General features: G+C 33.8%; 36 protein-coding genes, 1 pseudogene and 1 riboswitch. Of the genes and pseudogenes, 24 read left to right on the top strand and 13 right to left on the bottom strand.

Annotated features, from left to right (window positions below; translation table 11 throughout):
- From MN581_RS09540 to deoD, 12 genes are all read left to right on the top strand, one after another.
- Positions 1 to 1,230: LPXTG cell wall anchor domain-containing protein (locus MN581_RS09540; protein WP_241699672.1), on the top strand; the 1,230-nt coding region annotated here is incomplete at its 5' end.
- A 27-nt stretch (positions 1,231 to 1,257) separates the two neighbouring features.
- Positions 1,258 to 1,626: a hypothetical protein gene (locus tag MN581_RS09535; RefSeq protein WP_241699671.1), complete on the top strand. Its 369-nt coding sequence runs from the start codon at positions 1,258 to 1,260 to the stop codon at positions 1,624 to 1,626.
- Between the two features lie 125 nt (positions 1,627 to 1,751).
- Complete coding sequence (locus MN581_RS09530; RefSeq protein WP_241699670.1) at positions 1,752 to 2,753, top strand: LacI family DNA-binding transcriptional regulator; 1,002 nt, start codon at positions 1,752 to 1,754, stop codon at positions 2,751 to 2,753.
- A 120-nt stretch (positions 2,754 to 2,873) separates the two neighbouring features.
- Positions 2,874 to 4,175, top strand: a complete 1,302-nt coding sequence (locus MN581_RS09525) for a pyrimidine-nucleoside phosphorylase (RefSeq protein WP_117973795.1) — start codon at positions 2,874 to 2,876, stop codon at positions 4,173 to 4,175.
- Between the two features lie 353 nt (positions 4,176 to 4,528).
- Positions 4,529 to 4,924, top strand: coding sequence for a cytidine deaminase (locus MN581_RS09520; protein ID WP_117973797.1), 396 nt, complete (start codon positions 4,529 to 4,531; stop codon positions 4,922 to 4,924).
- Between the two features lie 37 nt (positions 4,925 to 4,961).
- Positions 4,962 to 6,071: a BMP family protein gene (locus MN581_RS09515; protein WP_117973800.1), complete on the top strand. Its 1,110-nt coding sequence runs from the start codon at positions 4,962 to 4,964 to the stop codon at positions 6,069 to 6,071.
- Between the two features lie 172 nt (positions 6,072 to 6,243).
- Complete coding sequence (locus tag MN581_RS09510) at positions 6,244 to 7,809, top strand: ABC transporter ATP-binding protein (protein ID WP_117973801.1); 1,566 nt, start codon at positions 6,244 to 6,246, stop codon at positions 7,807 to 7,809.
- Positions 7,802 to 8,905, top strand: a complete 1,104-nt coding sequence (locus MN581_RS09505) for an ABC transporter permease (protein ID WP_241699669.1) — start codon at positions 7,802 to 7,804, stop codon at positions 8,903 to 8,905. Before MN581_RS09510 ends, MN581_RS09505 begins: the two co-directional genes overlap by 8 nt.
- Positions 8,905 to 9,867: an ABC transporter permease gene (locus MN581_RS09500; protein ID WP_233519207.1), complete on the top strand. Its 963-nt coding sequence runs from the start codon at positions 8,905 to 8,907 to the stop codon at positions 9,865 to 9,867. The genes MN581_RS09505 and MN581_RS09500 overlap by 1 nt, the downstream gene beginning before the upstream one ends.
- Before the next feature lie 78 nt (positions 9,868 to 9,945).
- Positions 9,946 to 11,115 (top strand): phosphopentomutase, encoded by a 1,170-nt coding sequence (gene deoB / locus MN581_RS09495; RefSeq protein WP_241699668.1) that lies wholly within the window; start codon positions 9,946 to 9,948, stop codon positions 11,113 to 11,115.
- A 13-nt stretch (positions 11,116 to 11,128) separates the two neighbouring features.
- On the top strand, positions 11,129 to 11,944 hold the full coding sequence (locus MN581_RS09490) for a purine-nucleoside phosphorylase (protein WP_241699667.1): 816 nt from the start codon (positions 11,129 to 11,131) through the stop codon (positions 11,942 to 11,944).
- An 18-nt stretch (positions 11,945 to 11,962) separates the two neighbouring features.
- On the top strand, positions 11,963 to 12,673 hold the full coding sequence (deoD, locus tag MN581_RS09485; protein ID WP_241699666.1) for a purine-nucleoside phosphorylase: 711 nt from the start codon (positions 11,963 to 11,965) through the stop codon (positions 12,671 to 12,673).
- Positions 12,674 to 12,711: 38 nt separating this feature from the next.
- Here deoD and MN581_RS09480 read toward each other — a convergent pair whose 3' ends face one another.
- Entirely contained in the window at positions 12,712 to 13,473 is a 762-nt protein-coding gene (locus MN581_RS09480) for a hypothetical protein (protein WP_117973809.1), read from the bottom strand.
- A 112-nt stretch (positions 13,474 to 13,585) separates the two neighbouring features.
- A riboswitch (SMK box riboswitch) is annotated at positions 13,586 to 13,668 on the top strand.
- On the opposite strand from MN581_RS09480, the gene metK reads away from it, so the two are divergent.
- Both metK and MN581_RS09470 read left to right on the top strand, forming a co-directional pair.
- The gene (gene metK / locus MN581_RS09475) at positions 13,666 to 14,853 is read left to right on the top strand and encodes a methionine adenosyltransferase (protein WP_117973811.1); all 1,188 of its coding nucleotides are present in this window, start codon (positions 13,666 to 13,668) and stop codon (positions 14,851 to 14,853) included. (Overlaps the previous riboswitch by 3 nt.)
- A gap of 68 nt (positions 14,854 to 14,921) precedes the next feature.
- On the top strand, positions 14,922 to 16,409 hold the full coding sequence (locus MN581_RS09470) for an MDR family MFS transporter (protein WP_241699665.1): 1,488 nt from the start codon (positions 14,922 to 14,924) through the stop codon (positions 16,407 to 16,409).
- Between the two features lie 16 nt (positions 16,410 to 16,425).
- Here MN581_RS09470 and MN581_RS09465 read toward each other — a convergent pair whose 3' ends face one another.
- Entirely contained in the window at positions 16,426 to 16,695 is a 270-nt protein-coding gene (locus MN581_RS09465) for a hypothetical protein (protein WP_241699664.1), read from the bottom strand.
- Between the two features lie 375 nt (positions 16,696 to 17,070).
- Between MN581_RS09465 and MN581_RS09460 the strand changes: the two genes are divergently transcribed.
- The 3 genes from MN581_RS09460 (at position 17,071) to MN581_RS09450 (ending at position 19,615) form a co-directional block, all read left to right on the top strand.
- Positions 17,071 to 17,343: a hypothetical protein gene (locus MN581_RS09460; protein ID WP_117973817.1), complete on the top strand. Its 273-nt coding sequence runs from the start codon at positions 17,071 to 17,073 to the stop codon at positions 17,341 to 17,343.
- Between the two features lie 180 nt (positions 17,344 to 17,523).
- Positions 17,524 to 18,579, top strand: coding sequence for an AEC family transporter (locus tag MN581_RS09455; protein WP_117973819.1), 1,056 nt, complete (start codon positions 17,524 to 17,526; stop codon positions 18,577 to 18,579).
- Positions 18,580 to 18,613: 34 nt separating this feature from the next.
- Positions 18,614 to 19,615: a 2-hydroxyacid dehydrogenase gene (locus MN581_RS09450; protein WP_117973821.1), complete on the top strand. Its 1,002-nt coding sequence runs from the start codon at positions 18,614 to 18,616 to the stop codon at positions 19,613 to 19,615.
- A gap of 37 nt (positions 19,616 to 19,652) precedes the next feature.
- On the opposite strand, the gene MN581_RS09445 is transcribed toward MN581_RS09450, so the two are convergent.
- From MN581_RS09445 to MN581_RS09415, 7 genes are all read right to left on the bottom strand, one after another.
- Positions 19,653 to 20,339 (bottom strand): response regulator, encoded by a 687-nt coding sequence (locus MN581_RS09445; RefSeq protein ID WP_117973823.1) that lies wholly within the window; start codon positions 20,337 to 20,339, stop codon positions 19,653 to 19,655.
- Positions 20,340 to 20,349: 10 nt separating this feature from the next.
- Entirely contained in the window at positions 20,350 to 21,966 is a 1,617-nt protein-coding gene (locus MN581_RS09440; RefSeq protein WP_158559460.1) for a sensor histidine kinase, read from the bottom strand.
- Between the two features lie 97 nt (positions 21,967 to 22,063).
- Complete coding sequence (locus MN581_RS09435; RefSeq protein ID WP_117973827.1) at positions 22,064 to 22,630, bottom strand: class I SAM-dependent methyltransferase; 567 nt, start codon at positions 22,628 to 22,630, stop codon at positions 22,064 to 22,066.
- On the bottom strand, positions 22,623 to 23,591 hold the full coding sequence (locus tag MN581_RS09430; RefSeq protein ID WP_117973829.1) for a TIGR01212 family radical SAM protein: 969 nt from the start codon (positions 23,589 to 23,591) through the stop codon (positions 22,623 to 22,625). The genes MN581_RS09435 and MN581_RS09430 overlap by 8 nt, the downstream gene beginning before the upstream one ends.
- Positions 23,588 to 24,244, bottom strand: a complete 657-nt coding sequence (locus MN581_RS09425) for a phosphatase PAP2 family protein (RefSeq protein WP_117973831.1) — start codon at positions 24,242 to 24,244, stop codon at positions 23,588 to 23,590. Before MN581_RS09425 ends, MN581_RS09430 begins: the two co-directional genes overlap by 4 nt.
- A 69-nt stretch (positions 24,245 to 24,313) precedes the next feature.
- Positions 24,314 to 25,369, bottom strand: coding sequence for a DUF4097 family beta strand repeat-containing protein (locus MN581_RS09420; protein ID WP_158559461.1), 1,056 nt, complete (start codon positions 25,367 to 25,369; stop codon positions 24,314 to 24,316).
- Positions 25,366 to 25,992, bottom strand: coding sequence for a DUF1700 domain-containing protein (locus tag MN581_RS09415; protein WP_117973835.1), 627 nt, complete (start codon positions 25,990 to 25,992; stop codon positions 25,366 to 25,368). The genes MN581_RS09420 and MN581_RS09415 overlap by 4 nt, the downstream gene beginning before the upstream one ends.
- Positions 25,993 to 26,312: 320 nt before the next feature.
- Here MN581_RS09415 and MN581_RS09410 point away from each other — a divergent pair, with 320 nt between their 5' ends.
- The 5 genes from MN581_RS09410 (at position 26,313) to pepV (ending at position 35,808) form a co-directional block, all read left to right on the top strand.
- Positions 26,313 to 29,078, top strand: coding sequence for a LysM peptidoglycan-binding domain-containing protein (locus MN581_RS09410; RefSeq protein ID WP_241699663.1), 2,766 nt, complete (start codon positions 26,313 to 26,315; stop codon positions 29,076 to 29,078).
- A gap of 303 nt (positions 29,079 to 29,381) precedes the next feature.
- Entirely contained in the window at positions 29,382 to 31,796 is a 2,415-nt protein-coding gene (leuS, locus tag MN581_RS09405; protein ID WP_117973839.1) for a leucine--tRNA ligase, read from the top strand.
- 96 nt (positions 31,797 to 31,892) lie between these two features.
- Positions 31,893 to 33,539 (top strand): polysaccharide biosynthesis protein, encoded by a 1,647-nt coding sequence (locus MN581_RS09400; protein ID WP_241699662.1) that lies wholly within the window; start codon positions 31,893 to 31,895, stop codon positions 33,537 to 33,539.
- 52 nt (positions 33,540 to 33,591) lie between these two features.
- Positions 33,592 to 34,314 carry a pseudouridine synthase gene (locus tag MN581_RS09395; protein WP_117973842.1) on the top strand — a complete coding sequence of 241 codons (723 nt, stop codon included), beginning with the start codon at positions 33,592 to 33,594 and terminating at the stop codon, positions 34,312 to 34,314.
- 87 nt (positions 34,315 to 34,401) lie between these two features.
- Entirely contained in the window at positions 34,402 to 35,808 is a 1,407-nt protein-coding gene (gene pepV, locus MN581_RS09390) for a dipeptidase PepV (protein ID WP_241699661.1), read from the top strand.
- A 303-nt stretch (positions 35,809 to 36,111) separates the two neighbouring features.
- Here pepV and MN581_RS09385 read toward each other — a convergent pair whose 3' ends face one another.
- The 3 genes from MN581_RS09385 to MN581_RS09375 form a co-directional block, all read right to left on the bottom strand.
- Positions 36,112 to 38,451: an ABC transporter ATP-binding protein/permease gene (locus MN581_RS09385; protein ID WP_241699660.1), complete on the bottom strand. Its 2,340-nt coding sequence runs from the start codon at positions 38,449 to 38,451 to the stop codon at positions 36,112 to 36,114.
- A 472-nt stretch (positions 38,452 to 38,923) separates the two neighbouring features.
- Positions 38,924 to 39,403: an RpiB/LacA/LacB family sugar-phosphate isomerase gene (locus MN581_RS09380; protein WP_241699659.1), complete on the bottom strand. Its 480-nt coding sequence runs from the start codon at positions 39,401 to 39,403 to the stop codon at positions 38,924 to 38,926.
- A 168-nt stretch (positions 39,404 to 39,571) separates the two neighbouring features.
- Positions 39,572 to 39,781, bottom strand: a complete 210-nt coding sequence (locus tag MN581_RS09375) for a CsbD family protein (protein WP_241699658.1) — start codon at positions 39,779 to 39,781, stop codon at positions 39,572 to 39,574.
- A 219-nt stretch (positions 39,782 to 40,000) separates the two neighbouring features.
- Between MN581_RS09375 and MN581_RS09370 the strand changes: the two genes are divergently transcribed.
- Together MN581_RS09370 and MN581_RS09365 are read left to right on the top strand one after the other, a co-directional pair.
- Positions 40,001 to 40,228, top strand: a complete 228-nt coding sequence (locus tag MN581_RS09370; RefSeq protein ID WP_117973850.1) for a hypothetical protein — start codon at positions 40,001 to 40,003, stop codon at positions 40,226 to 40,228.
- 387 nt (positions 40,229 to 40,615) lie between these two features.
- On the top strand, positions 40,616 to 41,002 hold the full coding sequence (locus tag MN581_RS09365) for an HsmA family protein (protein ID WP_241699657.1): 387 nt from the start codon (positions 40,616 to 40,618) through the stop codon (positions 41,000 to 41,002).
- 162 nt (positions 41,003 to 41,164) lie between these two features.
- Here MN581_RS09365 and MN581_RS09360 read toward each other — a convergent pair.
- Positions 41,165 to 42,027 (bottom strand): annotated as a pseudogene (locus tag MN581_RS09360) (hypothetical protein); the annotation flags it as partial.

Below are 42,027 nucleotides of genomic sequence, written 5' to 3'. Positions count from 1 at the left end.
TGGAATACTGAATCTGCTAAGGAAGGAAAAGCTTCTGAAGCTGCAGGACAAGATGCATGGGAACAAGCAGCTAAAGAAGATGCAGCTAAAAAAGATTGGAATACTGAATCTGCTAAGGAAGGAAAAGTTTCTGAAGCTGCAGGACAAGATGCATGGGAACAAGCAGCTAAAGAAGATGCAGCTAAAAAAGATTGGAATACTGAATCTGCTAAGGAAGGAAAAGCTTCTGAAGCTGCAGGACAAGATGCATGGGAACAAGTAGCTAAAGAAGATGCAGCTAAAAAAGATTGGAATACTGAATCTGCTAAAGCAGGAAAAGCTGAAGAAGATGCGCATGGAGATGCATGGGAAGAAATGGCTAATTTAGAAAATGCCAAAAACCAAGCATTTAAAGAATTACAAGATAAAGTTAATAATGGTGAAATTGATTATCTAGACGGTTTAGGGTTAACTGATAAAATTACTGGTGCTAAAACGATTAAGGCATTACAAGATCTAGGGTTTTTAGCAGAAAAAAATAATGATAAACCAGTAAGTGAAGATTGGGATACACCAACAGCAGAAGAAGGAAAATCTGCAGAAGACGCACACAAAGATGCATGGGAAGAAGCAACAAAACCATCAACACCAAGTGAAGATTGGAATACACCAACAGCAGAAGAAGGAAAATCTGCAGAAGACGCACACAAAGATGCATGGGAAGAAGCAACAAAACCATCAACACCAAGTGAAGATTGGAATACACCAACAGCAGAAGAAGGAAAATCTGCAGAAGACGCACACAAAGATGCATGGGAAGAAGCAACAAAACCATCAACACCAAGTGAAGATTGGAATACACCAACAGCAGAAGAAGGAAAAACTACAGAAGATGCACACAAAGATGCATGGGAAAATGAAGCTAATGATGCATTAAAAGACTCTTCTAAAAAAGATGACGAAGTAAAAGATTCTTCTAAAAAAGATGACGAAGTAAAAGATTCTTCTAAAAAAGATGACGAAGTAAAAGATTCTTCTAAAAAAGATGACGGAGTAAAAGACTCTTCTAAAAAAGATGGCGAAGTAAAAGACTCTTCTAAAAAAGTGGCAACAAAAACAATAGAAAAAAATGAGGTGAAGAATAATGAAAAAACTTTACCACAAACAAATGAAAAAATGAATATGGGATTAGTGATTGGCGGAATTTCATCAGCTTTAGCATCAGCTTTCATGTTCTTTAGAAGAAAATAATTTAATAAGGTTGTTAATTGCATGGGGATGAGAAGAGAAAGACGGTTACAAGAAACTACTTCTAAAAAAAAGAAAATTATAAAAATTATTATTATTCTCTTATTCATAGTATTTAGTGTATTTTATGCTAAATCAAAGATAAGTAAAACTATAACAAAAGAACCGTCAACTTCATATAATGTTAATAGTTCTGACATTGTTGAAGGTAAAAAAGTCCGAGACGCAATGAGTGCAATGAGAGATTTATATGAAGAGGGGTCCCCAAAAAAGTTAAAAGATAATTTGGATATGGAAACCTTAAAAAAAGTAAAAAAAAGTGTCGATAAATTAGACAATGGCAAATTAAAAGATCAATTGATGAATCAATTGAACCAAATAAGGGAACAAATTAATTGATTGAATTTACTTTTAAAGGAATAGTATACTGACTATTCCTTTTTTTATATATTTTTATTATTTTCACTATTTATTTATGATTTACTTTGATATGATAAAAGTGTCGATAAATTGAGGTGAAATACATGAAAATAACCATTAAAGAAATTGCTGCTATCACTGGTGTTTCTACTACGACTGTTTCTCAAATATTAAATAACAAAGGACAGCGATTTAGTGAGGAAACGCGTCTAAGAGTTTTGAAAGCGGTTGATGAATACGATTACATACCGGATTATTTTGCTAAAAATATGATTCATAGAGAATCGAAAACAGTTGGGATGATTGTTCCAGATGTGACAGATTTATTTTTCTCAAAGGTGATTGAAGGTGTTGAAGCATATTTTAATAAAAAAGATTATATGATTTTATTATGTAATTCAAGACATTCAGCAAGGAAAGAAAAAGATTATATAAAACAGTTACAAAATAGATCTGTTGCTGGTATCTTATTAGCAAGTCCAAATTCGTTAAAGTTAGAGAGTGATTTAAAAGGAAGTCCATATATTTTAATTGATAGGGGGCTTAATACGAGAACAGAGGGAAATCTGTTAGTAAAAGAATATAGTGGTGTTTATCAAGCTATTCAACATTTGATTGATAATGGACATAATAGAATTGGTATGTTGACAAATGAATCTGGTTATTATGAAATGACAGAGCGATTTGATGCGTATTATCAATGTCTAAAAGATAATAACATTGAATATAATCCTGACTTTATTGCAGACGGTCCTGTAACGATAGAGGGTGGATACTTTGCAGCTAAAGCATTACTTGAAAAACAATTTATCACGGCATTATGTTGTGGAAATGATCAAATGGCAGTGGGAGCTTACAGAGCAGCCTATGAATTAGGTATATCTATTCCAAAAGATTTATCGGTGGTAGGATTTGATGACTTAGAACTCTCAGCTTTTTTAAATCCACCATTAACGACAGTAAAACAACCGGCTTTTGATATTGGTTATACAGCCGCCCAATATTTATTGCAAGAAATTGAGCACCCTAATGAAAGTATTCCTAACAAAACGTTCGAAACCACGTTTGTTGAACGAGGTAGCACAACATCTATTGACAAAACATGAAAACGTGTTAAAATTTAATTGTAAGCGCTATTAGTTTAATATTACAATGAGTAAACCGATTTACTCAAGTAAGTTAGTTATAGTAAATCGGTTTACTTAATGGGAATTGAGGAACACATAATGAGAATGGTAGATTTAATAAAGAAGAAACGAGACGGTTTAGCTTTATCAAAAGATGAGATTGAATTTATTATTAATACCTATACTACAGGTGATGTAACGGATTATCAAATGAGTGCTCTTTTAATGGCAATATATTTTAATGATATGACAGATGAGGAAATTACATGGATGACTACAGCAATGAGTAAGTCAGGAGATATGATTGATTTATCAGCAATTCATGGTATAAAAGTAGACAAACATTCAACTGGTGGAGTAGGAGACACAACAACATTAGTATTAGCTCCTTTGGTGGCATCGGTTGGAGCAAAAGTAGCTAAAATGAGTGGTCGAGGATTAGGTCACACAGGTGGTACAATTGATAAATTAGAAGCGATACCAGGATTTAAAGTTGAACTAGAAAATGATGAATTTATAAAATTTGTAAATGAAAGTAATGTAGCAGTCACTGGTCAATCAGGTGATTTAGCCCCAGCAGATAAAAAGATTTATGCATTACGAGATGTGACAGCAACGGTGGACTCTATTCCACTAATTGCTAGTTCTATCATGAGTAAAAAGATTGCTTCTGGAGCGGATGCAATCGTTTTAGATGTGACCACTGGTGATGGTGCATTCATGAAGAGTTTAGAAGATGCGGAAAGACTTGCCCATACAATGGTAAGAATTGGTCATTTAGCTAATCGACAAACAATGGCAATTATTTCTGATATGTCACAACCTTTGGGAAATGCGATTGGGAATGCTAATGAGATAAAAGAAGCAATTGATGCATTAAAAGGTGAGGGACCAGAAGATTTAATGGAAATGGTCTATACACTTGGAAGTCAAATGGTTGTTCTAGCAGAAAAAGCGTCTACTTTAGAAGAAGCACGACAATTATTAGAAAACAGCATAACAAGTGGCGCGGCTGCGGATAAATTTAAAGAAATGATCCGTAATCAAGGTGGAGATGATTCTGTTGTTGATTTTCCTGAAAAATTACCACGAGCAAACTATATTATAGAAGTTCCAGCTAAAAAAACGGGTGTTGTTTCTAAAATAGTTGCAGACAAAATTGGTGTTGCAGCGATGCTTTTAGGAGCCGGTAGAAGAACAAAAGAAGAAAGCATAGACTATGCAGTTGGGTTGATTTTAAATAGAAAAGTAGGCGAAACAGTTTTTGAAGGAGAATCTTTAGTAACTATTCAATCAAATCGAGAAAATGTAGAAGATGTCTTAAAAGTTATTTATGACAGTATTGAGATTGGAGAGGTAGGAGAAGAACCTATCTTAATTCATAAAATTATAACCGAATAATAAAAAATATTGATAAAAAAATGTTCATATTATTCTAATGAATATTGATAAATTCTCTTAAAAATAGTATCTTTAATTTTAGAAGTAATATAAATGATTAAAGTCTTTTTTACCTAATTTATTATAAAATAACAGTGATTTATAACTTTACTCGTCTATTAAGTAATGTTAACAAAGTAAGAGTTTTCAAATGAGAAGTCAGATTAAGTAATTAAATATAACAGAATTGGTATAGTTATGATAGGTTGGTAAAAGAGATGTTTCTTATCAAAAAGAGGGGGCGGGCGATATCAAAATAAGCTGATAAAGTCTTTGGGTTGATGTTCGTAGGTAATAAAGATAGGAGATATATTATGACAGTAAACAAAAATTGGATTGACCATGCAACACATGCGTATCATCAAGCATATGTTCCTTATTCTGAATTTCCTGTAGGCGCTGCTCTTGTGACTAAGTCAGGAAAAGTGTATGAAGGATGCAATATTGAAAATGCATCATTTGGGTTAACAAACTGTGCAGAAAGAACAGCCATTTTTAAAGCTATCTCAGAAGGTGAAAAAGAATTTGAGCATTTAGTGGTTATTGGTAATACGAAAGAACCAATTTCTCCTTGTGGGGCATGTAGACAAGTTTTAGTCGAATTTTGTAAGCCAGATATGCCAATTACATTATGTAATTTAAATGGTGATACAAAAGAAACAACAATGCAAGAGCTACTTCCTTATTCATTTGTCGAAGTAGAAAAATAACTATCAACTAAAAATTATAAGCGGAGGTTTTTCAAAAATGAAAAAATCAACAAAAATTGGTGCAGGACTATTAGTTATGGGATTAGCAGTGACGTTAACAGCTTGTGGGGGAAATAAAGCAGGTGGTAACGTTGGTGGAAAAACAACTTCAGGTGAAAAACCAGATCAAACAGTTCATACAGCAGCAATCGTGACTGACGTTGGTGGTGTGGATGATAAATCGTTTAACCAAGGTGCTTGGGAAGGTTTGAAAGAGTGGGGAGAAGCTAACAAACTTGAAAAAGGTGCTAATGGTTATGATTACTTCCAATCAACAGATGCCTCTCAATATACAACAAATATTGATCAAGCTGTCGCAAGTAAATTTGAAACTATTTTTGGGATTGGGTACTTATTAACAGATGCTATTTCAGCAGCAGCAGATCAAAATAAAGACACACAATTTGGTATCGTAGACTCAGTTATTGAGGGAAAAGATAATGTAGTATCTTTAACATTTAAGGATAATGAAGCAGCTTACTTGGCAGGGATTGCAGCAGCGTATTCTACTAAAACAGATAAAGTTGGATTTGTTGGAGGAGAAGAAGGGGCAGTTATTGACCGTTTTGAAGCAGGATTTGTTAAAGGTGTTGAAGATGGAGCAAAAGAATTAGATAAAAAAATTAAAGTAGACGTTCAATATGCAGCATCATTTGGTGACCCTGCTAAAGGTAAAGCTTTAGCTGCCAATATGTACCAAAACGGTGTGGATATTATTTACCATGCTTCAGGTGGTACTGGTGCAGGAGTCTTCCAAGAAGCTAAAGACTTAAATGAAAAACAATCAGCAGACAAACGTGTTTGGGTGATTGGTGTAGATAGAGATCAAGAAGAAGATGGTAACTACAAAGACAAAGATGGTAAAGAAGAAAACTTCACCTTAACATCAAGTATTAAAGGTGTGGGAACTGCTGTTAAAGACGTAACTGAAAAAGCTCAAAAAGGTGAATTCCCTGGTGGAGACGTATTAGTTTATGGTCTTAAAGAAGGCGGAGTTGATTTATCTAAAGGGCATTTAGATCAAAAAGCAATTGATGCAGTAGAAAAAGCTCGTAAAGAAGTTATTGATGGAAAAGTAGAAGTTCCAGAAAAACCAGCTAAAAAATAAAAATTGTTGAAAAGTTGTTGATAGAAAACTTTATGGGAAACGTTCAAAATAAACTGAATAACTTTTCCATAAAGTTTTTCTTTTAGGCTTTAAAGGAATGGGAAAAGTAAGTTTTCTCTTTCCTTCAAAGTCTAAACTTTGAAGTGTGATAATGATAAAGAGGTGTGAAGTCATGAATGAGGAAAACTATGTCATAGAAATGCGGAATATCACAAAACAATTTGGTGATTTCAAAGCAAATGACAACATCAATCTCCAAATTAGAAAAGGCGAAATTCATGCGTTATTGGGTGAAAATGGTGCAGGAAAATCAACCTTGATGAATGTATTATCAGGATTACTACAGCCGACTAGTGGACAAATCTATATGGATGGTCAACCAGTAACGATTGCTAATCCAACTGATGCCAAACGTTTAGGAATCGGGATGGTCCATCAGCATTTTATGTTGGTAGATGCTTTTACGGTAACTGAAAATATTATTTTAGGTGATGAACCAACAAAATCTGGTGTGCTGGATAAGAAAAAATCAGTGGAAGATTTAAAACGAATCTCAGAACAATACGGTATGGAAGTTAATCCAGATGCCTTAATCAGTGATATTTCAGTTGGAATGCAACAACGTGTTGAGATTTTAAAAACATTGTATCGTGGCGCGAATATTTTAATTTTTGATGAGCCGACAGCGGTATTAACACCTCAAGAAATTGATGAGTTGATTATGACCATGAAGGAATTAGTAAAAGAAGGTAAATCAATCATTATTATTACGCACAAGTTAGATGAAATTAAAAAAGTGGCGGATAGATGTACGGTAATTCGTCGTGGTAAGAGTATTGAAACAGTGAACGTAAAGGATGTTAGTTCACAACAATTAGCTGATTTAATGGTCGGTCGTTCGGTATCATTTAAGACAGAAAAAGAACCATCAAATCCTAAAGAAGTCATTTTATCGGTTAAAGATTTACATGTAAAAGATAATCGTGGACTTGAAGCAATTAAAGGATTAGATTTAGATGTTCGAGCTGGAGAAGTTGTTGGGATTGCTGGTATTGATGGGAATGGTCAAACAGAATTAATCCAAGCTATTACAGGTCTTAAGAAAATTGAATCTGGTAAAGTGATGTTACGTGATAAGGACATAACGAATTTAAAACCTCGTCAAATCACTGAATCAAGTGTAGGACATGTTCCTGAAGACAGACATAAATATGGTCTTGTTCTAGACATGACATTATCTGAAAATATTGCCTTACAAACTTATTATCACGAACCGTTTAGTAAGAATGGTGTACTGAATTATAACTACATGGATTCTTATGCGAGAAAATTAATCGAAGAGTATGATGTTCGTACAACAAGTGAACATGCACAAGCTAAGTCACTTTCAGGTGGTAATCAACAAAAAGCGATTATCGCTCGTGAAATGGATAGAGATCCTGAGTTACTAATTGTTTCTCAGCCAACTCGTGGGTTAGACGTTGGAGCGATTGAGTACATTCATAAACGTTTGATTAATCACCGTGATAAAGGCAATGCTGTTTTAGTAGTCAGTTTTGAATTAGAAGAAATATTAAATGTGTCGGACCGAATTGCTGTTATCCATGCAGGCCAAATCGTCGGGATTGTTGATCCAAAAGAAACAACAGAAAACGAGTTAGGATTATTAATGGCTGGATACACATTGGAAGAAGCACGACGAGAATTAGGGACAGAGGTAGGTGTAACTAATGAGTAATTTTAAATTTAGTAAGATGAATGGAATCTTGGTTCCTATTTTATCGGTTATTATGGGATTTGTATTAGGTGCTATTATTATGTTGCTATTTGGTTATAACCCAGTTCAAGGGTATCAAGCCATGTTGACAACAGCATTCCAATCACCAAAAAGTATTGGAGAAATTTTTGTAACAGCTGGGCCTTTAATTTTTACGGCTTTAGGATTTTCTGTGGCAAGTGCTGCTGGATTCTTTAATATCGGGCTTTCAGGTCAGGCGTTGGCTGGTTGGGTAGCAAGTATCTGGGTTGGACTTTCAATGGGAGACTCGCCAAGATTAGTTGCCTTAACTGCAGCTATTTTAGCAGGGGTGATTGCTGGAGCTTTAACAGCGGCGATACCTGGTTTATTAAGAGCTTATTTTGGAACAAGTGAAGTCATTGTTACAATCATGATGAACTACATTTTGCTTTATACAAGTACACATATCGTTAATAATGTTATTCCAGAGAAATTTATTTCAACTAAAGGAACTACTAAATTGATTGGGGAAAATGTGTCTCTTAGAACAGAGTTTTTAACCTCAATTAGTAATGGCTCTCGTTTGAATTTAGGTATTATCTTTGCTTTTATTTTCTTAATCTTGATTTGGTTTTTAATGAAGAAAACCACATTAGGTTATGAAATTACAGCTGTTGGTTTAAACCCATTTGCATCAGAATATGCAGGGATGAGTAGTAAACGTATTATTGTGTTATCAATGGTCATATCAGGAGCATTAGCTGGTATGGGTGGCGTTGTGTATGGATTAGGAACATTTGGTAACTTCTTTGTTCAAGGTAACTCATTAAGTATTGGATTTGATGGTATGGCAGTCTCATTACTTGGTGGAGGATCATCCATCGGTATTTTACTATCCTCTTTATTGTTTAGTATCCTAAAATTAGGTGGACAAGGTATGCCAATATTGGCTGGTGTACCAACTGAATTGGTTGATGTTGTTATTGCTTCTATCATCTTCTTTGTTGGTATTAGCTACTTAATCAAATTGATTTTAACAAAACTTGAAACAAAAAAAGAACCAAAAGCTAGCAAAGTTGAAGGAGGTAAAGCGTGATGGCAGCAGATACTATGTCAACAGTTGCGTCTATTATTACGCAAACACTTGTTTATTCAACACCTCTTGTTTTTACAGCATTAGGCGGAACATTTTCAGAACGTGGAGGGATTGTTAACGTTGGGTTAGAAGGTATCATGGTGATGGGTGCATTCAGCTCAGTTGTGTTTAACATTACGTATGCCGGAGTTTTTGGCGTTTGGACACCATGGATTGCTTTATTAGTTGGTGGAATTGTCGGAATGATTTTCTCATTACTTCATGCTGTAGCAACAATTAACTTGCGTGCCGATCATATTATTAGTGGTACTGTTATCAACTTGATGGCACCAGCTTTAAGTATTTTCTTAGTTAAAGTGTTATATGGTAAAGGTCAAACAGACCAAGTGCCACAAACATTTGGTTATTGGGAAGTTCCTGGGTTAAGTAAGATTCCAGTGATTGGGCCATTATTATTTGAAAAAACATCAGCACCAGCTTTCTTAGCTATTTTAGTGTCAGTCCTTGCGTGGTTTGTCATTTATAAAACACGCTTTGGCTTGAGATTACGCTCAGTAGGTGAAAACCCTCAAGCAGCTGATACTTTAGGGATTAATGTTTATGGTATGAAATATTCAGGTGTATTAATTTCTGGCTTTTTAGGTGGTATTGGTGGAGCAGTATTTGCTCAAACCATTGCTGGACGTTTTGCTGTAACAACTATATCAGGTCAAGGATTCATTTCAATGGCTGCAATGATCTTTGGTAAATGGAACCCACTTGGTGCAATGGGAGCAGCTCTATTCTTTGGATTTGCTCAAAACTTGAGTATTGTAGGAGATAGTATTCCACTTATTTCAAGTATTCCAAAAGTATACCTACAAAGTGCCCCATACGCGTTAACGATTATTGTGTTAGTATTGTTCTTAGGTAAAGCAACAGGACCTAAAGCAGGCGGTAAAACATATATTAAATCTAAATAGTAATTAACTCCTTCCTCTAGCTCCTCTAAACAGAGGAAGGTTTTAAAATATAAAAATGACTTGGAAGAAGGAATGGTAATGTTTAAAAGAATTCATTTAGTAGTACTAGATTCTGTTGGAATTGGTGAAGCTTCTGACGCTGAAAAATTTGGCGATGTTGGAAGTCACACACTAGGTCATATAGCTGAGCATGGATTACATGTTCCTAATATGGAAGAATTAGGTCTTGGAACAATTGAATCTTTAAAAGGTGTCAAAGCGATTGAAGATCATAAAGGCTATGCGACTAAACTAGAAGAAGTATCTGTTGGTAAAGACACAATGACTGGTCATTGGGAAATTGCTGGATTAAACATTCAAACACCTTTTAGAGTATTCCCTGAAGGTTTCCCTCAAGATTTATTAGACAAAATCACTGAATTTTCTGGTCGTGGCATTATTATGGGTGCTAATAAACCATATAGTGGGACACAAGTTATTGAAGATTTTGGCGAAGAACAGATGAAAACAGGGGACTTAATTATCTACACATCAGCTGACCCTGTGTTACAAATTGCGGCTCATGAAGATGTGATTCCATTAGAGGAATTATACAAAATTTGTGAGTACACTCGTGAAATCACGAAAGATGATCCTTACATGATTGGTCGTATTATCGCGAGACCTTACTTAGGTGAACCTGGTAACTTTAAACGTACAGCTAACCGTCATGACTATGCCCTTGATCCATTTGGTCGCACGGTTTTAAATGAATTAAAAGATGCTGGAAAAGATGTTATCGCAGTTGGTAAAATCAACGATATCTTTAACGGTCAAGGAATAACAGAAGCAATCCGTACGGCTTCAAATATGGATGGCGTGGATAAATTATTAGACGTAATGAAACAAGATTTTGAAGGAGTAAGTTTTACTAACTTGGTTGACTTTGATGCGTTATTTGGACACAGAAGAGATACACCAGGTTATGCTAAAGCATTAGAAGACTTTGATGCCCGTTTACCAGAGATTTATGCTAATATGCAAGAAGATGATTTATTATTAATTACAGCAGACCATGGAAATGATCCAACATTCCCAGGAACAGATCATACTCGTGAGTATGTACCATTACTTGCTTACAGCAAAAAAATGAAAGGTCATGGTCAATTGCCACAAGGATACTATGCAGATATCTCTGCGACAATTGCAGATAACTTTGATGTTAAACCAACTGAAAACGGAAAAAGCTTTTTAGAATTATTGAAATAAGGGAGACTATAACATGTCATTAAGCGAAAAATTAGCAGCAACATCACAATATATTAAAGAAAAAGGGGTAGGAGCCGTTGATTTTGGTCTTATCCTAGGATCAGGATTAGGAGAACTTGCTGACGAGATTACCGATCGCGTAGTTATTCCTTATGAAGACATTCCGCATTTTCCTGTATCAACAGTGGTAGGTCATGCAGGACAACTTGTTTACGGAACATTATCTGGTAAAAAAGTTTTAGCAATGCAAGGACGCTTCCATTATTATGAAGGTCATTCAATGCAGACTGTCACATTCCCAGTGAGAGTGATGAAAGCTTTAGGAGCAGATTCATTAATCGTAACAAATGCAGCTGGTGGCGTAAATACAAGTTTTTCACCGGGTGATTTGATGTTAATTACTGATCAAATTAACTTTACCGGTGACAATCCTTTAATGGGGTTAAACGAAGAAGATTTAGGTCCACGTTTCCCTGATATGTCAGAAGCTTATAACAAAACATATGGTGAAGTAACGAAAAAAGTAGCACAAGAACTATCTATTCACTTACAAAAAGGTGTTTATATGGGATTCTCTGGTCCAACTTATGAAACACCAGCAGAAGTACGTATGGCACGTGTGATGGGTGCGGATGCTGTTGGTATGTCAACTGTCCCTGAAGTGATTGTAGCTAACCACATGTCAATGAAAGTATTAGGTATTACATGTGTGACAAACTTGGCTGCTGGTATGCAAGCTAACTTAAATCATGAAGAAGTAGTTGAAACAACAGAACGAGTGAAAGCTGATTTTAAAGAACTAGTGAAACGTACACTAGAAAAACTTTAATTTAAAGGAGACTGAAGAATGAGCGTACATATTGAAGCAAAACAGGGAGAAATTGCAGATAAAATATTACTTCCAGGAGATCCATTAAGAGCGAAATATATCGCCGAAACATTTTTAGAAGATCCTAAGTGTTACAATGAAGTTCGTGGGATGTTAGGATATACTGGAACGTATAAAGGCCATAAAGTATCCGTTCAAGGAACTGGTATGGGAATGCCTTCAGCAGCTATCTATGCGAATGAATTAATTCGCGAGTATGATGTGAAAAAATTATTGCGTGTAGGAACATGTGGTGCGATTCGTAAAGATGTACATGTGAGAGATTTAGTGTTAGCTCAAGCGGCAGCAACCAATTCTGCGATTATTCGTAAAGATTTTCCGACTTTTGATTTCCCGCAAATTGCTGATTTTGATTTATTAACGACAGCGTATGATATTGCTAAAGAAAAAGGATTTAATATTCATGTTGGAAATGTATTATCAAATGATACGTTTTACTCAGATGATAATTCAGACGTCTTTAAATTAGGTGAATATGGTGTGTTAGGTGTTGAGATGGAAGCAGCAGTACTTTACTATTTAGCAGCTAAATACAACGTCCAAGCTCTTGCTTTGATGACAGTGAGTGATCACATGATTACTGGTGAAGAAACCACATCAGAAGAACGTCAAACGACATTTAATGACATGATGATTGTTGGTCTAGAAACATTAATTAAAGAAAATTAAATGAAAAAACGAGTAAGAGGTAGTGTCTTACTCGTTTTTTATTGGATATAGTAAATAATTAAACTAGCTAAAGCAAAAAGATTGAGGATAAACTCTTTCTTTTTAGCTTTTTTTGTTTTCATAAAAAGAAAGAATGAAATTATTGTGGCAACAATAAAAGATATTAATTTCCACGTATCAAGTTGTTGAGACATATAATGTTGCACTACTAAATAATAAGTTCCTATTAGAGACAGTAAACCAAGGAGAAGAAATATAGGCTGTCTTGATAGATATGAATACATTCCTTGAGTAAAAATCGTTAAAAATAACACAATAAAAAATGAAAAGACAAATGGTTTTATTAATTCAAAATCATAATCAAAAGGGTAGCTAATGGTCAGCAGTTGATTAAATACAATTCCTTTAAAGAAAGCATTGGTAAACGAATAAAAAAGTGAGTCAACATAGTAAAACTGTTTTGAAAAAATCATTATTTGAAAGAGTTCATAGGCTAATAAAATTATTCCAAATTGAATCGCTGTTTGTTGAATAATCAAGTAAATCAATACAGCACTGATGATAAGTTTTAATCCATAGATGGCAATAGGCATGGAACGTCCTTTTTTATAAGTATTTTTCCCAATGAGTTGAAAAAAATCACTCAGTAATAAATAAAGAATCATATAGTTTAAAATTAAGGCACCATGGCTACTATTTTTCAAAAATAAAATGCCAGGTATAAGGGAAATAGTTGTTTGTAAAATGGCAATAAGAAAGGTTAGTGGAATATTTTTCCACAAAGTAGGTTTTGGTTGCAAAATATATCTCCTTGTATGTTATTGATAATAACACTTTATGGCAATAATATAAAAAGGTCAAGATTATCGGTTAAATTATGTAGGTAAAAAGTGAAAAATCTGATATACTGACTTATGTTGCAAGATTCCCGATAGGATTTACATCTCGTGTAAAGATGCCTTGTAACCGACTATATTTAGGGGGAATGAATGATGAAAGAAAGAAAATTATTCACGTCAGAGTCTGTATCGGAAGGACATCCTGACAAAGTAGCAGACCAAATAAGTGATGCGATATTAGATGCGATACTAGAAAAGGACCCAATGGCTCGAGTAGCTTGCGAAACAAGTGTTACAACAGGATTGGTCTTAGTATTTGGAGAAATTACCACAAGTGCTTATGTTGATATTCAAAAAGTAGTGAGGGATACAATAAAAAGCATTGGGTATACACGTGCAAAATATGGTTTTGACGGAGATACATGTGCCGTCATGGTTGCCATTGATGAGCAATCACCAGATATTGCACAAGGAGTTGATGCGTCACTTGAAACACGTGAAACCTCAACTAGTGAAGAAGATTTAGGTGCCGGAGACCAAGGATTAATGTTTGGATTTGCTATTGATGAAACACCAGAATTAATGCCTTTACCAATTGCTCTAAGTCATAGAATCACACAAAAATTATCAGAATTAAGAAAAAATGATACACTATCTTATTTACGTCCAGATGCTAAATCTCAGGTGACGGTTGAATATGATGAAGAAGGCAATCCATTACGTGTTGATGCGATTGTTGTGAGTACACAACATGATGAAGACACAACATTGGAACAAATTCAAAAAGATGTTACCGAGTTAGTCATAAAAGAAGTGATTCCAAGTGAATTACTTGATGATAAAACAAAATACTATATTAATCCAACTGGTCGCTTTGTTATAGGTGGACCTCAGGGAGATTCTGGTTTAACAGGTCGAAAAATTATTGTTGATACCTATGGAGGATACGCTCGCCACGGTGGTGGAGCATTTTCTGGAAAAGATGCGACAAAAGTTGACCGTTCAGCAAGTTATGCTGCCAGATATATTGCAAAAAATATCGTCGCAGCAGGTTTAGCGACAAAATGTGAAGTTCAACTTGCTTATGCCATTGGGGTAGCTCAACCTGTTTCGATTTCGATTGAAACATTTGGAACAAGCGATTACAAAGAATCAGAACTGATTGCTGCTGTGAGATCCTTGTTTAATCTATCACCAACTGGTATTATAAACATGTTGGACTTAAGACGTCCCATCTACCAAAAAACAGCTGCATACGGTCATTTTGGACGTGATGATGAAGACTTTACCTGGGAAAAAACAGATAAAGTGGATGAATTAAAACAATTTTTAGCAAAATAAAAAATAACAATAATCCTTATTTGGCAAGTACTTTGGCTGATAAGGATTATTATTTTGAGGAGGAAACCATGCAACAAAAAAGAGAAACAAATGTTAAAATTATCACTGCTTGCGTATTTATCGCTACTTTTATGACAGCAGTGGAAGGGACCATTGTATCAACCGCTATGCCAACGATTGTTGGGTCATTAAAAGGCATTAGTATTATGAATTGGGTTTTTTCCATTTATCTATTAACCAATGCTATGATGACACCGATTTATGGTAAATTAGCAGATAAAATTGGGAGAAAACCGATTTATTTGATTGGAGTCTTTATTTTTATTATTGGTTCTGCTTTATCAGGAATGAGTCAAAATATGATGCAATTAATTATTTTTCGAGCGATTCAAGGAATTGGGGCAGGTTCTATTGTTCCAGTATCTTTAACCATTATTGCGGATATTTATCCAGTTGATAAACGAGCCGGTGTTTTAGGATTAAATAGTGCGGCTTGGGGGATAGCTAGTATTGTGGGGCCACTTGCGGGAGGATTTATAGTGGATGCTCTGAGTTGGCATTGGATTTTCTTAATCAATGTACCAATCGGTATTATGTTAATGATATTAGTATGGATTTACTTGATTGAAGAAAAACGTGAAGTTGAGAAAAGTCCAATTGACTACATGGGAAGTTTCTATATGATAACTATGTTACTGTCATTATTGTATGGTGTTCAAAAAATTAATGATGGCTTTAACTTAATTACCGTTATTGCTTTTGCAATTTTTATTCTAAGTTTAGTATTGTTTGTCAGAACAGAAAAAAAAGCACAAGATCCAGTTATTTCTCTTGACCTTTTCAAAAATCGCACCTTTGTGTTGGTTAATTTGATTGCGGCATTAATTAGTGGATTCTTAATGGGTGTTGAAGTGTACATTCCGATGTGGATGCAAGGAGTTGTTGGGAAATCTGCTGCACTAGGAGGAATTGTGTTAGCTCCTATGTCAGTTATCTGGATGTTCGGCTCATTTGCTGGGGGACGAGCGATGAAAAAATGGCATCATCGTTTAGCCATTATCATTAGTATGTTGCCAATATTAATTGGTTCTGTTTTCTTAACATTAGTTGATAAAGGAACACCGTATGGACTCTTCTTGGTTTTCTCTGGAATTATGGGGATAGGATTTGGGATGACGATGACCTTATTAACTGTTTTAGCTCAAACCTCTGTTTCTAAGCAATTTACAGGTGTTGCCACATCATTTTTTACGTTATCTCGAACAATTGGACAAACCATTATGATTTCAATTTTTGGTTTAGCACTAAATAAGACGATGGATACACAGCTAGAAAGTAGTATGGTTCCAGGAGCAACAAAAGATATGATGAATGAGCTAATCAATCCACATACTGCATCAGAATTACCAACAGAGTTGATTGGTGGTTTACGTGATATTTTATATAATAGTATCCATACTGTTTTTTTTATTGGCTTACTTTTGGTGATTGCATCATATGTTTTAAATTATTTTCAAGAAAAAGAGTCAGTTAAAAATACCCACATCGTTAATTAAACGATGTGGGTATTTTTTACATTAATTCCACAGTTTCTAGAGCTTTTGTAACATTAAGATAGGCATCTTCGGTTAATTTTTTTCGCTTATCATAAGAAATATTGGTATTAATGTCATGTAAATGATGACCAATATTTACGATATTACGTTCAATCGTTTCAGCAAAGTTTAGTTCTTTACTAGAAAATTGTTCAGAATGTTTTTTGAAATCTTCTTTTAGCTGTTTGACTAAAGATTGGGCATCTTGGTAAATTCCAGCATACTGATCAGATTCTAGTGACTCCATAATGGTGTTATCTTTTTCAAGAATGACTAGTAAATCTTCTTTTAGTTTTTTAAATGGATAGTGATATCTTTAAATGTTTCGGCTTTTGATATGGTCATGTTAATCACTCCTATAATTTTTTTCAAAACGATTTGTTTATAGAATTCATTTTCGTAGTTAAATAAAATTTTTTTGTAAACAAAATACGAATAAATTCAAAATAATTAAAAAATAAATGGTTTTTTGTACACATAAACACCATTATTTTGTAATAAATTAAACACTAACTTGAGAAAAGTGGAAAATATATTCCGAGACATAATATTGGTGTAGCTTACTTAATTGAGCAATTAGATAATGATATAAAAAAATTTTTATAGTTGAACCATTGATTGGTTGTATATCCCAAAAGATGTCAAAAAATTAAGTCATTTAAACAGAGCTACAGAAATTGGTGATGTAGTTGAAGCAAGAGATGGTCATACTTACTTATTAATTGAAGCTATTCATCGAGAAGATAGTGAGGAAGCCCAAGATGTGTTACTGTATATCATAATTATTGTTCATACAAAAGAACAAGTGAATGATTATACAGTTGAAATTATTGGAGACAATGACTCAACTTTTGATCGTTTAGTAGATGAGTATATGGAGAATAGTGTGAAATAAGCTATTTTAAGAACCTAACATATTCTATGTTAGGTTCTGTTTACTTACATAAGTTACAAAAGTATCATTAATTACAAATTGTTAACTTTTTCACAAATAGCCGTTAAGATATGTATGTAAAGCAAAGGAGCATGCAACCTTTTGTGATATAACACACAATGATTAATGGAGGATTTATATATGAACATAGGAGAAGTCATAAAAACTACCATGACTGATATGAATATTATCAGTGCGATAACATCAACAGTATTTATTATTTTATTAGGATTCTTTTGTCGCAAGAAAGGTATTTTCTCGTCAGAAGTAGGAAAAATTTTATCAAAAGTTGTTTTAAGTGTAGCTCTACCAGCCTTGGCATTTAACGCATTTATGCAAGATATTAAAAGTGAAACACTAAAACAAGGAATGAACGTGTTAATTTGGGGTATTGTCATTTATATTATTTTAATTTTCGTTTCTAAGCCATTATTTATGAAATATAAAGGCGACAAACAAGATACTCTACGCGTATTAACTATTTTTGGATCAACTACATTTTTTGGTACACCAATCGTTAGTGCTATTTACGGACCAATTGGTGTGATGTTTTCTTCAATCTTTAATATAGGTTACCGAATTTTCTTATACTCATATGGCTACATTAAAATGAGTGGATTAAAAATGGAGCTTAAAAATATAAAAACAATGTTTTTAAATCCAATTGTTATTGCAACGTTTGCTGGTTTATTCATTTGGATTTTCCAAGGATACTTACCACAAGTTAGTGTGACCAATGCAGAAGGTGTTGTGAATCAAGTGGCATTCTTACGTATTGATCAAACAGCAGTTTGGTTATTTAAACCAATGACTTATTTAGCTGGATTAGCTTCACCACTTGCTTGGTTATCAATCGGGGCTACTTTAGGTGAAGTAAGCTTTAAAGATGCAGCTTCAGATAAAACATCTTGGTACTACAGTGCAATGAAGGTAATTGTTGTACCAGTTATAAACATTGTATTATTAGCGATTTTAACTATGACTCACATTTTACCAGTAAGTTACGAAGCATTAGCAACTATCGTCATCATGATGGCTGCACCAACAGCGACAGTAGCGGCTGCTTATGCGATTAGTTTTGATAAGAAACCACTTCTAGCTTCAAATGCTTCTCTTATTTCAACAGTATTAGCTGTTGTCATGACGCCAATATGGATTGTAGTGCTAGAAATGATTAGTAAAATGGGTATTTTTTAACATAAAACATGATTAAGAAAGAAGAGAGATAGAGATGACATTCAAAATAGCTTGTTACGGTGTACGACCAAATGAGGTAGCGTACTTTAATGATTTAAACAAATATAACTATGACTTAACATTGATTGAAGAATTATTAACACATGATAATATTGAAACAGCTTATAATCATGATGCAGTCTTATTACGAGGAAATTGTGTGGCTGATAGAGAAAACATTGAGAAAATGTCAGAACATGGTGTGAAATATGTCTTTACACGTACAGTTGGTTTTAATCATATTGACTTAGATGCAGCAAGAGATTATCACATGGAAGTGGCAAGAGTACCATCATACTCTCCTAATGCTATTGCTGAATTGTCATTGACTTTAGCTATGATGTTGTTAAGACATACTTCTTATATGACCATGAGAACAAGCCATAAAAACTTTATTGTTGATAATACCATGTTCAGTAAAGAAATTAGAAATTGTAAAGTGGGAATTATTGGGACTGGAAAAATTGGTTTGACAGAAGCGAAGTTATTTGCCGGATTAGGTGCGACAGTATTAGGATATGATATTTATGAAAATGATGCAGCAAAAGAGATTTTAACCTATACAGATTTAAACGATTTATTAGCACAATCTGATATTGTTAGCATTCATGTACCATATATTCCTGGTGAAAACGATCAAATGATTAATGCCGAATTTATTAGTAAAATGAAAAAAGGAGCTATCCTAATTAATACAGCTCGTGGAGAATTACAAGATAACCAAGCCATTTTAGAAGCGTTAAAGACAAATCATTTAGAAGGATTTGGAACAGATGTATTTGCTAATGAGAAAGATTTATTCTTTAAACAATTTGGTGAGGATCAACCTTTACCTGATCCAACAGTTGAAGAGTTAATTTCTCTCTACCCTAGAGTATTGGTTACTCCTCATGTAGGGTCAAATACAGATGAGGCTTTAACAAACATGATTGAAACAAGCTTTGAGAACTTCCATTCAGTATTAGAATCTGGAAAAACAGCTAATAGTGTTTTATAAAAAATACCCCCTCCAATAACGATTGGAGGGGGTTAACTTATGTTCTTTTATAACGTATAATGGGTCGCCCAACTTCTTGGTACACAATATCCTCTGTTAAGTAATTTGATTCAACTAAAAAGGTTAAATATTTTTTAGTCGAAATACGAGATATTCCAATTTTTTTTGCTAGTTCTTCAGTTGAAAAAGAAGTAGTTTCTTCATTGATTTTTTCTAATACTTTTTCCATTGTTAGTTTTGCTAGGCCTTTAGGTAAATCATTACTTAAAGAAAAATTAGCAGATGTGCTATTAGTCGAGTGCTCGTTGAATAGGACATCAATATTTTGTTGATTAGCGTATTTAAGTTGACTGAATAATTTTTTTTGGTTCATAACTTTTTGTATGGATGATAAAAAGCGTTCTGCGGTAAAAGGTTTGACTAAGTAGTCTATTACCCCAAGTGCTAGAGCTTGTTGAATGGTTTCAATATCATTGGCTGCGGTAATAAGAATAACTGGAACTTGATTATTTTCTTTGCGTAATTCAGCTAAAAATTCAATCCCTGTTTCATTGGGTAGGTAATTATCTAATAAAATAACCTCTACTCTTTTTTCTTGTAAGAGTTTCTTAGCATCTTGTGTTGTTCGATAATTCCCTACAATGTTTATAGTTGGGATAGTTTTTAAAAAGTCTTCATTTAATTTTGCTACCATTGGATCATCTTCAATAATTAGAACGTTCATGGGTTCCTCCTTATTCTATTAATGGTAATTCTATGTAGACCGTCGCACCAATATCATCATTATTAGTGATATCAATTAAACCACCATGTTCATTGACGATGCGATAAATGGCATGGAGACCATATCCTCTTCCTATCCCTTTAGTAGAGAATCCTTTTTGAAAGAGTTTTTCAACATCAGTATGTTGAATACCACAACCACTATCTATCACTTCAATAATTAGGATACTTCCTTCCATTTCATAGGTTATTAGGAGATTAACGTTTTTAATTATTTCTTCTTTAGTCGCATCAATGGCGTTATCCAATAAATTACCTAATATTTGAATAGTATGGTGTACAGTATCATCGATGGTTAAGTCAGGTAAAAAAGATGAAGGGTCTAATGTTAAATTAACGTTTTGTTCTTTTGCTTCATTGATTTTTCCAAGAATAAAACCAGCAATAGCAGGAGATTTAATGATATCAGTAACATGGCCAACTTCCTTTTGGTAGTCATGACTAATTTGTTGAATGTAATCTTGGACTAAATCATATTTTTTCTGTTCAATGAGTCCCATGATAACATGAGTCTTATTCATAAACTCGTGTGTTTGTGCTCTTAGAGCATCAATATATTGTTGGCTTCCACTTAGTGTGTGGATCAGTTGACTCATCTCTGATTGATCTCTAAAAGTGATTACTGATCCATTAAAAGTATCATGAACCATAATAGGCGAAATGGTTGCAATAAGAGTTGTGGTGTTTAGTAGTAATTCTTGATCAGTTTGTTTGTGTTGCAGAGTGAAGCATTCTTTAAAAAAGATAGTATATAATCGCGGATCAATCACCTCATTTTCAATCAGTCTAAATGATGGATCAATAGAAGTTAATAGATTAAAAGCAGCTTGGTTTATAAGAGTAATTTCTTGATCTTTATTAATGGCAATGATACCTTCATTGATTTCATCATTAATCCATTGTTTTTCTTGAACCAATTTAGAAATATCTTGTGGTTCTAATCCAAGCAGAATACGTTTTATGGCAGTACTACTGATGATAGCACCTATTATTCCGACAAATAACCCAATCAATAAAATAAGGGTTATTTTAGCTTGTAAGTTATTAATCTCACCTTGTAACGTATTAAGTGTAATCCCAGCACAGATAACACCTATAATGTGATTATTATCATCTTTAACTGGAACAAAAAAACGAATTCCATCTCCTAGTACTCCTTTTTTTTGAGAAAAATGAGATTCTCCGTTAAGTGTTTTTCTAGCATCATCCAAGTCAGAAAAGGGTTGTCCAATAACGTCAGGGTTTGGATGAGATAATCGAATGAGTTCTTTGTCTAATACAACAATAAAATCCATATTACTGATAGCCGCAACTTCTAATGAAAGAGTTTGGATGTCTTTGGATGTTTTATCTTGAATTAAAGCATCTTTTACTTGTTCATCTGTAGCAAATACCTTGGCAATGGTCGACATTTTATCCTTGGCATGTTTGTATTCATTTTTAACAACATAGTGTTCAATATATAAAGAAGACAGTACTAGCGAAATAAGTGTTGTTAGAAGTACGATAAATATAATAATGGCTCTTAATGAAAACCGACTCATAAATTGACTAATTTTTTGTTGCATGGTTATAGGATACTCCTTCATAAATCGTATTATTCATTATAACTTACAATAGACTGTTTGTGATGATATTCGTAAAAAAAAAAAAGAGCCTTAATTGTTAGGCTCTCTTTTTTTCGATACATAGTACAGAAGGGGGATTATTTTGTTGATTGATAAATTGATAGGTTAAAACAGAGTACATATCCTGTGGGAGTGTTTGAGCAAAGGTTAAAACGTCTGATTTTTCAGCCATTCCTTCTTCGTGACCAGAATAGAGGACAAGAATTAGTCGACCACCTTCTTCTAAAATTGATAGTAACTGATTAATCGCAGTTATTGTTGTATCACTGGTTGTTGTAATGTGTTTATCTCCACGAGGTAGGTAACCTAGGTTAAAGATAGCAGCTTTAATGTTAGTATTTTTTGGTAAGTGATTGACTGCATACTCGTGGCCATCTTTAATTAACGTTGTATTTTGAATAGATTGTGCTGTTATCTTTTTTTGAGTACTTTCTATTGCTTTGTCTTGAATATCAAAGGCATAAACATGTCCAGTATAGCCAACTAATTTGCTTAAAAATAGAGTATCATGTCCATTTCCCATTGTCGCATCAATTACTGTATCACCTAGGATAATACATTCAGTTAAAAGCTGGTGACTAAAATGAAGTGCTGTTTTAAGCATTTTTTTTTCCTCCATGTCTAACATTATAGATTCCTTGATAGGTTTGTCTTTTTTCCAATTCTTTATCAATCCCATTTAAGACTTCCCATTTTTTAAGACTCCACATTGGTCCAATAATCGCTTCTCTTGGAGCGTCTCCGGTTAAACGATGAATAATAATTTCAGGTGGGATGATTTCTAGTTGGTCACAGGTTAATGTGGTGTATTCTTCTTGTGTTAATAGTTTCAGGCGCCCTGAAAGATAATCTTTCTCCATCTTTGTATTTGACATCAAATGAAGAAGATGTAGCTTAATTCCTTGAATATCTGAATCTAAAACAGTTCGCTTGACGTTTTCCATCATCATGTCATATGTTTCACCTGGTAACCCATTGATTAGATGAGTGCAGACATTAATACCATGTTTACGAAGTTTTTCAACACCATCTAAGTAGGTTTTGTAATCATGTGCTCGGTTGATACATTGACTTGTTTCTTCAAAGGTTGTCTGTAAACCAAGTTCTACCCATAAATATAATCGTTTATTTAATTCGGCTAAATAGTCTACTACATCATCAGGTAAACAATCAGGACGAGTCCCAATAGATAAACCAACGACCCCATCTTCATTGATCACTTGTTCAAAGCGATGTTTTAAGATATCAAGAGAAGCATGAGTATTGGTAAAGTTTTGAAAATACACGATATATTGTGTAGTATTAGGCCATTTATGATGCATTTGGTCGACTTCTTTACGAAATTGTACAGGTAAAGGATCACTTGGTGCGATAATCATATCACCAGAACCTGATACACTACAAAAGGTACAGCCGCCTCGAGCGACTGTACCATCTCTGTTTGGGCAATCAAAGCCACCATCAATTGGAACTTTAAAGACTTTTTCATTAAATACTTCTCTAAGAGCAGTATTCCAAGTGTAATAACGTTTTGAGTCTCCTTTTTTATATGTAAACACGTTTATCGTTTCCCTTCAAATCGTTGGATAAAATCATATTTTTTAAAGTATGGGTAACTAAAGGTTAACCAACAGCCACCTAATAAGAATCCACCTAAAATATCAGTTGGGTAATGAACACCTAAGTAAACTCGACTTATTCCAATGAGTAAAATAACAACTCCTAGTGTCATTTGAATCAATAGCCTCATCGCTTTATTATTGATGTATTTATAGGCTAAAAAGATAAGTGTTCCGTAAAATAGCATGCTTCCCATAGCATGTCCACTTGGAAAACTGGAGTGCTTTGCAGCTACTAAATGCTCGACAGCTGGACGTGGGCGATTGAATAGATATTTTAAACTAATATTTCCAATACCTGAAATAAGAACAGTATTTACGGCTAACCAGTAACTAGCAATTTTATCTTTTACTTTAAAATATAAGATTGAAAAGCTAATAATAAATAACAAAGCAATCGTTACGGTGTTACCAAATTTGGTAAAATATTTAAAGACAATCGTTTTCTCAGGTGTAATGGAGCCGCGAATTAATTGTTGGACAGGGTGGTCAATCCCATATAAGACGGATTCATTTGATACGACAAAATAAGCAAGAACAGCAAAGAGTAGTAAGCAAATACTTGCCGCGTAGGACCAATATAATTTCGATGTTTTCATAAAATACCTCCTAAAATAAAAAACAGACTTTATTAATGAAATAACAAAGCCTGTTAATTATACCATGGTTTAGTCGTAACCATAATGTGTATCTTCACTATCTAGCTCATCTACGTCAATTTCTCCATTTTTAGTAGAGGCTTGAAGACTTATTTTTCCTTTATTTGTTTTATATTTTCTATCAGAAGATAAATTTTTATTAAAAATTGAAATATCTCCCAGAGTGGCTTCGAATTCTATCCGATTGTTTTGAATGGAAGATTTATCTGTTTCAATTTTAATATCTCCATTGCTAGAAGTGAGCGTTGTATCAAAATCAATGGCATTATCGTGAAATAGAATATCACCATGGTTTGTTGTGATGTTAGTTTTACCAGTTGTATGGTTGATTGATACATCACCATCTTTAGATGAGATGTCCATGTCTCCTTTTGTATTTCCTGTGAAGATATCCCCCATTTCAGTTGATAGTACCATATGTTTTGCCGTTGTATTAATCACGTTAATATCATATTGTTTAGATGTAGCTGTTAGTGTATCTAAGATTTTAGAGTCTTGGATTGTAAAATCAACGTCATTTTTTATTTGTGAGATGTCATTTGAGCGAATATTTTGTACAAAGATACTTCCATTTGAAATATCAAAATTTATTTTATCTACAGAGAGATCAGACATAGACACATTTATATTTTTTCCATTTATATTGATAGATTCATAATGTTGTGGAATTCGTAAGTAGACGGTATCATCTGTATAATTATTAAAATTAATAATTGAAAATGGATAACGTTTTTCACTACTTACTGTTGGATTATTAATGGTTAAAGCGGAGAGGTCTTTTTCTTCGGTAAACGTGCAATCAACTTGTTTTTTTTTGTCTAATTTAAAATCAACTCCTTGTTTATTCATGTAGATGTTATTATCATCTGATTTTGTGATAGTGACGAATGTAGGTGAGTTGAAATTAATATTTAGCGTTTTATTCTCCTTCGTTGGAATTTTTTTATTAATAGCATTCTGGTCGCGTTCGTTGATAAGTTGTCTTTGTGTAAAAGCTGTTCCTGCACCTCCTATGATAATAAAGAGGATGGCAATAATGATGGCGAAAAAAGTTCGCTTTTTCATGAGTATGTTCCTCCTTTTAAGATAGACCAACACCATTTATGGTAAATCAAGAATAGCTTAACAGCCCCTTTAGTAATTGGTTTCATAATAATAAAGCCTAGGAGTCCAATTCCAAATAAAATCAATGTAATGAAAAATTGGAGCCAAGCATAGGTAGTCACCGCAGTTCCTAATAAGAATAGACTAGCAAGAGGACTACCTATAAAACTAACAATTACAATCCATCCGCTGACTAACAATATAGTAATTAATAAGATAATCCAAAACATAAAAAATAAATTTAATATACCTAAACCAAGTAATTGAAAAAGGCGTGTAGCTTTAGAATCAGATTGGGTATATTGATTAGATGTGTGAAACGGATAAGGTATATCGTGTGTGATTTCGACCCAATCATCATTATAAGTTGGCTGATTATTAAAGGATAAACCTAACTCTTCTAGAACTGACTGAGCAATATGTTTTGGTGATGGAAGTATTTGTGTGATTTCATATTCGGATAACCCTTGAGCAGTTTTTGCATCAAATATGCGTTCATAAGTATTAATAATGGTTTGTTGTTCTTCTTTAGATAATTGATTTAAATAGAGCTTTAACTCTATAAAAAAATGCTCTTTATTCATACGTATCTCCTTCTTTAATTATAACTAAATTCAATATACCGTCAAACCCTATCTATAACAAGATGGAGAGATAAAAATCGGCCTAAAGTATGAGTGTCTGTTATAAGGCTTTATAAAAACACGCTAAGTTATATTAAAAATATTACGTTAAAAAAATTAGTGACTTTTCTTGCTAATAATTTTTTTTGATGATTTAATAGTAGTGATAGATAAATTGTATTAACAAATAATTAATACACGTTTAATGTGCTTTTCCTGTATAAAATAATAAATTAGTGTTTTTAGAACAATTAAATAAAAAATAGGAGAAAAAATCTAGAATGAAAAAAAATAAATTACTTGTAAACCAGCCAATGATTCGTCACGCATCGCTATTTGGAACAGTCTTGTTAACCTCTACAACCATTTTGCCAGGTATCACGGCTCTTGCTTCAGAAAATGTAAATCATGATACATCCACCACGCAAGATGAGTTGTCTAGTAAGAATGAACTAGATGAGGCATCGTCATGGACAGTATCATCTCTAAATGGAAACAATGAGTGGACAGAAAATGCCTCGCCACTTGATTTAACACTCACTTTAGAATCTCATCAGCCAGAACAACTGGACACTTTTGTTCAAGTGTCAGCTAATACTATTATAAATATGACGAATGCTGATGTAGCTATTAAAGATGAAACCGGAAGAATTATTGGTCATTATGAAGTAAATCATGATATGAATCAATTACATTTAATTTTTACAGAAAAACAGTTTACTAAGGCCATCATCTCTATCTCTGTAGATTTTAAAAAAGCTGATTTATCAGATCAGACAGTGGCCATGTCTATTGGGAAAAGCGTAATGACAAAGTCTATTAAAGTCATCGCTAATTCCAAAAAAGAGGAAGTACCAGTCGAAAGTGTGACTGATGTAAGTGATAATTTATCAGATAAATTGGAAGATAGCTCTTTAAGCAAAGACTCACAAAATCAGCTTGAGACTAATCAGTCAATTGAACATGCACAGGGTACTGATTCTGCTCAAACAGATTCGTCCGATACAAAAGAATCAACTCAAGTCATAAAAAAAGGCGAAGTAAAAGAGGAAGCAAAAGATGAAGCAAAAGATGAAGCAAAAGATGAAGCAAAAGATGAAGCAAAAGATGAAGCAAAAGATGAAGTAGAAGATGAAGCAAAAGATGAAGCAAAAGATGAAGCAAAAGATGAAGTAGAAGATGAAGCAAAAGATGAAGTAAAAGATGAAGTAAAAGATGAAGTAAAATACGAAGCAAAAGACGAGCCAAAAGAAGTAGTGAAAGCCGCAAACTTTGTTATGCCAACTCCAAAAGTGGCGACTTTAAGGGCAGCAACACCGCAAGCAGCCTTTATTGATAGTATCGCATCTCACGCTCAAAGCGTCGCAGCCGCAAACGATTTATATGCCTCTGTAATGATTGCTCAGGCTATTTTAGAAAGTGGTTATGGATCAAGTACACTATCATTGCCACCAAATCATAACTTATTTGGAATTAAAGGCACTTACAATGGTCAATCTGTTACAATGGCAACTCAAGAATTTTATGGTGGACAGTATGTCACTATTAATGATGCGTTTAGAAAATATCCCTCTTATCGCGAATCTCTAGAAGATAATGCAAGAGTATTAAAAACAACATCGTTCTCTCCAGGAGTATATTTTTACGCTGGAGCTTGGAAATCGAATACGCGTTCTTATGTAGATGCGACGAAATGGTTAACCGGTAAATATGCAACTGATCCTATGTATAATACTAAATTAAATAATTTAATTGTGACATATAATTTAACGCAGTATGATGACGCAAATTATAGTGGTCCTGTGACAACGCCAACTGTGACAGCACCTGGTTCTTCACCTGGAAATAATGGATCAGGTTCTTCAACGGGTAATTCAGGAACCTATACGGTCAAAAGTGGGGATACACTTTATAGAATCGCGTTAAATCATGGTATGACAGTTCAAGAGCTTAAAAGATTAAATGGGTTAACAAGTGATATGATTCGTGTTGGCCAACAATTGACAGTTAGTGGAAGTCAATCAAATACATCAAGTAATTCTAATAAACCAAGTACGGGTTCTAATAATCAATCTAAACCAAATACTTCTAATAGTGGTAGTAGTAATTCGTCATCTAAGTATACGGTTAAGAGCGGGGATACACTTTATAGAATCGCGCTAAATCATGGTATGACAGTTCAAGAGCTTAAAAGATTAAATGGGTTAACAAGTGATATGATTCATATTGGGCAACAATTGACAGTTAGTGGAAGTCAATCAAACATCTCAAATAGTTCCAATAAACCAAGTACGGGTTCTAATAACCAGTCTAAACCAAATACTTCTAACGGTGGTAGTGGCAATTCGTCATCTAAGTATACGGTTAAGAGTGGGGATACATTGTATGGTCTTGGATTAAAATATGGGCTAAGTGTACAAGAAATTAAATCACTAAATAATTTAACGAGTGATACAATTTATGTTGGTCAATCTTTAAAAATAACGAAACAGACTCAGACTGTGACGTCATCAAATTCGTCAACAAATACGACACAGCAATCTGTTACTCAAGCAACCCACACAGTTAAAAGTGGAGATACATTGTATGGGATTGGTTTGAGATACAATGTATCAATCAATGATATTAAAAAATGGAATAATTTGACGAGTGATTTAATCTACATTGGTCAAACTCTAAAAATTGGTCAAGGAACTAAAAAAAATGCATCAACATCTATAACAACATCAACAAATAATAATGTATCAAATTATCAAGTCAAAAGTGGCGACACACTTTACCGAATAGCTTTAAACAATAAAACAACTGTTCAAGCGTTGAAGCAGGCAAATAATTTAACGAGTGATTTCATTTATGTTGGTCAAGTTTTAACGTTACCAAGAATGACAAGTGTTGTAACATCAAAAAACATACGACATACTGTGATGCCAGGTGAATCACTATGGCTGTTATCACAAAAATATAATGTGAGCGTGTCTCAAATTAAAGATTGGAATAACTTATCAACGAACATTATTTACGCAAATCAAATCTTACGAGTAAGCTAGTTGTCAAAGTAACATTCATTTGATATGATTAACGTAATAATATAAAAACAAGTAGGTAAGAAGTAGTAAAATAGAAAGTTTTTAAGAGAGTATGTGGTTGGTGGAAACATGCAAATGGACTATTTGAACTTGTCTTAAGAAAGAGTTACTTGTCGGAAAATCTATTTTCGTTAACATGGATTAGAGGTGTTCTAGTATAGCTAGGCACAAATTTAGGTGGTACCACGTCAGTCAACGTCCTATAAAAACACGAGAGTGTTTTTATAGGACGTTTTTTTACATAAAATTTTAGGAGGAAAATTCATGGCATATAATCATCTACAAATCGAAGAGAAATGGCGTAACTATTGGAAAAAAAATCAGATATTTAAAACAGGTGAAGAAACAGATAAACCAAATTTTTATGCACTAGATATGTTTCCTTACCCTTCAGGACAGGGGTTACATGTAGGGCATCCAAAAGGGTATACCTCAACAGATGTATTATCTCGCATGAAACGAGCGCAAGGATTTAACGTGCTACATCCAATGGGGTGGGATGCGTTTGGGTTACCTGCTGAACAATATGCTTTGGACACAGGAAATGACCCAGCTGAATTTACTGAAAAAAATATTCAAACCTTTAAACGTCAATTTGATGCATTAGGCTTTAGTTTTGATTGGAATCGTGAAATTAATACCACAGACCCTTCATACTACAAATGGACGCAATGGATTTTTACTAAAATGTTTGAAAAAGGGCTAGCCTATGAAGCGGAAGTACCGGTTAACTGGTGTCCAGCTTTAGGAACCGTATTGGCTAATGAAGAAGTCATTGATGGAAAATCAGAGCGTGGCGATCATCCTGTATATCGTGTTCCAATGAAACAATGGATGTTACGTATTACGGCTTATGCGGATCGTTTAATTGATGATTTAGAGTTGATTGATTGGCCAGAGAGTATTAAAGAGATGCAACGTCATTGGATTGGTCGTTCTGAAGGAGCGAATGTTAATTTTGACATTAAAGGAACAGACAAACAATTCACAGTATTTACAACGCGTCCTGATACATTATTTGGTGCAACTTATGCTGTTATGGCACCTGAGCTTCCACTGGTTCAAGAAATTGTGACACCAGAACAAAAAGATGCAGTGGATGCTTATATCAAAGAAACTGAAAAGAAAACAGATTTAGATCGTACTGAGTTATCAAAAGAAAAAACAGGTGTCTTTACTGGGGCTTATGCAGTAAACCCAGTGAATGGTAAAGAAATCCCTATTTGGATTGCAGATTATGTGCTATCAACTTATGGAACAGGGGCGATCATGGCCGTTCCAGCTCATGACGAACGTGATTATGAATTTGCGAAAACATTTGATTTAGACATTGTTCCTGTTGTAGCTGGTGGAGATGTGTCAAGTGAAGCCTACACAGGAGATGGCGACCATATTAATTCAGACTTCTTAGATGGTATGAATAAAGAAGATGGTATTGAAACAATGATTAAGTGGTTGGAAAAAGAAGGCATCGGTGAACAAAAAACAAGTTATCGTTTGCGTGACTGGTTATTCTCTCGCCAACGTTATTGGGGTGAACCTATTCCAATTATTCATTGGGAAGATGGTACGATGACAGCTGTTCCTGAAGAGGAGTTGCCATTAGTATTGCCGAAATCAAATGATATTAAACCTAGTGGAACAGGTGAATCGCCATTAGCTAATATGACGGAGTGGATTAATGTTGTAGATGAAAAAACTGGCATGAAAGGTCGCCGTGAAACGAATACTATGCCACAATGGGCAGGTAGCTCATGGTACTACTTGCGTTTTATTGACCCACATAATGACGAACAACTAGCAGATCCAGAAAAACTAAAAGAATGGATGCCTGTTGACGTTTATTTAGGTGGAGCAGAACATGCAGTACTTCATTTACTATATGCTCGTTTCTGGCATAAATTCTTATATGATATTGGAGTAGTGGAAACAAAAGAACCATTCCAAACATTATATAATCAAGGCATGATTTTAGGTGAAAACAATGAAAAAATGTCGAAATCAAAAGGAAATGTGGTTAACCCTGATGATATCGTAGAGCAATATGGTGCAGATACCTTGCGTTTATACGAAATGTTTATGGGACCACTTGATGGCTCAATTGCATGGAGCGAAAAAGGGTTAGAAGGAAGCCGTAAATTCTTAGACCGTGTATGGCGTTTGTTTATCGACGAAAACTTTGTCTTACGCGATCGTATCACGAAACATAATGACGAAGCATTGACAAAAGTGTATCATCAAACAGTGAAAAAAGTGACAGAAGATTATACGAACCTACATTTTAATACAGCGATTTCTCAATTAATGACATTTGTAAATGAAGCTTATAAAGCAGAAGCACTACCTGTTGAGTATATGAATGGTTTCTTACAATTATTAGCGCCTGTTGCCCCATTCCTCTCAGAAGAATTATGGGAAAGAATGGGAAATGAAGGATCTATCAGTTATGTCGCTTGGCCAACTTATGATGAATCAGCCTTAGTTGAAGACACAATTGAAGTAATTTTCCAAGTGAATGGAAAAGTTCGTGGGAAAGAAGTAGTTGCTCGTGATCTATCCAAAGAGGAGTTAGAAACGATCGCTATGGAAAATAATGCGGTGAAAGGTCAACTTGATGGAAAAACGATTCGTAAAGTGATTGTTGTACCAAATAAATTAGTTAATATTGTGGCTAATTAAAGTTAAGAATACGTTTAAATCCATTAAAAGTGTTTGCATAAACGTACAATTGTCGATACAATTAGAGCAGTATAATGAAGAAAGTTGGTTAGAATCATGCCAAATCAAAACACTTCTTTTGAGGAGACTGAAAAAGAGTTGAATGCAAAGGAAAAAATGGTTCGTGGCTCTTTATGGATGACAATAGGAAATGTTTTTTCTAGATTACTAGGTGCAGCGTATGTCATCCCATGGTATGCATGGATGGGCACGGATGCTAATATAGCAAACGCCTTATTTAATAAAGGGTATAACATTTACGCCTTGTTTTTAATGATCGCAACAGCTGGTATTCCAGGTGCGATTGCAAAACAAATTTCACACTATAATTCGTTAAATGAGTATGGTATTAGCCGACGGTTATTTAGACGGACGATGGTAATAATGGGTGTGTTTGGCGTTGCCTGTTCGGGAGTTATGTATTTGTTTGCACCAATTTTGGCGGATGGAAACGCTGATTTAATTCCAGTGATGCGAGCTTTAAGTTCAGCTATCTTGATTTTTCCAATGATGAGTGTCATTCGTGGGTATTTTCAAGGGAATCAAAATATGATGCCTTCTGCGGTATCACAAATTATTGAACAGATTGCCCGAGTATTTTATATGCTTCTGATGACGTTTATTATTATGAAAGTGACGACAGGTGATTATGTTGATGCTGTTATCCAATCAACCTTTGCTGCGTTTATTGGAATGCTTGGTGCATTTGCTGCATTAATTTGGTTTTATAGTAAACAAAAATCACGTATGAATTACTTGGTTGACAATAGTAATAATGAGGTAGAAATATCTGAAAATCTTTTGATTAAAGAGATGATTAAACAAGCAATTCCGTTTATTATCGTGGGTTCTGCCATTACCTTGTTTAAGTTGGTTGACCAATACACATTTGAAAGAATGATGGCAAGTTTTACAAATTATTCACCGAAACAATTGCAAGCTTTGTTTAGTATTTTTAGTGCAAACCCTGATAAATTGGTTATGATTACGGTGTCTTTGGCTACAGGTATGGCTATGACAAGTTTGCCCCTTGTGACAGCAGCTTATACCAAAAATGAAAAAACTGAATTAGCTAAGTTAATTAGTGATAACATTCAGCTGCTACTTTTCATCATGGTACCAGCGACATTAGGAATGATTGTTTTAGCAAGACCAATGTACGCTTTATTTTATATACCAGAAACACTGGGCGTGAGTGTGCTGATTGAAGCTAGTTTAGTTGGTCTTGTAATGGGATACTTTATTCTGATTTCAACAACATTACAAGGATTGTATCAAAACCGAGAAGCTATCTTGTTATTAGGTATGGGACTAGTAATAAAATTAGTTCTACAATACCCAATGATTCGTATGTTTGAAACATATGGACCACTCATTGCGACAGCTATTGGTTTAGGTGTAGCTGCAATGTTTATGACGCGTTCGATTTACCGAATTACCAAGTTTGATTTATCAATTACAGCCAAAAGAATCTTACTAATCATGATCTTAGGTGCAATCATGTCATTTATTACTTGGCTTGTCAGAAGTGGCCTATACACGATATTAAATCCTGATAGAAAATTTCAAGCCTTTATTATTATTATGATATGTGTGGTGTTTGGTATTATCAGTTATGGCTGGTTAGTACTACGCGTAAGATTAGCAGATCAATTACTTGGCCCTAAAGCACGAAAATATCGTCGGAAATTTAGAATAAAATAAACAGGAAGAACATCTATTTAGGTGTTCTTTCTTGCATTAGGAGAAGAAATAGATGCGTTTAGATAAGTTTTTAAGTCATACAGGATTTGGTAGTCGCAAAGAAGTAAAAGAGTTACTGAAGAAAAAGCGAGTGACGGTCAATCAAACGATGGTAAGAGATGCTAAATTTTCAGTTAATGAAAATGAGGATGAGGTCTGCGTCGATGGCCAACCCGTTTTATACGAAAAATATGTTTATTACATGTTGAATAAACCAAAAGGAGTTATTTCTGCGACAGAGGACGCATCCTCTCGAACAGTGATTGATTTAGTCAAAGTAGATGATTATAAAAAGGGATTATTTCCAGTGGGACGACTAGATAAAGATACAACGGGGCTGTTATTATTGACGAATGATGGGGCATTAGCACATGAATTATTGTCTCCTAAAAAGAAAGTGCCTAAATTGTATCAAGCATTAGTTCAAGGAAAAATGACAGATGAAGATATCGATGTTTTTTCTAAGGGAGTAATTCGATTAGATGGGGATGAGTGTTTGCCAGCTAAGTTAACCATTTTATCTGTTGATGAGAAAAAAGAACAAAGTATCATTCAATTAGAAATTATGGAAGGAAAATATCATCAAGTCAAACGTATGGTAGGTGCTGTTGGAAAAAAAGTAATAGAGCTTGAAAGGCTTGAAATGGCTAATCTGATATTAGATACAGAGTTACTTAGAGGAAAGTATCGTCCATTAACTGAAAATGAGCTGAAATTGTTAAAAAATAACGAATAAACTCGCTTAAATCCTAAATTATATTATCTAAAACATTAAAAAAATGATATGATAAAGTAAGATAAAATCAACAGGAGGTATTTTTGTATGACAATCGATTGGAGAAAAGAAGTCGAAGCTCGTCGCGAAGACTTAATGAAAGATTTATTTACGCTACTAAGTATTCCTAGTGTTAGAGAAGATGATTTAGCGACAGAAGATGCACCAGTTGGTCCTGGACCAAAAGCAGCGTTATTAAAATTTTTAGAATTAGGAGAACGTGATGGTTTCTTGACTAAAAATGTTGATAACATTGCAGGTCACATTGAATTTGGTGAAGGCGATGAAACATTAGGGGTATTTGGTCACGTTGATGTGGTACCAGTTGGACCAGGTTGGGATACAGATCCCTTTGAACCAGTAGAAAAAGATGGACGTATTTATGCGCGTGGTGCTAGTGATGATAAAGGGCCTACAATGGCTGCTTACTATGCCTTAAAAATTATCAAAGAGTTAGGATTACCAGTTTCCAAAAAAACACGTGTCATTATTGGAACAGATGAGGAAAGTGAATGGAAATGTATGGACCACTACTTAGAAGTGGAAGAGACACCAGATTTTGGTTTCTCACCAGATGCAGAATTTCCTATCATCAATGGTGAAAAAGGAAATACAACCATTTTAATTGAGTATCCTGGTAAAAATGAAGGGAACTTAACATTAGTTAAATTTGATTCAGGTATGCGTGATAACATGGTACCAGAAATAGCAACTGCTGTTGTTGACATTTCAGGTGATATTAATGCATTTGAAAAAGAATTTGAAGAATATTTAACAACAGTACCTGTAACAGGTGATATTGAAGTGGTAGGATCTACTGCAACATTGACTGTTCATGGTAAAGCCGCTCATGGCGCTATGCCAAGTAAAGGAATTAATGCCGGAACTTATTTAGCAAACTTCTTAAGCTTCTATGATTTTTCAGGTTCAGCAAAAGATTACCTAACAACGATTGCAGATTATGTCCATACTGATACTGAAGGTAAAAACTTTGGTGTGAATCATGTTGATGATGTTATGGGAGATTTAACAATGAATGCTGGTGTGTTCAAATTTGATTCTTCAAGAGATGACAACATAATCACATTGAACTTCCGTTATCCTAAAGGGTTAACTGAAGAGATGATTTTTGATCGCATTTCTGAAAAAACAGCCAATACATCAGCTAAAGTGATTCAAAAACCTGGTGGAAAAGGTCCTCACTATGTATCACCAGAAGATCCATTGGTGAAAACTTTATTAGATGTTTACGAAGACCATACTGGTCTTAAAGGTCATGAACAAGTTATCGGTGGTGGAACATTTGGTCGTTTATTAGAACGTGGCGTTGCTTATGGCGCCATGTTCCCAGATAGTATCGATACAATGCACCAAAAAAATGAATTTATTTCAGTTGATGATTTAATTAATGCAACAGTGATTTACGCTGATGCGATTTATCGTTTAATTAAATAATAAATAAAATCCCATCAGTTCATGATTGAACTGATGGGATTTTATTTTAATGAAAGAAGCATGTGCTTTTTTTTTCGAGTTCAATAGATTTTGCTGTATAGTTTGTAAAATAAGAATCGGATCCAAGATTAATAGCCTTATTAATATCTGCCATACTATTTAGCGTCCAAAAGTTAGCTTGTTTATGTAGAATATCAAGAATATAGTAATAATTATTTTTTCTTTTTTATAAATAACTTTTTTAGAGAAACTATAACATAAAAAAGAGTCCCTTAATGAAAGGACTCTTTTAGTATTGATTCATTAATCTGCTCTTAAGGCAATAGCAGCATCTTTTTTCGCTGCGATTTTTGCTGGGATATGCCCACCAAGCATGGTTAAAATGGTTGAAATAATGACTAAAATCAACGCATGTTTTGGATTTAATTGTGCCACATTTTTTAAGTCAGTTAATTTATATAATAAATTATTGATAGGGAACGTAGAAGCGTAAGCAATGAGAACACCTAGTGAACCAGAGGCGATACCTAAAATACAGGTTTCAGCATCAAATACACGCGTGATATCTTTTTTTCTAGCCCCTAAAGCCTTTAAGACACCAATTTCTTTTGTTCTCTCAAGAACAGATGTATAAGTGATGATACCAATCATAATCATACTAGTAACAAGGGAAATTCCCGCAAAGGCAATTAAAACGTAAGTGATCGCATCCATCAAACCACCAGTTAGTTGTGTCATAGTTCCAGCTAAATCAGTGTATAAAATCCGGTCTTCTTTATCTTTACCTTTATTGTATTTATCTAGATACGCTAAAATTTGTTCTTTGTCACTAAAGTTATTTGGATAAATTAAAATACTAGATGGAATATTAGTACCACCAAGATAAGCAAGTAGATTATCTTTAGCTTGAGCATCAAGAGATTCATTATTCATCACGTTTTTGTTACTATCTCGTTGTGCTTTGACAATGTCTGATTGCTCATTTTCATCTACAATTTTAGCTGTTAGTTCATTACTATAGGCAAATCCTGGTGAGAGTAAATTCATACTAGAGGAAGATTTAACACGTAAAATTCCGCTTACGTGAATAGTAGTGTTACTAGTATTGTCGTACATTTTTTGATAATCAGTATTTGGAATAAAATTACCAGTCGGAATTTTTTGATAATATGTATTGTTAGAAATTAATTTAAATTCTTTTCCAACAATGTCACCAAATGGGAGTGGTTCATTTTCTTTAACATTTAATCCAATATTTTTCAAAGCATTGATATTGGTTGCATTTTGTCTATCAACAATTAATACAATATCTGTTGCAGAGGTTGGATATTCTCCTGCAATAACATTATAATTTTCTTTTAAAAAGTCTTTAGAGTCATTGTTAAGTTTGGTTGGAAAAGATGAAATTCCTATACCTGTCATTGAGGACATAGCAGATTCCATAGAACCACCACTGTTTGGTGTGGCGTTAGAAAAGCTGATAGGTTTAATGTCTCCATTAACGTCACCTAAAATATTCATGGCAACGGTTCTAGAATAACCTATATTATTTGTTAGTGATGGATTAATCTTTTTAATATAATCAATATACTTTTGATCTATATGGTTAATATGTTGCGCTTTATCTTGTTCACTTTGTTTAGGAGTAATCTCTTTTTTATTAGAATAAGAGCCTTTATCACTACCTAAAGCATTTTTTTGATTGATAGTTTGATCGGTTGTAATTTGTGAAATGGTAATAGGAAATTTGGCCAGTGTTTCTGTTTGCGTTTTATCAATTTGCTTTTGAAATCCATTAGATAGGGACAAAACAATTCCAATACTAATGATTCCAATACTTGAAGCAAAAGCAGTTAGTAATGTTCTCCCCTTTTTTGTACGTAAGTTATTAAAGGATAATTTTAACGCAGTGAAAAAATTCATTTTAGTTCGTTTTAGTTTAAATTTAGTATCATATATTTCTTCAGTATAGGGATTTGAATCATTTTTTATTTTTCCATCAGAAAACTCGATAATACGATCAGCATAGTCATAAGCAAGTTCAGGATTATGTGTGACCATGATGACTAATATTTCTTTAGAAAGTTCCTTGATAAGCTTCATGATTTGTAAACTAGTTTCTGTATCTAACGCTCCTGTTGGCTCATCACATAGTAAAATATCTGGATTGTTTGCAAGCGCTCGAGCAATCGCGACACGTTGCATTTGTCCACCTGATAATTGATTGGGTTTTTTATGCATATGACCAGAAAGCCCCACTCTTTCTAAGGCAGCTGTTGCATGTTTTCTTTTTTCTTCTTTTGATACACCACTAAGAGTCATCCCCAATTCGACATTTTCGATAATTCCTAAATGACTGATTAAATTATAACTTTGGAAGACAAAGCCTATTGAATTATTTCGATAAGCATCCCAATCACTATCTTTAAAATCTTTTGTGGATTTTCCATCGATAATCATATCACCTGAATCGTAATTATCTAGCCCACCAATGACATTGAGTAAAGTCGTTTTACCAGAACCACTTGCTCCTAATATTGCAACAAATTCTTGTCGCCTAAACGATACAGAGACACCATCGAGTGCTTTTGTTGTCGTACCACCAATAGTGTAATATTTTTTGATATTTCTTAATGCAAGCATGTGATTCCCTCTTTTCTTTTATTAATATATTATTAACGAAATATTTGTTAATAAACTAGCTTTTATTATAACAAATTTTTTTGGATATGCTATTGATATGTTGCTCTTACTAATTTAAACATAACTTGTCCATATTTCCCGTGGATAAGTATGGATAACTTTTTAATAGACACATTTTATCTTTATATAGGTTGATGGATTAGAATTTCAATTTTAGGTAAATTAAGTGAAATTAAGTGTTCGTGTGTAAATTTAACACAAAAATTGTGGATAAGTCTGTGGACACTGTGCATAACTTTTATAAGCGTTGAAAAATAAATGTTTTTTTGTGAATAAAATATTTGTGGATAACTTAAAATAAACACCAATCTTTTTTTGTTCGCCAATGAAAATTACTTTACAGAAAATAATAAAACTTATCCAAATAAACAAAGTTATTAGGATAAGTTTAAAAGTAATCTTATTTGACACGTTAAAGAGAATTATTTTCTTTTAAAATAGTTGGTTCAAGATTTTGTATAGTTTTGTATGAAGATTGTAAATATTCAGGAGATCCTTCAGAAAAACCATAAGAAAAGTCTGTTTCTAAGAAAGCATCTGCCATTTCTTTTGCTAAATAAGGTGTGATAATCAAGCCACCCATTGCTAACACGTTAGCATTATTTATTTTTCTAGACAAGGTTGCTGTTTTAATACTTTCGCATAAAGCAGAATAAACACCATTAAACTTATTTGCTACAATATTTACGCCCATACCAGTACCACAAAAAATGAAACCTCGATCGTATTTTTTATTAGCTATCGCTTTTCCAACTTCGAAACCAACAGAGTAGTATGCTTGATCATCATCCTCAGTAATATCAGTTATTTCAAGTCCTTTGTTCAATAAATGTTTTTTTACTTCATTTTTTAACGCTAAACCAGAAGGATCTGCTCCCATAATAATTTTCATTATATTCGCTCCTTTTTTTATTTTTAAAACATATAAATAGATTGAATATGTATATTATTATTGTATAAAAAAACACTATAAATGTAAAATGATGTTATTTGATAATTAATGATTTGTGTAAAAATATAAAAGGGAAATCTTATCACTAAGATTTCCCTTTTATATTAATTATTTTTTATCGTCATGTTCTTTAAATTTGTCTTTAACATCATCAACTATTTCTTCTGTTTTTTCTTTAATTTCAGAGGATACTTCTTTTACTTTGCCTTCAGCTTGTTTTAAAAGACCTTTATTTTTTAACTTGTCATTATTTGTAATGTCACCTGTAGTTTCTTCAACTTTACCTACCGCTTTGTCAACTTTACCTGTATCAGTCATATTAAATTCCTCCTATTTCTATTGATGTATCTTAAGTATATATCAAAACACTTAAAAAATTCAAATGAAAGGCTTTCATTTGAATTTTTTATTATATTAAAAGATGTTAAAAAAAACAGATATTTCATAGTACGTGGCTGTCATAATTAAATAGTATTAAAAAAGAATTACTAAAATAGAGCTGTTGTTTATGATGAGGATTGGTTTTGTTAGCAGTACATGTATAGGGAAAAAGGTAGACGAATTTGTGGAAGAACAGTGTTAGTCAACAATAATAAAAATAATGATATGATAGTTGGTGTTGGTTTATCAGATATAGAGACGACAGAAAACAATTTACGACTAATGGTAAAAAAGTATCCAGTGTTTTTGTTAGCCTTAATTGAAGAGATACTTAAAATGTATTTATTAATTGATAGATTGTCCTTGGTTATGGAAATCTTTTAAAGTCTATCAGGAGAAACTTTCTCTGAGAATCCAGAGACATTAAATTCTCTAAGATGAAAATACATTGACATTTTGGATTTATCAGTAAATCAAGAAAACAAACAAGTAGAATATCTGATGAATAGTTTCTAAAGTATCTCAAAATAGAAAAAATAAATAAAGAGAATGGAAACAGGAAACAGTATACAAAAAGTATTAAAAGCATATAAGGAAATATTAACGGATTACTATAAACAATTAGAGAAATAATTGAAATAAAAAGTTAAAATTAAATGTGAAAACCACCTAATTTTATATTTTTGTTTGACTAGTGACACTTTGTCACTTATCATAGTTTTATAATGACAAAGTGTCACCGGTCAAACAATTTACGAGAGGGGAAATATAATGAGTAAAGAGTTGATTTTAGCTAGTATAGCTATGATTATTGCTTTAATATCTTACAGTATAGGAGTATTTGGTGAAAGAAGAACGGGGACTATCCAATTAAAACATATTTTATTTTTTGTTGGAGGGCTTATATTTGACTCGACAGGAACAGCTTTGATGAACCAAATTGCTTCTGAAAATGCAGGATCAACTTTTGGTTTACACCAAATTACTGGTGGTGCGGCACTTGTTTTGATGGGCTTTCATTTAATTTGGGCAATTGCTGTGTATAAAAAAGGTTCTGAAAAAGCAAAGAAACAGTTTCATAAGTTTAGTTTAGGTGTTTGGAGTCTATGGGTTATCTCATTTATTTTAGGTATGTTTGTAGGTATGGGGATTATATAAATAAAAGTTATTAAAAAAGAGTCTGACTCAAAAGTAATTTTTTAAATGAAAATGACTAAACTAACAAAAGAAGTAATCCCATGAAGTCAGTTTTTAATAAACTGACTTCATGGGATTGCTTTTTGGTAAGGTTTTTGGCTCAGCCTCTTTTAATGTATGTATCTATCTTACATTAATTGAACGATGTCTAATAATAATAGCAGACGAACCTAAAAGACCTAAGCCGATTAAAGGTGTAGTCATTTTTGACGTTGTTTCACTCGTTTGTGGTAATTCAGAAGCTTTCGATGAAGTAGTCGTAGCTGTTGGAACCACAATTGTTTGGATTGCTTCAGAAACTATAGGTTTGTTGACAATAGATGATACCAATTCATTTTCTGGTGTGCTTGGTTTTACAATTAAATCAATACCAGGAGCAGTTGGGTCTTCCATTAGCCCATTGTCAGGAGCCATTGGAGCATCTGGTTCAAATACTAGACCATTGTCAGGAGCCATTGGAGCATCTGGCTCAAATACCAGCCCATTATCAGGAGCCATTGGAGCATCTGGTTCAAATACTAGACCATTGTCAGGAGCCATTGGAGCATCTGGCTCAAATACCAGCCCATTATCAGGAGCCATTGGAGCATCTGGCTCAAATACTAGCCCATTGTCAGGAGCCATTGGAGCATCTGGTTCAAATACTAGCCCATTGTCAGGAGCCATTGGAGCATCTGGCTCAAATACCAGCCCATTATCAGGAGCCATTGGAGCATCTGGTTCAAATACTAGACCATTGTCAGGAGCCATTGGAGCATCTGGCTCAAATACCAGCCCATTATCAGGAGCCATTGGAGCATCTGGCTCAAATACTAGCCCATTGTCAGGAGCCATTGGAGCATCTGGCTCAAATACCAGACCATTGTCAGGAGCCATTGGAGCATCTGGCTCAAATACTAGCCCATTGTCAGGAGCCATTGGAGCATCTGGTTCAAATACTAGCCCATTGTCAGGAGCCATCGGAGCATCTGGTTCAAATACTAGCC

Origin of the sequence: Vagococcus sp. CY53-2 (assembly GCF_022604695.1) — a bacterium.
Lineage (GTDB): Bacteria > Bacillota > Bacilli > Lactobacillales > Vagococcaceae > Vagococcus.
Note: the sequence above shows the minus strand (reverse complement) of the source record. Positions and strands in the feature narration are given on the sequence as shown.

Coding starts and splice junctions, on each gene's coding strand:
- MN581_RS09395 (WP_117973842.1), top strand. CDS start 33,592: ATGCGTTTAGATAAGTTTTTAAGTCATACAGGATTTGGTAGTCGCAAA.
- MN581_RS09410 (WP_241699663.1), top strand. CDS start 26,313: ATGAAAAAAAATAAATTACTTGTAAACCAGCCAATGATTCGTCACGCA.
- MN581_RS09520 (WP_117973797.1), top strand. CDS start 4,529: ATGACAGTAAACAAAAATTGGATTGACCATGCAACACATGCGTATCAT.
- MN581_RS09425 (WP_117973831.1), bottom strand. CDS start 24,244: ATGAAAACATCGAAATTATATTGGTCCTACGCGGCAAGTATTTGCTTA.
- MN581_RS09385 (WP_241699660.1), bottom strand. CDS start 38,451: ATGCTTGCATTAAGAAATATCAAAAAATATTACACTATTGGTGGTACG.
- MN581_RS09420 (WP_158559461.1), bottom strand. CDS start 25,369: ATGAAAAAGCGAACTTTTTTCGCCATCATTATTGCCATCCTCTTTATT.
- MN581_RS09400 (WP_241699662.1), top strand. CDS start 31,893: ATGCCAAATCAAAACACTTCTTTTGAGGAGACTGAAAAAGAGTTGAAT.
- MN581_RS09370 (WP_117973850.1), top strand. CDS start 40,001: ATGTATAGGGAAAAAGGTAGACGAATTTGTGGAAGAACAGTGTTAGTC.
- MN581_RS09415 (WP_117973835.1), bottom strand. CDS start 25,992: ATGAATAAAGAGCATTTTTTTATAGAGTTAAAGCTCTATTTAAATCAA.
- MN581_RS09535 (WP_241699671.1), top strand. CDS start 1,258: ATGAGAAGAGAAAGACGGTTACAAGAAACTACTTCTAAAAAAAAGAAA.
- MN581_RS09445 (WP_117973823.1), bottom strand. CDS start 20,339: ATGAACGTTCTAATTATTGAAGATGATCCAATGGTAGCAAAATTAAAT.
- MN581_RS09440 (WP_158559460.1), bottom strand. CDS start 21,966: ATGCAACAAAAAATTAGTCAATTTATGAGTCGGTTTTCATTAAGAGCC.
- MN581_RS09515 (WP_117973800.1), top strand. CDS start 4,962: ATGAAAAAATCAACAAAAATTGGTGCAGGACTATTAGTTATGGGATTA.
- MN581_RS09530 (WP_241699670.1), top strand. CDS start 1,752: ATGAAAATAACCATTAAAGAAATTGCTGCTATCACTGGTGTTTCTACT.
- MN581_RS09465 (WP_241699664.1), bottom strand. CDS start 16,695: ATGGAGTCACTAGAATCTGATCAGTATGCTGGAATTTACCAAGATGCC.
- leuS (WP_117973839.1), top strand. CDS start 29,382: ATGGCATATAATCATCTACAAATCGAAGAGAAATGGCGTAACTATTGG.
- MN581_RS09380 (WP_241699659.1), bottom strand. CDS start 39,403: ATGAAAATTATTATGGGAGCAGATCCTTCTGGTTTAGCGTTAAAAAAT.
- MN581_RS09435 (WP_117973827.1), bottom strand. CDS start 22,630: ATGCTTAAAACAGCACTTCATTTTAGTCACCAGCTTTTAACTGAATGT.
- pepV (WP_241699661.1), top strand. CDS start 34,402: ATGACAATCGATTGGAGAAAAGAAGTCGAAGCTCGTCGCGAAGACTTA.
- MN581_RS09525 (WP_117973795.1), top strand. CDS start 2,874: ATGAGAATGGTAGATTTAATAAAGAAGAAACGAGACGGTTTAGCTTTA.
- deoD (WP_241699666.1), top strand. CDS start 11,963: ATGAGCGTACATATTGAAGCAAAACAGGGAGAAATTGCAGATAAAATA.
- MN581_RS09455 (WP_117973819.1), top strand. CDS start 17,524: ATGAACATAGGAGAAGTCATAAAAACTACCATGACTGATATGAATATT.
- MN581_RS09450 (WP_117973821.1), top strand. CDS start 18,614: ATGACATTCAAAATAGCTTGTTACGGTGTACGACCAAATGAGGTAGCG.
- MN581_RS09470 (WP_241699665.1), top strand. CDS start 14,922: ATGCAACAAAAAAGAGAAACAAATGTTAAAATTATCACTGCTTGCGTA.
- MN581_RS09505 (WP_241699669.1), top strand. CDS start 7,802: ATGAGTAATTTTAAATTTAGTAAGATGAATGGAATCTTGGTTCCTATT.
- MN581_RS09500 (WP_233519207.1), top strand. CDS start 8,905: ATGGCAGCAGATACTATGTCAACAGTTGCGTCTATTATTACGCAAACA.
- MN581_RS09510 (WP_117973801.1), top strand. CDS start 6,244: ATGAATGAGGAAAACTATGTCATAGAAATGCGGAATATCACAAAACAA.
- deoB (WP_241699668.1), top strand. CDS start 9,946: ATGTTTAAAAGAATTCATTTAGTAGTACTAGATTCTGTTGGAATTGGT.
- metK (WP_117973811.1), top strand. CDS start 13,666: ATGAAAGAAAGAAAATTATTCACGTCAGAGTCTGTATCGGAAGGACAT.
- MN581_RS09375 (WP_241699658.1), bottom strand. CDS start 39,781: ATGACTGATACAGGTAAAGTTGACAAAGCGGTAGGTAAAGTTGAAGAA.
- MN581_RS09365 (WP_241699657.1), top strand. CDS start 40,616: ATGAGTAAAGAGTTGATTTTAGCTAGTATAGCTATGATTATTGCTTTA.
- MN581_RS09490 (WP_241699667.1), top strand. CDS start 11,129: ATGTCATTAAGCGAAAAATTAGCAGCAACATCACAATATATTAAAGAA.